The sequence below is a fragment of the Anaeromonas gelatinilytica genome (assembly GCF_016820635.1).
GTDB classification, from domain to species: Bacteria; Bacillota; Clostridia; order Tissierellales; family SIT17; genus Anaeromonas; species Anaeromonas gelatinilytica.
In genome coordinates this window covers 1-57,671 of the sequence record NZ_WSFU01000134.1, presented here as the reverse complement: position 1 = coordinate 57,671, position 57,671 = coordinate 1, and the positions used below count along the sequence as shown (strand labels likewise).

Genomic DNA, 57,671 nt, shown 5'->3' with positions numbered 1-57,671 from the left:
AACAGAAGTAGATAGCATAGGAGCATATAATAGCTTATCTATAGAGCTTATTACATTGGTTCTTATGATTGCTGGAACAATAAATTTTGGAGCACATTTTTTATTGTTAAAGGGAAGAATTAAAGAATTTTTTAAGATAGGTGAAATAAGATTTATGTTTTTTTTATTTTCTCTATCAATACCTATTGTAGGATTTTTATCTCTAAGAGGACTTTATGGAAGTGTATCTACTGGAATAAGAGTGGCAGCATTTGAAGTCATATCGGCCCTTTCAACAACAGGTTTTTCTACAGTAGGATATGGAGATTGGAACTATTTTGCTGTATTTATATTAATTACTCTTATGATTATAGGAGGGGGAGCAGGATCTACAGCAGGAGGTATTAAGCAATATAGAATATATGTAATGGTTAAATCTTTAATATGGAATATAAAAAGTTATTTTACACCTAAAAATGCTATAAAAAAAGATTATATAAATAGGCCTGAAGGGAAATATTATGTAACTGATAAACATGTAACTCAAATAAGTAACTTTATAACAATATACCTTATGAGTTATATTGTAGGAGTATTGATAATGTTAGCTCATGGTTATTCATTGCAAGATTCAATGTTTGAATTTGCATCGACCCTTGGAACAGTAGGATTATCAGTAGGAGTAACAGCAGCGGATGCCCCTATAGCCGTACTATGGTCGCAAATAATAGGAATGATGTTAGGTAGGTTAGAATTCTTTGTAATTTTCTTTGCAGGAATTAAAGTGATTAAAGATGGTAGATTTATTGTTAGAAATGGGACAGGGGGACGGTTCTGATGTCCCTGGTTTCGCAAATTTCGACATGGATATAAAAAAGACTTGGGTTAAATCTAAGTCTTTTTTATATAATTATTTATTTGAATAAATAGTACTCATGCTCTATTTATAGTATTTTTACTCATTCCCAATATATCTTCTAATTCTCGTAGAGATAATTTAGAATTATCTTTGATTTTTCTAATCATTTCATCTCTTATAAGTTTATAAGCCTTTATATTCATTAAAATATTTAAAGAAACATTGTATTTTTCACAATAACTATTCATAAGATTCACACAATCTTGTTTTGAAAGAATATTATTATTATTTTCTGGATAATTTTGTATATCTAAAAATTCATCTTTATTACTTTTTAAAGTAAATTTTGTAAAAAGAGTTATAGCTTTATTAATGTTATTATTAAATAATAATAGAGGAAAATTTCTGTCTATAAGTTCTGATTTGCCATTTATATAATCCTTATAACTACTCCAACTGTAATCCATAGGAACTTTTACTATGTTAGCTCTAACGGGATTGTTATGAATGTATCGAATAGCACATAAAAGATATGTATCATTCTCTATTACTTCAGACTTGAATCTATCTTGAAATACGTGTCCTACTCTATCATATTTATAATTAAAATATTGAGCATAGATTGTGTTGATTCTTCTCATGATATGAGAAATTCCACTTGTGCTCTCTTTTATTATTATATGAACATGGTTAGGCATTATGCAATAGGCAAATAAATCATAATCCTCTTCATATTTTATTTGTTTTAATATATTTATAAATTTCATTTTATCCCATTTGTCGATGAAGATATTTCTTTTTTCATTGCCTCGTACCATAATATGATAAATACCAGTTTCACTAATCTTTCTCATAGATCTAGGCATAATATCATCTCCCATATTTTATAAGAGATACTTCTATACAAGATTTAAAATTCCTTTAATAACATATTCTTGTCGAATGGGACAGAGAACCGTCCCCCTGTCCCAAAACTGGCTAAGGATTCAAAAATGTGATATAAAATAATAAAGCAAAGTCGGCAATAATATAGGCATCTAATGGATCTGTTTTATTCATATCTACGAAAGATTTTCTATAATCAGTTACAGTCTTAGGATTTAGACAATATACTAAAGGTTTGTGAGTTAATTTTCCACTAATGCTCATACATGATGATAAAGCCAAAAAACCTGTTGCACAGTTTTATAAGGATAGATTTTATATAATAACAAATACTATAGAACAAGATAAACTTAAGAAGTCTATGGAGAAATGGTATAGAAAGAAAACCCTTGAGAAGGTAATTAAAAGAGTAGAGTATTTTCAGAAGCATTTTAATGTTAAGCCTAATTCGATTAAAGTAAAGGAACAGAAAAAAATATGGGCTAGCTGTACATCTAAAAGAAACATGAATTTTAATTGGAGATGCTCTATTGCTCCAGAAAGTGTACTTGATTATATTGTAGTTCACGAAATGTGTCACATGATACATGTGGACCATTCATCTAGGTTTTGGAAGCTTGTGGAAAAAATAATACCAGATTATAAGGTACAGAGAGAGTGGCTAAAAGAGTACGGAATTAACCTGAATTTATAGAGTAGGATAAATAAAATGATAAGATAAATAAGAGCTATATTTAGTTTCAATGTACCACTGCTACTTATACCACTCATTAATAAAAAAATTATCAATTAAAGCTTTAGCAGATATGACTAAATTAACTCCTTAATTATTAAGCCAAAGATTATCTTCATCACCATAAAAGTTAATTTACAAAATGGTGTTGACAAATAGCAATTTAAGTGATAAACTCTACTAAGAAATATGTTATTACGTATAATGTATAATATAACAGAAATAATATGAAGTATTATAGATAATCAAGTTCAAAATACGAAATGTTCATTGAATTTGGCTTACCATGCATGGACGTTCTTTTTATTCAAATTTTGATATTGCTTATTTATAAACAATTTTATATAATTATTGTAATATAGGTGATACTTTGGTTAAAAATTGTAGAGGTGTTTTATTTTATGACTGATCCATTATCCAACATAAGTGCAGTTTTGAAAAAAGTACGATTTGAAAGAGGGCTGACATTAGAACAGACTTCTAACCTGACTTCTGTAAGTAAAGCTATGCTGGGTCAAATTGAAAGAGGTGAATCAAATCCCACTATATCAGTATTGTGGAAGATAGCAACTGGTTTAAAAATTTCATTTTCTGAGTTATTAAGTATTGAATCTAATGATTACGAGCCAATATCTTTAGATAATTTAGAACCAGTATATGAAGCTGATAAGAGAATGATTTTATATGATGTATTTCCTTACAACCCCATAACTGGATTTGAATATTTTTATATAAAGATGCTTCCTGGAGCAAGGCATGTGTCTACACCTCATGAGAATGCAAAAAATGAATATGTTGTTGTAACTAAAGGGACACTTCTATTGACGGTAGATGAAGAGGATTTTGAACTTGTTGCTCCATCTGCATTAGCATTCAAACCAAGCAGGGAACACACATACAGCAACATATGTGACACAGAAGTAGTTTTTCAGAATATAGTCAGCTATTAAAGGTTATTCAGAATGTTTTTTAAGAAATATTCTGAATAATTTTTACCTGTTTGTATGTTATAACGTATAAAAAATGTTAAAGTAAAAAGCAATTGTTTGAAGGGAGGAACTTTGATGATGGTTACAAATAGAATCGAAAAAGCAAGACAAAATTATTTAAATTCTAAGCCTGCTATTTCTTGTGAAAGAGCTAGAATCTGGACTGAATCTCATAAAATGACAGAGGGGGAGTCAGTACCTATTAGGAGAGCTAAGGCTTTTAGAGACACCTGTGAACAAATTGAAATAAAAATTTTTGAAGGTGAGCTCATAGTAGGGACCATTGGCGAATTTAGGAAATGTGGTATTTTGACACCTGAATTTTCATGGACTTGGGTAGATAGAGAAATGGATAATTTTGATAAAAGGACACAAGACCCTTATATTATGACGAATGAGCAAAGAACATATTTAAGAAAAGAAATATTTCCATACTGGAAAGGAAAATCTTTGGAAGAAGCATTTTTGAAACAATTGCCTAAAGAAACCGCAAAGGTTGTTGTTGATACGGGTATCGTAGATAGTGATTCTAAATGGAGACAAGCTGTTGGTGAAATAACACCAGATTACCAAGATGTTTTGTTTAAGAAAGGGTTTGGTGGAATAATCAGAGAGGCTAAAGAAAAATTATCAAAGCTATCGAATACATCAGCTGAAGATCTAAAGAAGAAAGCTTTCTACAATTCCATTATTATTACATCAGAGGGAATCATAACTTTTGCAAATAGACATTCTGAAAAAGCAAAAGAGTTAGCAAAAGAGGAAAAGGATGAATTAAGGAAAAAAGAACTTTTAAATATAGCAAAGATTTGCAGTAAAGTGCCAGAAAATCCACCAGCTACTTTTTATGAAGCTGTACAATTTGCTTGGGTTGTACAACTTGGAGGAATAATATCTGAGAATCCATTGGCACTAAATGTAGGTAGATTTGATCAATTTATGTACCCATATTATAAATCTGATATAGATAATGGAATCATGAATAAGGATGAAATACAAGAGCTAATTGAAGCTTATTGGATAAAACTTTCTGAATGGGTATGGACAATTTCAGCAAACACAGCAGAATTTTTTGCTGGGTACAATCAATTTCAAAATTTAACAGTTGGCGGCAAAGCAAGAGATGGAAAAGATGCTACTAATGATCTTTCGTACATGTGTTTGAAGGCTACTGAAAGAGTAAAAACTCATCAACCAGGGCTTAGTGTTAGAATCCATCAAAATTGCCCAAATGAATTTTTAGAAGCTGTAACTCATTTGGTAAGTAAGGGTACTGGATTTCCGGCCATTCATAGTGATAATGCAGGATATCAGATGCTTATTAATGCAGGGTATGAGCCAGAGGATGCAAGGGATTGGAATAACTGCGGTTGTGTAGTACCACATTTCAGGAAAACAGGTGAATGGACATCAGCAGTTAACATTAATTTCACCACTGCATTAGAATTTGCACTAAATCAAGGTGTAAGCAGAATAACAAATGAAAAAATAGGGTTAGATGAAAAAGATCCAAAGACATTTGAAACTTATGAAGAGGTTAAAAGAGGCTTTTATAAGCAGTTCGATAATTTAGTTGAGCATTCAGTTGTTGCTACTTTAATAGCACAAAAACTTCATAAAGAAATGGTTCCTAGACCTTTCCTATCATCTTGTATAGAAGAGTGCATGGTGCAGGGTAAAGACTTAGTTGACGCAGGTGCTAAATATAATTTGGGACCAGTACTAACTGGTATAGGTCTTGCAGTTACTGCTAATTCTTTGGCTGTTATTAAGAAGTTAGTATTTGAAGATAAAGCTACAACCATGGAAAACCTTATCAATGCACTTGATGCTAATTGGGAAGGCCACGAGGAATTACGAGAACTAGCTTTAGCTGTTCCAAAGTATGGCAACGATATTGACTATGTAGATAATATAGCTATTGAGATAGCAAATCATTATTATAATGTTGGACATGCACATAAAGATATAAACGGCAACAGCTTCAATACTGCTTTTATGGGAATCTCTAACTATTTGCCAACTGGAAAGGTAGTTGGAGCAACTCCATGTGGGAGAAAAGCTAAAGAACCATTATCTGAGGGAGTATCGCCATTCGCTGGCTCTGATACCTCTACTCCTTTAGCAGCCATGCGTTCCGCAGCAAAGCTCAATCAAGATGTTCATTCCGGCGGAACATTATTGAATTTAAGGTTGAATGAAGATTTAGTAAATACTAAGAGAGGTCAAAGCAATTTAGGGTCTATGATTCAATCCTTCTTTGCTCTTGGAGCTTTTCATGTTCAATTCAATACAATATCTACTGAAACATTGCGTAAGGCTCAAGAAAGACCAGAATATTATAAAAATTTATTAGTTAGAGTTGCTGGATATAGTACACAATTTGTTAACTTATCTAGAGCAATGCAGGATGCTATAATTGCAAGAACAGCTCATGGAAAATATTAGAGAACGTTAATTTGGGTATAGACATAGTTTTTAGCAATGCTTTCACTTCAATATTTGTGCTTAGTAAAAGAGGGAAATAAATGGCTAATATTACTGGATATTTTATGGAACCACAAAATTTTTCTGTTAATGATGGTAATGGAATAAGAACAATTATTTTCTTAGCAGGCTGTCCCCTCAGATGTAAATGGTGCTCTAATCCAGAGAGCCATGTTAATATTAGTGGACTTGAAGCTTGCAAGAGAAACAAACTGATATATCGTTACAGCACTAGTGACATATTATCTATAATCGAGAAGCAAAGAATATTTTATAGATATTCAGGTGGAGGAGTTACTTTTTCTGGAGGAGAAGCAACTCTACAACAAGATATATTAAGAGAGCTTGTATACAAACTTTATGACAAAGGTGTGAACTTAGCTATTGAAACTTCAGGATATTTTAAATTTGATGAAGTAAAAGATATTTTGAAGAAACTAAATCTAATATTTATCGACATCAAGCATATGGACGACGAAGAACATAAATTTTTTACAGGAGTAAGCAATAAGAAAATATTGAGCAATATAAAATCCGTAAATGAATTAAATGTGCCCATGGTAATCCGCATACCAGTAATTGTTGGTGTAAACTCTGATATGGAAAATATAATAAAAACAGCAAAATTTGTTAGAGAAAATATAAGAGAACCCAAAATTGAGCTGCTGCCTTATCATTCATTTGGAGATGAAAAATATGAAATTCTTGAAAAAGAAAAGCCTTCAAGAGATTACAAGACTCCTTTAAGTAAATATTTAGGAGAATTAGTAAAGGCAATAAGAAATGAGGGGGTAAAGGTAGTTAGTTACAAATAGTATATGAAGTCTAGATTTTAAGGAGGTGAAAGTACTTTCATGTAAGTTTGGTGCTCATTGTATTTTGATATTGCTTATCTATAAACAAAGAAAATAACAATTTTAATTATTTGAAAGGGGAGAATGGTAATGAAAGAAAAATTAGATTTAATTTACCAGTATATTGATAATAATAAAGAAAATATTTTAGAATTGTATCGCGAATTTGTAAATATAGAAAGCTGTGGAAGAGAACCTGAGTCAGTTAACGTTTTTGCAGAAAGACTAAAAAGCGAATTTGAAAAAGAAGGCTTTATTTGCAAGCTAGTTGATGTAGGTGGTAATGGAAAAACACTTGTAGGAATATTAGGTGATGACAGGCAAGGTGAACCTGTAATATTTTCTGGGCATATGGATACAGCTTTGCGAAATGGTACCTTTGGGAAGGATCTCTTTAAGATTGTTGATGGTAAAATATATGGACCTGGTGTTTTAGATATGAAAGGCGGAATAATTATTTCATTGTATGTCATAAAAGCTCTGAATAGTATTGGATACAATGAAAGACCAATAAAAATTGTTTATTCAGGGGATGAGGAAGTAAGCCATATGGGCTCTAATGGTGCTGAGATTATTTTAGAAGAAGCTAAAGGTGGAATCTGTGCATTTAATATGGAAACTGGATTAATTGACAATAGCCTATGTGTTGGTAGAAAAGGCCGAATTGAAGCTCATATTAGTGTTGAGGGAATAGAAGCACATGCTGGTAATGATTTTTCAAGTGGGATAAATGCAATTGAAGAGGTTGCTTATAAAACCATTGCTTTTCGAAAACTAACAAATTTGGAAATTGGGACAACGTTTAACGTTGGTAAAATAGACGGGGGAACTATAGCTAATGCAGTACCAAAGGAATGTAAAATAGAGCTTGATGTAAGATTTGAAAAAATGGATGAGATGAGTAAGATTAAGGAAAATATTATAGATGTTTGTGAGAAAACTTACGTTCCAGGAACAAAAACTAAATGTGAATTTGTAGGTGCAATGAACGCTTATGAAACTACAGAGGGTGTTATGAATTTCTACAACTATGTAAATGAAACTGCACAAGAATTTGGTTTTGAAAAACTAAATTCTAGAAAATTAGGTGGAGTTTCAGATGCAGCATATGTTACTATAGCAGGAACTCCAGTAATATGTTCGTTTGGGATTCGCGGTGAATGGAATCATACTGTTAGAGAATACGCTTTAGTTGAGTCATTATTTGAAAGATCAAAATTAATTGCTGCTGTAATAATGAATCTAAAGAAGCTTACTAAATGAGAGGAGGAAAAAAATGCTAGGCACTATTGAAATAAGATGGCATGTCATAGCAGCTCATAATATACCGTATGTCGCTCAAACTACGTTTATTAGCAATTTCAAGGACTTGCACGAAAAAGCAGAGAAAGCTATATATAAAAGCAAAGCCGTATTTTTCAACATAATGGCACCATGTCCAAGGGGTTGGAGATATCCTGCTGAAGAATTAATGAAAATATGTGTTCTAGCTGTAGAAACTTGTTTTTGGCCCCTATTTGAAATAGAAGATGGTAAGTGGAAGTTAACTTATAAACCAAATAAGAAGCTACCTATTGAAGAATTTCTGAAGTCTCAAGGAAGGTTTAAACATCTGTTTAAAAAAGGAAATGAGATGTGGATTCGGGAAATACAAAATGAAGTTGATAGAAGATGGGATGAGCTACTTATAAGATGCGGAAAAGGAGGTACTGTTTAATGAATTATGATTTAAAAAAAGCTTTTGAGGAAGTTGATACTCGTAAAGATGAAGTAATGGATCTTTACAAAGAATTTGTCAACCGAGAAAGCTGGAGCGGAGATTTACCAGCTGTAAAAAGATTTTCTGATTTTCTAAAGTATGAGATGGAAAAGGAAGGATTTGAGTGTAAATATGTTGAGGTTGGACGCAATGCTGATACATTAGTCGGGATACTAGGGAAAGACAGACCAGGAAAGCCAATATTATTTTGTGGTCATATGGATACGGTGTTTCCTACTGGTATGTTTGAGGAAAACCCTTTCCTTATTAAGGATGGAAAAGCTTATGGACCAGGCGTGCTTGACATGAAAGGCGGAATATTAATAGCTTTAAATGTCGTAAAAACATTAAATCGTATGGGCTATAAAGAAAGACCAATCAAGTTTTGTTTTTCAGGAGATGAGGAAATCAATCATACATTTTCTAAAGGTGCTGAGGTGATGGAAGAAGAAGCAAAGGGATGTTTATGTGCCTTTAATATGGAAACAGGGTTAATTGATAATTATCTTTGCATAGGAAGAAAAGGATGCTTGAGATATAGCATTAGAGTAGATGGAGTAGAAACACATTCAGGGAATGACTTTCAAGGTGGTAGAAGCTCTATCGTAGAAATGGCATATAAAATTATTGATTTGCATAATATCACAGATATAGATGTTGGAACAACGGTGAATATCGGTACTATAAAAGGTGGCACCATACCAAATGCTGTACCTGCTCATTGTGAAGTTGTTGTGGACATGCGTTATACAAGTCTGGCTGAAAAAGAAAAACTATTAGAAGGGTTCAAAAAAGCATGTGAAGCTACTTACATAGAAGGTACAACTACAACTTACTCTTATTTAAATAAGCTTGATGTATTTGAGAGAACAAGTGAAGGTCTAAGCTTCTTTAACTTTGTAAAAGAAGTGGCAGCAAAATATGATCTTGATGAAATTAATGGGAGAACCTTAGGTGGAGGTTCAGATGCAGCATCCACTACAATGGCAGGTGTACCTACTATTTGTTCATGTGGAGTTAGAGGACAATGGAATCATACTGAAAGAGAATATGCTATTGTAGATTCCATTTTTGAAAGAACAAAATTATATACAGCTGCAGTAGTGAATATAGATTCATTTGACACAGGAAAAGATCAATAGATGAAGTTTATAATAGGTAAAGCATATCCATGTTAGCTATTATAAGAAATAGTAATAAATTTTATTTGAGGAGGAAATCAAATGAGCAGTGAATTAGAACAAATTGTTAATAGCCCAGGGCTATGGCTTGCATCTGCATTAATGGTAATTGCAGTTGCTGCAATGGCAGTAATATTTTTTAATACTGGACTAAAGGAAGCAAAAAGAATTCAAATTCCAAAAGAGCGCTATGGAGCAGGCATTAGATCTGCAGCTATTTCAGCCATTGGTCCTTCAATTTCACCAGTTATTATTCTATTATCTATGGTTGCCCTTGTTGGAGCACCTACAACTTGGATGAGACTTTCAGATGTAGGAGCAGGAAGAACAGAAATAGCAGTAATTTCTATGGCAGCAAATGCTGTAGGTGCAGAAGCTGGCACAGCAAGTTTTGGAATAGAAGCATTTACATCTTCGCTATGGGCAATGGCATTAAATAATTTTGGATGGTTATTTGTTGTTTTAGCACTTACACACCGTATGGACAAAGGAGTAGAACTGCTTTATTCAAAATTTGACTCTAAATGGATTAAAATGCTACTTGCAGGGTCAACACTAGGACTATTTGGTTATTTGCTAACTAGTCAATTAATATCTAGAACTAGTAGTAATGTTAACTATCAGAAAATAGTAGCTGTATTAGCTGCAGCAGTTGTTACTTTGATTATTACAAAAGCATTTCCAAATAATAAGAGATTAAAAGAAGTATCATTAGGAATTTCAATGATAGTAGGAATGGCAGTAGCTCAGATTTTATTTAAGTAAAAATATATTATAAAAATATAGAGGAGGAGCTATATAATGGATGTACAGAATAAATATTACAGAACACTTGTAAAGTTTGGTATAGGTGCTATGATATATGCTTGCATTGCTAATTTTATTCCACCGATTTATATTTCTGCAAAATATGGAACTTTTCCTGGATTATCAGGTATTTTTAAACTATGGGGACTTGTAGCAGCAACATATGGTATTAGCTGGATTGTACAACCAACTGCATATTTTCCTACTGTAGGAGTAGCAGGATCTTATGTAGGATGGTTAGCAGGTTCTGTAGGGGATATACGTATGACTTCAGCGAATATGGCGCTAAAAAGTGCAGAATATGAAGCAGATACTCATGAAGGAAAAGTAATTGCAAATTTAGCAACTTGTACTTCAGTATTTGTATCTGTAGCAGCTATTATGTTATTCACTTTAATTGGCGGTAGAGTTGTTCCATTACTTCCACAAGCTGTACTTGATGCTTTTAATTATATCTTGCCAGCTCTATTCGGTTCTATTTATATTGACTTATTATTGAAAAATCCGAGAGGCGGGTTATTAACCATTGCATGCATTGCTGTTATTCTCTTATTCTCAGGGAATATATTAGAATTAAATTCTGGACTTGTTACAATCTTAGCAGTAGCATTAGGTATACTTGCAAATAGAGTAATCTTTGTGTATGATAAAAACAAAAGTAGTGTAAAAATAGATTAAGCTTAAGTTGGAATCATTTGTATTAAATGGTTCCAACTTTGTCTATATATAATACAGACATCTGTAGTATTATCAATTGGATAAAAGATTGCTTACTTAAACTGGTAAGCTGACGTAAGAGGAGGAAAACATATGGCAACGAATGGTATTAACATGGAAAACGAATCGTTAATGTCTCAGCTAAAAAGATATAATGAAGTTTTTTGGATTAATAATTCATTGCAGCCCTTTCAAATGCTCAAAGATGAATTGCCAATAGCAGAAGAGAAAATTTCAGATGCTGAAAAGAGATTGACAAGGTTTTCTAAATACTTTATTCAAGAATTTTCAGAGACAAGGAGCAATGGTGGAATTATTGATTCGGAATTAACTTTTATTCCTAACATGCAGTCTCATATGGAAGACAGATATAATTCAAAAATAAATGGGAAATTATTCATCAAACAGGATAATAATTTGGCTGTTGCCGGCTCAATAAAAGCTCGTGGAGGAATATACGAGGTGCTAAAGTATGCCGAACATTTGGCATTAGAAAATGGTTTAATAACTAAAGACAGTGATTATTCGGAGCTATCACTGCAAAAATCTAAAGATTTTTTTAGTCAATATACAATTCAAGTAGGCTCAACTGGGAATTTAGGATTAAGCATAGGAATCATGAGCGCTAAGATCGGCTTTAAGGTAATTGTTCATATGTCTAATGATGCTAAACAGTGGAAAAAAGATTTGCTTAGATCAAAAGGGGTAAAGGTAATAGAGTATGATTCAGATTATAGCTTTGCTGTGGAAAATGGACGAAAATTATCAGAAAATGACCCTAAAAGCCATTTTGTAGACGACGAAAATTCAGAAGATCTTTTTCTTGGGTATTCAGTTGCTGCTAATAGACTTAAAGTTCAGTTGGAACGCCAAAATATTAATATTAATCAAGAGACTCCTCTTATTGTATATTTACCATGTGGAGTTGGTGGAGGACCAGGTGGTATAGCTTATGGATTAAAAATTACTTTTGGCGATAATGTACACATGTTTTTTGCAGAGCCAACACACTCACCATGTATGCTATTAGGCCTGGCTACTAAATTACATGATAAAATAAGTGTTAAGGATATAGGACTAGATAATAAAACTATAGCAGATGGGTTGGCTGTAGGCAAACCTTCTAGTTTTGTAGGAAAAACAGTAGAGCCTATAATAAGCGGAATTTATACAATAGAAGATGAAAAATTATTTAATTTCCTACGTGATATTAAAGATACAGAGAATATCAAATTGGAGCCTTCAGCATGTGCTGGATTTTCTGGGCCATTGTTTTTAAGTAGTAATAAAGCTGCAAAAGAATATATATCATTGCATGATTTAGAAAAATATATAGATAATGCAATTCAAATTGTTTGGGCAACTGGTGGGAAATTAATACCTGAAAAGGATTATATTTCATACTATAACATGAAGAAATAGAGACTATATTTATAGAAATATATAAATCTTAAGAAACAATTGTGTTATTCTACCATTATATGAGAGGAATAAAATGAAACTATAAGTGCAAAAAATGCTCCAGCACGCTCTTGTGTAGAAGTAAAGGCATTGCCAAACAGGCATAAACACTTGTAAAATACTGATTGATGTATTAGGATTTAGATATGAAAATGAATAGAAATGAGGATATATATTAATAATGTTCAAAGATTTACAGGATTTTATTAATGTATTGGACACCAAGGGTGAATTGAAATATATAGAAGTAAGTTAGGATAGGGATTTGCTTTTTGAGTTGTTTTAAATTCAATTCTAAGAAAAAATTTATCGATCATAGGAATAGTCAACGGAACATTTAGGAAATTTGTTTATGAAGGTATATCTACAAAAGTGACCCGAACCTAAAGACTAAAAAAGCAGGAATCAATCCTGTCTTTTAGACTATAAGTCATACAGCTGCTTGGAATATAGTACAAGATTCAGGAGAAAAGATTGAGCAAAAAGAAAAAGAAGAAAATAATTTAAATAAAGAAAATAAGCTACAAGGTGAAAAAGAAACAAAAATACTATTTGAAGAAATAGATGGAGTATGGATAAGTATGCAAGGGAAAGATAGAGAAAGCGAGAATAGGGGTAAGAGAGAAATAAGGGAAGCTGAAATATCTAAAGAGTATAATATAAATGAAATTGGAACAAAAATATTAAATGGTGATGGTGCAGGTTGGATAAAAGAAGTAGCGAGGAGACAACCATATGAAAACAGTAAAAGTTAAAGATATAATATTTAATGAAGGATTACCAAAGATTTGTGTACCATTAGTAGGAAAAACTAAAGAGGACATATTAAAAGAAGGTAAATATCTTCATTCTGTAGATTTTGATTTAGTGGAATTTAGAGTTGATTTCTATGAAGATGTAGAGGATTTTAGTAATATTAAAGAATTATTAAAGGAAATTAGAAAAATATATAATAGGCCATTATTATTTACCTTCAGAACTAAAAAAGAAGGTGGAGAGCATGAAATGCCAGAGGATAAATATTTTGAACTAAATCATGTTGTTATTGAAAGTGGATTAGTTGATCTTGTAGATGTGGAGCTATTTAGCAATGAAGATAAAATAAATAACCTTATTGCCTTTGCTAAAGAAAATGATGTAAAAGTTATCATGTCAAATCATGATATCCATAAAACCCCACCAAAAGAAGAAATAATAAATAGATTGGTTAAAATGCAGGAATATGGTGCAGATATTACTAAGATAGCTGTAATGCCAAGGTATGAAGAGGATGTACTTACTCTTCTAAACGCAACATTAGAAATGAAAAGAAATAAGAGAGACCGTCCCACTATAACAATTTCTATGGGACAGCTAGGAATAATTTCTAGGTTAGCATGTGGATTATTTGGTTCATGTATGACATTTGCAGCAGCAAAGAAAGCTTCTGCACCAGGGCAAATAAATGTTAAAGATATGAGAAATATATTGAATCTAATGAATAGGGAATAGGAGGACATGTCGAAACTTGCGATAAGTGGGACACCAGAACCGTCCCCATGTCCCACTATTTAAATTTAATGGCTTGAGTCGGGCACTTTTGAATTGTTTTATCTATTGAATCATATACTTTTTTACTTGGGTTAGAATTTTTTACAATGGCTTTTTTATTTTTCATTTCATATATTTCTGGAAGTGTTTTTACGCATAATCCACAACCAATACAGTAATCATCATTTATTTTAAGAATACCTTCATTACTATTACTTTTTTCCTTCGGCAAATCTTCTTTCTTTACAATTCTAGATGTTATATAACCCATAGTAAATATAGCAATTACAGTTAATATCCATCTTACAATCATGAAATCTATTCCAAGAAATTTTACTTCATTTAATAGCATTGGTACCTTCACGACAGCCCAGGCACTTAATATAATTACGATATTTGAAATGCCAGCTCCCTTTGAGAGAAGGGTTTTAGCTATAGGAAATGCTGCATAGATTGGTCCTGCAGAGATACTTCCTAATACTAAGGAAAGTATATATCCTGAGAAACCAGAGTTCTCTCCCATTCTATTTACAATTACTTTTTTAGGAATTAAAGTATCAATAATGGCTGTCAATAAAAATATTGCCGGTAAAATTTGAATCATTTCTAAAAGATAATAACTGGAATTACTTATAGATTCCATAAATTTATCACTATTAAATATAAGAAGTATAAGATAGACTAATGAAACGAAGGAAATTAGTTTGTTATTTTTAATGAAATTTAAAATTTTCATAAAATCACTCCAATCATCATTGCAATTATTAAAGCAAAAATAAAGCTCAATAAATTTCTCGACAACGCAAATTTAGTACCAAATTCTTTCTTTTCTAAAGGAAATGTAACAAATCCTACCATGGTTAATGTTGTTAAGAAAGCAGCGGCTGGAATAATACTAGCTCCTGCTGTCACAAGGGAACCTACCAATGGAAATGCTACAAATGCGGGAATAAGAGTTATAGCTCCGGCTAATCCAGAAATTATAGTTCCGGATATTACATTGGAGGATCCTAATACACTTTTTATGGATTCTGGTGGTATAAAAGTGAGAATTAATCCTATAAGAAAAATAATACTTATAATTTGACCTAGCATATTTCCCATCATACTTCTAGATTTTTTCATAGCTTCAAAAGTTCTTCTTTTTTCTTTAACTAAGGCTACTATAGTTAAAGAAATAGTTATAATCCAAAATATAATAGTAAAAATATCCATTTTAAAAACCTCCTTAAAGTTAATTTAAATATAGTATACATATATAATTAATAAAAAGATGTAACCAATGTTACATTAATTTTATTTAAAAATAATATTAAAATGTTATAAGTTAACTTTCTCTAAATTAATCAATAAATATGATATAATTAATCTATATTTTAAGAAAAGTGGGACAGAGAACCGTCCCCTGTCCCAAAACGGGAGGTATACTATGACAGCAACTATAAAGAATTTATTAAAGGAGGGTTTGAAAAATTTAGCAAAAAGAGAATATAACAATCCACAGCTGGAATCTGAGTTGATTTTGTCTCATTTATTAAACATTGATAGGGCATATCTCTATACGTATCCTAATCATGTGGTAGATGATGAAACTTCAAGGGAATATGAAAAGTTAATTCAAATAAGAAACACTAGCTATCCATTACAATATATTCTAGGGCATCAGGAATTTATGGGTCTTGATTTCAAGGTGGAAGAAGGAGTATTAGTGCCTAGACCAGATACGGAGATTCTTATAGAAGAACTTATTGAACTATCTAAGAATATGGACAAAGAAAAAATCAATATCATGGATATAGGGACAGGAAGCGGAGCTATATCTTTAAGTCTTGCCCATTACATAAATAATTCATATATTTATTCAGTGGACATTAGTGATAAAGCCATTGAAATAGCTAGAAAAAATTCAAAAAATTTAGAACTTGAATATAAAATTGAATTTATAAATAGGGATATTTTAAAGGGATTTCCTGATATAAATACTAAATTAGATATGTTAGTATCAAATCCACCTTACATACCTACGAAAGATTTAAAGGAATTATCTTTAGAGGTATCAAAATATGAACCTAAGTTAGCTTTAGATGGAGGAGAAGATGGATTAAAATTTTATAGATTTATATCGAAGAATGGATATGATATATTAAAGTATAATGGTGTATTAGCCTTCGAAATAGGATATAATCAGGGGAATGATGTTAAGCAATTAATGGAGAAATATGGATATATTGATATTCAAATAATAAAAGATTTAGAGAACAGGAATAGAGTAGTATGGGGAAGGAGAGGATAAATTGAAGGAATTGTTTAAATATTTTATGACATTTTTTAAAATAGGATTTTTTACTATCGGTGGAGGATATGCTATGATTCCTATATTGGAAAAGGAAGTTGTAGATAATAATAAATGGCTTACTCAAGAGGAATTCGTAGATACTATAGCTATAGCACAGTCTGCACCTGGAGCATTGGCTATTAATGCATGTATATTTATAGGAAATAAAATAAAAAAAATTTCTGGTGCTATAGCTTGTGCATTGGGTGTAGCAATGCCATCATTTTTGATAATATTAACAATTGCAAAATTTGTATATGGGTTTAGAGATAATATAATAGTGTCTAAGGTGTTTGAGGGCCTGACTCCAGCTGTAGTAGGATTGATAGGAGCATCATTATATAGTCTGGTAAAATCATCAGGAGCAAAGGGAAAATTATTTATAGTTCCCGTATTAGCTTTTATAGCTATAGGAATATTTAATATAAATCCAATTTTTATACTTTTAGTTGCTGCAATCGGTTCTATATTATTACATAAATATAGTGAAAAGGAGGAATATTAGTATGGTTTTATTAAATCTATTTTTATCTTATTTTAAAATAGGTTTATTTAGTTTTGGAGGAGGCCTTGCTATGATTCCTTTTATTCAAGAAGAATTAATAGAGAGTCATGGTTGGATAACTTCAGGAGAATTTGTAGATATGTTAGCCATATCTCAAGTAACTCCAGGACCGATAGCAATAAATGCTGCAACATTTTTGGGGTATAATATAAATGGAGTATTAGGCTCAGTAGTATCTACTATGTCAGTAATATTACCTTCATTTATAATAATAACAACTATTGCTCACTTCCTAGAAAAATTTAAAAATTCAAAATATGTAGATTGGATTTTTAGAGGAATAAGACCTACAGTATTAGGCTTGGTGGCATCAGCATTATATTCGGTAGGAAGAGAGTCAATATCGGATTTTAAAGGTGTAATAATAGCTATTACAATGTTTTATTTGGTAGGAATAAAGAAGATTAACCCAATTATGTGTATAATAGGAGCTGGAATAACAGGAATTTTACTTTATTGATGTCGACTTATTAGAAATAATTTGATATAATATATATTTAATGAATAAATAGTAGGAGTGAAATTTATGTTAGAAAAATTAGATTTTCTTGAAGAAAAATATAAAGATCTTAATCATAAAATAAGTGATCCTGAGATAATAAATAGAACTAATGAATGGCAGAAATATGTAAAAGAACATGCAGAAATAGAGCCAATAGTAAATAAATATAGAGAATATATAGAAGTAATCGAAGGAATAAAAGAGTCAAAGGAAATGTTGAATGATAAATTAGAAGATGATTTCAAAGAAATGGTAAAGGAAGAATTAAATGATCTTAATGAAAGAAAAGTAAAATTAGAAGAAGAAATAGAATTCCTTTTGATACCTAAAGATCCTAATGATGATAAAAATGTTATAGTGGAAATTCGTGCAGGGGCTGGTGGAGATGAAGCTGGTATTTTTGCAGGAGACTTATTTAGAATGTATTCAAGATATGGAGAAAGACAAGGGTGGAAAGTAGATATTATGAATACTAGCACTCAAGGAATTGGAGGATTTAAAGAAATAGTATTTATGATTAAAGGTAAGGGTGCTTATTCTAAGCTTAAGTATGAATCTGGAGTTCATAGGGTTCAAAGGATTCCAGCTACGGAATCTGGAGGACGTATTCATACATCTACATCTACAGTAGCAGTATTACCTGAGGTGGATGATGTAGAAGTAGAGATAAATATGAATGATGTTCGTGTGGATGTATATCGGTCTTCAGGTAATGGAGGACAGAGTGTTAATACTACTGACTCAGCGGTTAGACTTACTCATGAACCAACAGGTATAGTAGTTGCTATGCAAGATGAGAAATCTCAGTTAAAAAATAAGGAGAAAGCTTTTAAAGTATTAAAGGCTAGAATATATGAAAAACAAATATCAGAACAAAATGCTGAAATTGCAGAAGCTAGAAAGATTCAAGTGGGAACTGGAGATAGAAGTGAAAGAATCAGAACTTACAATTATCCTCAAGGAAGGATAACTGATCATAGAATTAATTTAACAGTATATAAGCTAGATAATTTCTTAGATGGAGATATAGAAGAAATGATAGATGCATTGATTACTAGTGATCAAACTGAAAAACTTAGAAATATTGAAGAATAATATCTTCATAGTATTGTCTTTGGAGGTAATGACTGATGGAAAGTAGTTTAATGTTCTTAAAGGATATAGCAATGCTTTTATTCTTTGCAAGTGTAGGTGGATATATTAGTAGTAAATTAAAGCAACCACAAGTATTAGGACAAATAATATTTGGATTGCTTATTGGACCATCAATACTTAACATAATAAAAAGTACTGAATTTATAGAGCAAATAGCTCAAATAGGAGTCATACTTCTAATGTTCATAGCAGGCCTTGAGACAGATTTAGATGATTTGAAGTCTTCTAGTAAATCTTCTACTTCCATAGCTTTGGGAGGAGTCTTAGGACCCATGATATTAGGAATGATAGGGATACTATTATTGAAAGGAACAGTAGCATTAAATGAAGCAATATTTGTAGGAGTAATACTTACAGCAACTAGTGTGAGTATTACAGTACAAACCCTTAGAGAATTAGGTCAGCTAAGGACGCGTCAAGGGATCGGAATATTAGGAGCGGCTATTATAGATGATGTAGTAGGTATAATATTAGTTACTCTTGTAGTAGGTATAGTGGATCCTACACAGAATAGTAATATTATATTTGTATTAGGAAAGATTATATTTTTCTTTGTAATATCATTAGTAATAGGCGTTATATTTTCTAAATCATTGACTAAATTTTCTGACAAGGTAAATCGAGAGAATAAATTGTTGACATTGGCATTAATATTTTCATTCTCATTAGCTTTTATAGCGGAAGAATTGGGTGTAGCAGCAATTATTGGTGCATATATAACGGGAGTGATATTTTCTTGTACTCCGCACAGGAATAGAGTTTCTCATGAGATACAAAGAGTAGCTTATTCAATATTCACTCCAATATTTTTTATGAATATTGGGTTGGGAGTGAAGTTAGATAATATAGGTGGAAGCGTATTACTCAGTGTAGTGATAATTACTGCTGCTATTTTAGGAAAAGTTGGAGGTTGTTATGTTGGAGGTAGGATATCCAAATTTACTACTAGAGAATCATTACAAATAGGAATAGGTATGGTGCCCAGAGCAGAAGTTGCTCTTATCGTTGCAAATTTAGGGTTAAGTATAGATGTAATAGGTCAAGATGTATTTACTGGAGTGGTATTGTTGGTATTGGCTTCGACAATTATAACTCCTATATTATTAAAGAAAGTTTATAGTGATAAAGCTAAAATAATAAAAGAGTCTTGAAAAAATTTTTTCAAGACTCTTTTATCAAGTATATAGTTATAGACATTCTATAAGTATGAGCCCAAGTATAAAACCTGTGGATAAACCTAATGTAGATATTCTTCCTTTGTGGATATTTTTAGAATTTGGGATGAGTTCTCCACAGATTATATATAACATAGTTCCAGCGGCTATAGCTAAGCATAGTCCAATAAATATATCTGATATATTACCAAGCACAGCTCCCAAAAAGGCGCCTATACCTGTAGGAATCCCAGCTAATAATGTTAGAAATATTACTTTGAGTTTTCTAAATCCGCTCATTCTTAAAGGAGTGGCCATGGCCATTCCTTCAGGAATATTATGTAATGCTATAATTATACCTACTTTTATTCCAATATCTGAAGTAAACATGAAACCGGAGCCTATTGCTAAACCTTCTGGAAGATTATGTAGAGCAATGCCTATTCCCATTAGTAATCCTGTTTTTAAGAAACCTTCTTTCATGTTTTTACATTTTTTATTTGCTTTATAAAATATATCTTCTATTAACAAAACTAACATTATTCCAAATATAATGCCAATTATAACTATAGTTAAACCGCCTAAAGTTATGGCTTCAGGCATTAAATCAAAAGTGATGATAGAAAGCATAAGACCAGCAGTAAGACCTAAAAGCATACTAAGAAATTTATTATTTGGATTTACAAGGAAAATAGTGAGTGTTCCTCCGAGTCCGGTTCCGATTATGCCGATAAGAAAACCAATAAGTGTAGCTAAATATATTTCCATTATTTCACCTCTAAAAAAGAATCTTAATTAATTCTATTCCGTGAAAATATAGATTATGTTATATCAGTATTGGATATATCCTAGATATAAGGATAAAAATAATATATAATATGTAAGGAAGAAAAAGCAGTAAGAAGGGATAAAATGAAAAGGGAAACAATGATAATAAAATCTGAAGATTTAGTAGGATTAAAAAAAGCAGCAGAAATTCTTAAAAGTGGAGGGCTAGTTGCAATACCTACAGAAACAGTATATGGATTAGGTGCTAATGCTTTGGATGAGGAAGCAACAAAGAAAATATTTATAGCTAAAGGAAGGCCTCAGGATAATCCTTTGATAGTTCATATATCTGATACTAATCAATTGGAAGATCTAGTTTTAGAAATTCCTGAGAAGGCTTATATTTTAATGGAAAAATTTTGGCCAGGCCCTCTTACATTGATAATGAAGAAATGTGAAAAAGTCCCTGATATAATAACAGCAGGATTAGATACTGTAGCTATAAGGATGCCCAATCATGCTATTGCAAGGAAAATCATAGAATTAGCTAATTTACCAATAGCTGCCCCTAGTGCTAATATATCAGGAAGACCAAGTCCTACTGACGCAAATCATGTAATAGAAGATTTGAAAGGTAAAGTAGATGCCATAGTAGATGGAGGAAGAACAGGGGTAGGAGTAGAGTCTACAGTAGTAGATGTTACAGAAGATATTCCAACAATACTTAGACCCGGAGGAATAACAGAAGAAGATTTATTAAATGTTTTTTCAGAGGTTAATGTTGATCCTGCTCTAAAAGGAAAAAACAAGGATATTATTCCTAAATCTCCAGGCCAAAAATATAAGCATTATTCTCCTAATGCTAAAATGAAGATTATAAACGGAGAATTGCATCAAATGATTAATAGAATAAATAAGTTATATCAAGAATTTACACAAAAGGGATTAAAGGTAGGAATATTAGCTACAGAACAAAGTAAATGGAGTTATCCTTGTGATATAACAATAGTTGTAGGAGATAGAAAAAATCCAAGTACAATAGCTTCAAATTTCTTTAATTCTCTTAGGGAATTTGATAGAATGAATGTGGATATTATCCTAGCAGAAGGGGTAGAAAAATTTGGGATAGGTAAAGCAATAATGAACAGAATGGAAAAGGCAGCGGGGTTTGACATAGAAAATCTATAGGGAGTGATTTTTTGAGAAATATTCTTTTTGTATGTACAGGAAATACTTGTAGAAGTAGTATGGCAGAGGTCGTTTTAAAGGATATTGTAAAAAATATGGATGAGAAAATAGATATAAATATTCATTCTAGAGGATTATCTGCAATAAATGGAAGTAAAGCATCGAAACATGCAATTGAAATTATGAAGGAAGATGGTATAGATCTTTCTAAACATAGAGCTAAATCAATAACAAGAAAAGATGTAGAAAATGCAGATTTGATATTAACTATGACTTATAACCATAAAATTATATTATTAAATTTATATGAAGATGCAAGGGATAAAACATATACATTAAAGGAATTTGCTCATGGAAAAGATGACTTAGATATAAAAGATCCATTTGGTCGTTCAGTGGAAATATATAGAAAGAATGCAGATGAAATAAGAGAAGCACTGGAAAAAGTGATAAAGAAAATAAAAAATAAATAGGAGGAATATAATGAAAATAGCAGTAGGAAGTGATCATGGAGGTCTTGAGTTAAAGGAAGAAATAAGAAAACATTTAGAAGATAAAGGAATACCTATTAAAGATTTTGGAACATATTCAGAGGATTCAGTAGACTATCCTGATTTTGGTAAGAAGGTATCAGAAGCAGTGGCTAAAGGTGAATATGATAAAGGTATAGTAGTATGTGGTACTGGAATAGGTATTTCTATAGCATGTAATAAAGTTAAAGGAATAAGATGTGCTTTATGTTCAGATACGTACTCTGCTAAGATGGCAAGTATGCATAATAATGCAAATGTAATAGCATTGGGAGGAAGAGTTTTAGGGAAAGATTTAGCAAAAGAAATAGTAGATTCCTTTTTAAAGGCAGAATTTGAAGGTGGAAGACATGAAAGAAGAGTAGATAAAATTATAGATATAGAAAATAATATGTTATAATATATGAGATTGTACAAAACCTTTAGAAAGGAGATGTGTTATGAGCGAATTATATGTGATGGATCACCCATTAATAAAGCACAAGCTTACCTTTATTAGAGATAAAAATACTGGTTCTAAATCATTCAGAGAATTGGTGAAGGAAGTAGCAATGTTAATGGGTTATGAAGTAACAAGAAACCTTGAGTTAGAAGAAATAGATATAGAAACACCTGTAGCAAAAACGAAATCTCAAATCATATCTGGTAAAAAATTAGGAATAGTACCAATTTTGAGAGCTGGATTAGGAATGGTAGAAGGAATGTTGAGCTTACTACCTGCTGCAAAAGTAGGACATGTGGGACTGTATAGAGATCCTGATACCTTAGAACCAGTGGAATATTATTGTAAGCTTCCATCAGATGTGGAAGAAAGAGATTTTATAGTAACAGATCCTATGCTTGCAACAGGAGGATCTGCAATCGCAGCAATAGATGCTCTTAAAAAAAGAGGAGCAAGAAACATTAGGTTAATGTGTTTAATAGCTGCACCAGAAGGGGTAAAATCAGTACAAGAAACTCATCCTGATGTAGATATATACTTAGCAGGATTAGACGAAAAATTAAATGATCATGCCTATATAGTTCCAGGCTTAGGAGATGCTGGAGATAGATTATTTGGTACCAAATAATATGGGACAGGGGGACGGTTCTCCTGTCCCACTTTTGTATTCTTGTATACAATTATGGGACAGAGGAACCGTCCCCCTGTCCCACTTTTGGAGGTTGAAATATGAGAAAAGATTGGGATGCATATTTTATGGATATTGCTTATAAGGTTGCGGAGAGAAGTACTTGTCCTAGACTTCGTGTGGGAGCTGTAATTGTAAAGGATAAACGAATAAAAGGGACAGGATATAATGGTAGTCCTGCAAAATTACCTCATTGTGATGATGATGGATGTTATATGATAAATGGTCATTGTAAGAGAACGATTCATGCAGAGATGAATTGTCTATTAGAAACTACGCCAGATGAGAGAAAAGGTGCTACTATTTATGTTACTCATCAACCCTGTACTGAATGCCAAAAATTAATAATAACTTCAGGGATAACAAGGGTTGTATTTTCTAAAGCTTATGAGCCAGAAATAAACTGGTTTGACTATGCTCCACATATTGAAGTAATACATTTAGGATAATATTAACAATATATAAGAATTAGTAGGATGGTAAATTTTTTACCTTTGTGATAGAATAATTTGTAGTGAAAGGTAAATATAACATGGGGGTGTATAAAATGAACAAATTAATCTCTATTGATGAAGCTATAAATCATATCGAAGATGGAATGACAGTTATGATTGGCGGGTTCTTGGCGGTAGGAACTCCAGAGAAGCTTGTAGATGCTTTAGTAGAAAAGGGAGTGAAGGATCTAACAATAATAGCTAATGATACTGGCTTTGTAGATAAAGGTATAGGAAAGCTTGTAGTAAATAAACAAGCTAAGAAGGTTATAGCTTCACACATAGGAACAAACAAAGAAACAGGAAGACAAATGAATGAGGGAGAGTTAGAAGTTCAATTAGTACCTCAAGGAACATTAGCAGAGCAAATTAGAGCTGCTGGATATGGTCTTGGTGGAATACTTACTTCAACAGGAGTTGGAACAGTAGTGGAGGAAGGTAAGAAGAAAATTGAAGTGGATGGAGTAGAATACCTTCTTGAATTACCAATTAAAGCAGATGTGGCTTTAATAAAGGCAGATAAAGTAGATAAAAAAGGTAATATTCGTTACAATAAAACAGCTAAAAACTTTAATCCTATAATGGCAACAGCTGCTGATATAGTAATAGTGGAGGCAGAAAAAATAGTTGAAACTGGAGAGTTAGATCCAGATGATGTTATGACACCAAACATCTTTACTACTTATATGGTTGATGGAGGTGCTAAATAATGGATAAAAATCAAATAAAAGAGCTTATAGCTAAAAGAGTAGCAAAAGAGTTGCACGATGGGGACGTAGTAAATCTAGGAATTGGTCTGCCAACATTAGTAGCAAATTTTATTCCAGATGAAATTGATGTGACATTCCAATCAGAAAATGGATTTGTAGGATTGGGACCTTCTCCAAAAGAAGGAGAAGAGGACAAAGATGTATCCAATGCTGGTGGACAATATGTTACAATCAAAAAAGGTGGAGCTACATTTGACAGTGGAGTATCCTTTGGAATAATAAGAGGTGGTCATGTAGATGCAACTGTATTAGGTGCATTACAAGTAGATGGTGAAGGTAATTTAGCTAACTGGATGATACCAGGGAAAATGGTTCCAGGAATGGGTGGAGCTATGGATTTAGTAGTAGGTGCTAAAAAAGTTATAGTTGCAATGACTCATACAGCTAAAGGAAGTCCAAAAATACTTAAGGAGTGTTCATTACCACTTACAGCTGCAGGACAAGTAAACTTGATAATTACAGAAATGGGAGTAATAGAAGTAACAGATAAAGGATTAGTTCTTAAAGAATTAGGTCCAGAAGTTACAGTAGAAGATGTAAAAGCAGCTACAGAAGCAGAGCTAATAATATCAGATGATTTAAAAACAATGGAAGTTTAAAAAATAGCCATTAGCCATTTTATGACTAATGGCTATAATTAATTAAAGTTTTTGCAATTAAAATAAGGGGGGAATATTATGTTTAAAAAATTCACTAATGGTTGTGTTTCATTAGTACAGAAGTATTTACCAGATCCGTTTTTATTTGCAGCAATACTATCATTAATAGTATTTGTATTTGGGATGTTTATGACGAATCAAGGACCAATAGATATGATAGCCCATTGGGGTGGAGGCTTTTGGAGTTTATTAGCCTTTTCAATGCAGATGGCATTAGTGTTAGTGACAGGACATACATTAGCAAATGCACCAATAATTAAAAAAGGATTAAAAAAACTAGCATCAATACCAAAGACTCCATTACAAGCAATATTTGCAGTTAGTTTTGTTGCAATATTGGCATGTTGGATTAATTGGGGATTTGGATTAGTTATAGGAGCATTATATTCAAGGGAATTAGCAAGGCAGATTAAAGGAGTAGATTATAGATTACTTATAGCATCAGGATATTCAGGATTCGTAGTATGGCATTCTGGGATATCTGGTTCAGTACCATTACAATTAGGTACAGCAGGAAAAGGACTAGCAGAAGCTACTTCAGGTATAGTTACATCTCCTATATCAACAAGTGAAACTATATTTGCACCATATAATCTAATAATATTTGGAATAATATTAATTACTATGCCTTTATTAAATAGAGCAATGCATCCAAAAGAAGATGATGTATTTGTAATAGATCCAGAATTATTAGCAGATGAAGATCTAGATGTAAAAGTGGAAAATCCTACATTTGCAGATAAAATGGAAAATAGCCCAATATTATCAATGATAGTTGGATTTTTGGGATTAATTTATATAGGATATTATTTTATGAATAATGGATTTGATTTAAACTTAGATATAGTTAATTTCATATTCTTATTTGCAGGAATAATATTACATGGAACACCAAGGAGATTTTTAAATGCTATAACGGTTGCAGCAAAGGGGACAGGCGGTATAATACTTCAGTTTCCATTTTATGCAGGAATAATGGGAATGATGACTGGAGTAAATGCTTCTGGTGTATCTTTAGCATCTGTTATATCTAATGGATTTGTAAATATATCTACAGCTATGACATTTCCATTTTTCTCATTTTTGAGTGCAGGAGTAGTGAATTTCTTTGTGCCTTCTGGTGGAGGTCAATGGGCAGTACAGGCTCCAATCATGATGCCGGCAGCAGCAAAACTAGGTGTATCAGCAGCAGATACCGGTATGGCTATAGCATGGGGAGATGCATGGACAAATCTTATACAACCATTTTGGGCATTACCAGCATTAGGTATCGCTGGTCTTGGAGCTAGAGATATAATGGGATATTGTATAGTAGATTTAATATATACAGGTATAATAATTTCCTTAGGATTATTATTCTTAATATAGAAAGTGAAGGCAGAGATTTAATCTCTGTCTTTGAATTTTATTTTTTATTTAATAGTAAAATAGTATACAATTAGGTATTACATACTAAATTTAATAAATATACAGATAATAAAAAACTATCCTTGAGAATAAATAATATATACTTTATAATATATAGTATATAAATTTTGATGAACTTTTCTTAAAATTTAAATAACACCTAATGGTGGAGTGATGGGATGAGCCCCAAGGATAATAATGATAATAAGAGAAAAACATTACAATATCTTGCTTATATATCTCAAATAGGTATATCTATGATAGTACCTATAATGATAGGTATATTTTTGGGTAAGTTTTTAGATGATTCATTTGGAACAAAAGTATTATTTTTAGCTATATTTTCAGTGATAGGAGTAGCCGCTGCTTTTGTGAATCTATTTAAGATGACAACCCGAGATATTAATAGGAAGTGATCAGTTGAGTCTAGTAGAAAATACAGGACATAAAATAATAAGAAGAGTAGTCATATTAATTATTATACTCTCAGGAATAATTTTGATTACCATTCCTGAACCTAAGGAGTATGTATTGGGATTAATATTTGGGGGGATAATAAATTTATTGAATTTTCGTTTAATGTCTATAACATTAGAAAAATCATTAAATATGCCTCAAGGGAAGATAATGCCTTATATTTTAGCTAATTATATGATAAGGTATTTGATTTATGGGATAGTACTTACTATAGCAGCTTTAGCCGATTATCTTAATTTTTTAATGGTAATTATAGGCTTTTTTATGGTGAAAGTAATCATATTATTAGATACATTCTATGATATGATTAAAAAAAATAAATAGATGACTTATATTGAAGGGAGGTATGGCTTTGGATAATATTCAAGGGATAGCATTTGAATTTATGGGTAAGGATATATATATTCATGATACTGTGGTTAATTCATGGTTAGTAGTAATAGCGTTATCCATATTTGCAATCTACATAAATAAGAAGATAAAGAATGCAAAGGTAGATGAAAAGCCTACAGGTATTTTGAACGTTGTGGAGATAATAGTTGAGGCAATAGATAATCTAGTTGAATCCACAATGGGAAAAGATAAAATGAAATTTTCCCCGTATATTGTAATGCTAGCTTTATATTTGGCTGTAGCAAATTTATTAGGATTGATAGGATTAACACCACCTACCTCTGATTATAATGTTACACTTGCTTTAGCTATAATTACATTTGTTATGACTCAATATTATGGAATGAAGTCAAAGGGAGTAGGAGGATATTTGAAGACTTTAGGAGAACCATTTGTATTTTTGCTTCCAATAAATATTGTTGGAGAGATAGCAAATCCAATATCATTATCCTTCCGTTTATTTGGTAATATCTTAAGTGGTGTTATAATCATGGGATTATTATACGGTGCATTAGGATATTTTGCACCAGTAGTGACATTTGCATTGCATGGGTATTTTGATGTATTTGCAGGATTAATACAAACTTTTATATTTATGATGCTTACAATGGTTTTTGTATCTATGGCCATGGATGATTAAAAATAAAAATAATTTAAATTTAAGGAGGAAATAAAATGTTAGAAGGAATTACAAGCGAAGCTTTCATACTTGGATGTTCAGCAATAGGAGCAGGATTAGCAGCAATAGCAGGTATAGGACCTGGAATAGGACAGGGATATGCCGCAGGTAAAGCAGCAGAGGGAGTAGGTAGACAACCAGAAGCACAAGGAGATATCTTGAGAACAATGATTCTTGGTCAGGCAGTTGCCGAGACTACTGGTATCTATGGATTAGTTATTGCGATAATTCTATTATTTGTTCAACCATTACTTTAAGAGAATTATTGATTATAAGAGTTGGGTAAACCTACCCATCTCTTATTGTTGTATCTAAGAGCTAGAATTAACTCCAAAATCAAGAAGGGAGGATTATATAAATGAATTTTCAAATTCATGTATTGCCTGATCCGGTCAATTTCTTTCTTCAATTATTAGCTACATTAATATTATTTTTTGTACTTAGACATTTTCTATATAAACCAGTATCTGAGTTTTTAAATAAAAGAAAAGAAACAATTAAATCTGATTTAGAAAGTGCAGAAAATAAAAGAGCAGAGGCTATAAAACTTAAAGAAGAATATGAAGCTAAAGTAGAAGAAGCTAAAGGTGAAGGAAAAGAGATAATAGAAACCTCTAGAAGAAGAGGAGAAGATTTAAGAAATGAAATAATAGAAGAAGCTAAAAATGAAGCTCAAAGCATTAGAGAAAAATCTAAGAGTGACATAGAAAGAGAAAAACAAAAGGCTCAAATGGAGTTAAAGGGAGAAATGGTTACTATTGCCATGCTTGCTGCATCTAAAGTAGTAGACAAAAACTTAGATGAAAAATCCCATAAGGATATGATAGATAAGTTTATTGATGAGGTAGGGGAAAGTCAATGGCAGAGTTAATAGCAAAAAGATATGCTGAAGCCTTCTTCGAAGTAGCAGTAGAAACTGACAATTTAGAAGAATTTAAAGAAGAAATATCTGCAGTATCTAAGGTTTTAGAAGAAGAAGAGAAATTAAAGATTATATTTGAGCATCCTAAACTTTCTAGAGATGAGAAAAAAGATATATTAAATTCTCTATTTAAAGGAAAAGTTAGTAATGAAATAATGAATCTACTCTATATAGTAGTAGATAAAGGTAGAGAAAGATATATCAAGGCTATAGAAAAAGAATATATAGCCCTTGCCAATGAAAAACAAGGTATAGTAGAAGGTAAGGCTATAACGGCAATAAAGATGGAAGACAGTAAGTTGAGAGAATTAGAAGAAAAATTATCTAAAAAGTTTAATAAAAAATTTAAATTAATAAATGAGATAGACAAAGACATATTAGGCGGAGTCCTAGTAAAGATTGGTGATAAGGTTATAGATTCAAGCGTTAAGGGACAAATCAATAAGATAACAAAGGAGCTTAACACTACTACAGTAACTAAGAAAGAGGTGAAGAACTCATGAACCTAAGACCGGAAGAAATAAGCTCAATTATTAAAGAGCAGATAAAAAGATATGAAAAAAGAATCGATGTGGAAGATGTAGGTACTGTAATCGAAGTTGGAGACGGTATTGCCAGAGTTCATGGATTAGAGAATTGTATGTCAGGAGAGCTTCTAGAGTTCCCTGGAGAAGTATATGGTATGGCTCTAAACTTAGAGGAAGATAATGTAGGATGTGTTCTTCTAGGTGATGATGAAAACATCAAAGAGGGAGATACGGTAAAGAGAACAGAAAGAATAGTGGAAGTTCCAGTAGGAGAGCAAATGATAGGTAGAGTAGTAAATGCTCTAGGTCAAGCAATTGACGGAAAAGGACTTATCACCTCCGAAAAATTTAGACCAGTAGAACAAAAGGCATCAGGAGTTATCACAAGAAAATCAGTATCTGTTCCATTACAAACAGGTATAAAAGCGATAGACTCTATGATACCAATTGGTCGTGGACAGAGGGAACTTATAATCGGAGATAGACAGACAGGTAAGACAGCAATAGGAATAGATACAATATTAAACCAAAAGGGTCAAGATGTTATATGTATATATGTAGCGATAGGACAAAAGAAATCTACAGTTGCTGGTATAGTTGAAACTCTTGAGAAAAATGGAGCAATGGAATATACAACTATAGTATCAGCTACAGCAAGTGAACTTGCACCATTACAATACATAGCCCCATATGCAGGAGCAGCAATGGGAGAAGAGCTTATGTACAATGGTAAAGATGTCCTTATAATATATGACGATCTATCAAAACATGCGGTGGCATATCGTACAATGTCGTTACTACTTAGAAGACCACCAGGAAGAGAAGCATATCCTGGAGATGTATTCTATCTACATTCCAGATTATTAGAGAGAGCAGCGAGACTTAGTGACGAATATGGTGGAGGATCTATGACAGCTCTTCCAATTATAGAGACACAAGCAGGAGATATATCAGCGTATATCCCAACAAATGTTATATCAATAACAGATGGACAGATATTCCTTGAGTCAGACTTATTCTTCTCAGGACAACGTCCTGCAGTAAACGCTGGACTTTCAGTATCTCGTGTTGGTGGAGATGCTCAGATAAAAGCCATGAAGAAGGTATCTGGTACACTTAAATTAGATCTTGCTCAGTACAGGGAATTACAATCTTTTGCTCAGTTTGGATCAGACTTAGATAAGGAAACTCAAGCAGCCCTTGCTCAAGGGGAGAGAATCATGGAGGTTATAAAGCAACCTCAATATCAACCAGTAAAAGTAGAACATCAAACGATGATTTTATATGCTGTAACTAAGAAGCATTTAAAGGATATTCCAGTTGATAAAATCAAGGAATTTGAATTAGAATTTTATAAATTCATGGATAATAATCACCCAGAAGTGGGTAAATCAATCCTTGAAAATGGAAAACTAGAAGAAGATACAGAAAATGAACTTAAGGAAGCTCTAGAAGAGTTTAAAAAAGACTTTGAGAAGACTATGTAATAAGTCCTCATAGAAAGTAGAGGTGATTCGATGGCTCAAGAGAGTATGCAGGATATCAAGAGGCGAATCAAAAGTGTAGGTAATACAAAACAAATTACAAAGGCTATGGAACTTGTATCTTCCTCAAAATTAAAAAAAGCTAGAAGAAGACTAGAAGCAACTCAACCATATTTCCTTACAGTACTGAGAAGTATTCAAGATATATTAGCAACTACTAGGGGAATTAATCATCCTATGCTTAATAAAAGAGAAGTAAAGAATAAATGCTATATAGTAATTACTGCAGACAAAGGATTATGTGGTGGATATAATATAAATATCATAAAAAAAGTAGAAGAAGATATAGAAGATAAAGAAAGGGCTAAAATCATAACCATAGGACAAAAGGGTAAAAATCACTTTAAAAGAAGAGATTATGATGTAACGGGAAGCTTCACTGGAATATCTGAAGATCCTACATATATGGATGCAACTCAGATAGGTAATATGGCTCTAAAGCTATATAGAGAAGGAGAAGTGGACGAAGTTAATATAGCCTATACTCAATTCAAAAGTACCATAACCCATGAACCTACTATAATGAAGCTTCTTCCTGCTGAAGGAATAAAAGAAGAAGAAAGTGATGGAAAGAGAGTATTGACAGACTATGAACCTTCCCCTGAGGAAGTATTAGATTATCTCATTCCTAAATATATTAAAGCTGTATTATACGGTTCAATGATAGAGTCTTCTGCCAGTGAGCAAGGAGCTACAAGAATGGCGATGGAAGCTGCCACCGATAATGCAGAAGAATTAATTGATGGATTAACTCTAGATTATAATAGAGCTCGTCAAGCTGCAATCACACAAGAAATTTCAGAGATAGTAGGTGGAGCAGAAGCTCAGAAATAGCGATTAAATGAAAAGGAGTTGAAATAGATGGCTGAAAAGAACATAGGAAAAATTGTTCAGATAATCGGTCCGGTACTTGATATTAGATTTGATGAAGATAATCTTCCTAACCTATACAATGCCATTGAGATAGAAGGCAAAGAAGGAACGATAATTGCAGAAGTTTCCCAACATATCGGTGATGACATAGTAAGATGTATATCAATGGATTCTACTGATGGATTTGTTAGAGGAATGGATGCTATAGATACAGGTGCACCTATAACGGTGCCTGTAGGAGAAAACACTCTAGGAAGAATGTTTAGTGTTACCGGAGAAGCAATAGATGGAAAGGAAAATGTTACAGAAGGACCTAAATCTCCAATCCATAGATCAGCACCTCCCTTTGATGAGCAAGAAACAGCATCAGAAATATTTGAGACAGGAATAAAAGTAGTTGACCTTATAGCTCCATATTCAAGAGGTGGAAAGGTTGGACTATTTGGTGGTGCTGGAGTTGGAAAGACAGTACTTATCCAGGAACTTATAAATAATATAGCAACAGAGCACGGTGGATTATCAGTGTTTGCCGGTGTTGGAGAGAGAACAAGAGAAGGAAACGACCTATACTATGAAATGAAAGAGTCGGGAGTAATAGACAAAACATCTTTAGTATTTGGACAAATGAATGAGCCTCCTGGAGCTAGAATGAGAGTTGCTCTTACAGGACTTACAATGGCAGAGCATTTTAGAGACGAAGCAGGTCAAGATGTACTTCTATTTATAGATAATATATTCAGATTTACTCAGGCTGGATCAGAGGTATCTGCGTTACTTGGACGTATGCCTAGTGCCGTTGGATACCAGCCAACATTAGCGACAGAGATGGGACAATTACAGGAGAGAATCACATCCACAAAGAAAGGTTCAATCACATCAGTTCAGGCAGTATATGTGCCAGCCGATGACTTGACTGATCCAGCTCCTGCTACAACATTTGCCCATCTAGATGCAACAACAGTTTTATCTCGTTCGATTTCAGAGTTGGGTATATATCCTGCAGTGGATCCGCTAGATTCAACTTCAAGGATACTAGACCCTGCAATAGTAGGAGAAGAACACTATGATGTTGCTCGTAGAGTACAGGAAGAGCTTCAAAAGTATAAAGAGTTACAGGATATAATTGCAATACTTGGTATGGATGAATTATCAGAAGAAGATAAACTTACCGTAGCAAGAGCAAGAAGAATCCAACGTTTCCTATCTCAGCCTTTTAACGTAGCTGAGCAGTTTACAGGAATGCCTGGTAAATATGTACCTATTAAAGAAACAATAAGAGGATTCAAAGAAATATTAGAAGGAAAACATGATGAACTTCCAGAGTCAGCCTTCCTATTTGTAGGAACAATAGACGAAGCAGTAGAAAAGGCTAAAAAAATGAAGGAAGAAGAATAATAAAGAGGTGATAAAATGGCAACAACATTTACCCTCGAAATAGTAAGCCCAGACAAAAAATTCTTTGAAGACGAGGTGGAAATGGTAGTAGTAAGAGGAATAGAAGGAGATTTAGGAATTCTAAAAAACCATACACCATTAGTAACTCCCCTTGCCATAGGAAGGGTAAAGATAAAACAAAATGGAAAATATAGGGAAGCAGCAGTTGCAGAAGGATATGTAGATGTAAATAAAACAAAAACTACAATAGTAACTGATGCTGCAGAATGGCCTGATGAAATAGATGTAAAAAGAGCAGAACTAGCAAAGAAAAGAGCAGAAGAAAAATTAAAAAGAAAAGATGATAATATAGATTATAGTAGAGCAGAAATAGCTCTTAGAAAAGCCATCAATAGAATAAATGTGGCAAAGAAATAATGGGACACGGGGACGGTTCTTCTGTCCCAAATATCGCAAAATTCGACACAGTAAAAGTGGAATACTTAGGTGATTCTAATTACAACAAAGACTCTTTTTAAGGTAGTAATGTTGCATCTAGGTAAATATTTAAACTTTACAAAAATAGACATTCAAATCTGGATGTCTATTTCTCATATATAATCCTATATATGAATTATTTACTATCAGATGGTCATATTTGCCGTAGGCATTGGGATATATTTTATTTTTATACTTACAAATTTTAATTTACTTGAATATTTATAGTGTTAGTTTCTAAATCAAGTTTTTCCTTAAGTTCATCGCTTATTTCTAATTTGAAATTTGTATTTTTAGGGAGATTTTCAATTCATAAACAAAAGCAGTAACAACAGTTCCATCGGTTCTTCCAATATTATTTGCTTCAATACCAACTACTGTTAAATGGTCAAAATAATCTCCACTAAATGGTCCTTTACTAGAAAGTTCTTTTTGTATACTTGAAAGTAAAGAGCTTTCCACAGAATAAACAATTTTAAAATTATCTTTATTAATTTCTACTTTTCCATTAGGGGGAATAGGTTTTTCATCGACTTCTATTTGATATTTCCATTCATTTCTTGCTACTTCTAAAAGCGTATCTTCATCCAAACATTTTATTGTTTTATCTATGAAATTCTTATATTCATTTTTTTCTTCTTCAAGTTGTTTAATTTCTAATTTATAATCATCATTCTTTTCTTCTAACTTTTTAATAAGATTACAAGCAAACCCTTTACTAATAGTGTTATTACAATTATTTGCTCTAATGGGTATTAAGAATATGATTCAAATCATGAAAATTAATAATTATTAAATGAAAAAATTCAAATAAAAAAATTGCCAACAATTACCTGACAGTAATCAGTAAAAATAAGGAATAGACAATTATGGAAAAACTTTGTTATAATATTAATGGTAATGTAATATAGTCAAAAATTAATTGTAATATTAATCTGATATTATATAGTGGGTTGATGTTACATATTCAATTGATTTTAAATTTAATATTTTTATTGTATTCTTTCCTAAATGTTTTAAAAGTTAATGTATAAAGGACAAGATGAATTGTCAATACTGTTTATTGAAAGGGAAGAGTACTAGACCGTAAAAATGTTTTTGTCCCCCTTTAACATTTTTACCACTGATCTTGCTCTTCCCTATCATATATTTAGGGAGGAATGATGTGGTGTTAAAAAGGACAGTAATATCAATTGGATTAATATTAATATTATCATTTTCAAATTATACAATGTCTCAAGGAATAAGAGAGGATTTGTCAGAACCAGTAGTAAATGCTTTTAAAACATCTGATGCAGAATTATTAGAAATGAATGTGGAAGTAAGAGTAGAGTTACCAAAAGAATATCTAACTGAAGATGAACTAAAAGAAATAGGACAAGACTTTATAAATAAATTTAATATAGTAGGAAAACTTCAAAATAAAAATAATAAATATGAAATTACGAGTGAAAATACACCTACATATGATATGGATCTTATTAAAGGGGACAGTCAGAATAAATTAATAATAACAGGTAAGGATAAAAATGGTAACTCATTACAAATAAATCTTTTGACATTTTCTGATAAATATAGTAGTCTTAAAAAGACTGAGTTAATAGTCAATGTAATATCTAATGAATTAAAGCAATATGATAATATTCAAAAAAACATAAAAGATATTTTTAACAATATGGAAAAAGATCCAGAAATAAACACATGTATTATTGGTACATTTAGTGGCAATATAGAAAATAATGAAAAACTAAAAATAGTATCAAATATAATGAGAAAAATAGATGCAAAAGAAATAGAAAATTATTCTGAACCAGATATTATAAGTGTTTCCGCCTATTCACCAAATATAGATAATCATATCTATACAGGAAATAATAAGATGAATTTAAATATTGCTATGAGACATAATTATACTGAGGATAAAACTTATATTTGGATTGCAACACCAATAATTTCAAAGGGATATTAAGTATTACTAATTAATCTTAAAAGTACCTTTAAAAATAATGTAAAAAACTACAACTGAATATATAAAAGTTATATTAAGGAGGAGAAGTAGGTGCCAAAACTCGTAGTTGAAAAGAGTCCTCCATTAAAGGGGACAGTTAGAATTAGCGGGGCTAAAAACTCTGCGTTACCCATATTGGCAGCAACATTATTGTCAACAAATACTTGTAAACTTGAAGAAGTGCCAAATTTAAAAGATGTAAATATAATGTCAGAAGTATTAAAGTCTTTGGGAGCTGAGGTAGAAAAGAAGGAAGAAGAATCTTTTAGTATAAATTCAGCTGATATTAACAATATTGAAGCACCCTATGAATTGATGAATAAAATGAGAGCATCATTTTTAGTAATGGGACCATTATTAGCAAGATTAGGTAAAGCAAGGATATCAATGCCTGGAGGCTGTGCTATAGGAACTAGACCTATAGATTTACATTTGAAAGGATTTAAGGCATTAGGAGCTAAAATAGAAGTAGGTCATGGATATGTGGAGGCAAGAGTAAATAGATTAAAGGGAGATAGGATATATCTAGATTTTCCTAGTGTGGGAGCCACAGAAAATATTATGATGGCAGCTAGTATGGCAGAAGGAGAAACAATATTAGAAAATGTAGCTCAGGAACCTGAAATAGTAGATTTAGCTAATTTTTTGAATAAAATGGGTGCAGATGTAAAAGGAGCAGGAACTAATACGATTAAAATTAAAGGCGTAGAAAAATTGAATAGTTGTAATCATACGATTATTCCAGATAGAATAGAAGCCGGAACTTATATGGTGGCAGCAGCAATGACTGGTGGAGACATCATAATAGAAAATGTAGAAATGGAACATGTTAAATCAATCATATCTAAGCTTAAAGAATCAAATATATATTTTGAAGAATTGGAGAGTAATAAATTAAGAGTTATAGGACCAAAAGTAATTAAAGCTGTAGATGTAAAGACATTGCCTTACCCTGGATTTCCAACAGATATGCAGGCTCAAGTAATGACATTGATGAGTATGGCGAAAGGAACCAGTGTGATAATAGAAACTATATTTGAAAACAGATTTATGCATGTAAATGAATTAAGAAGAATGGGAGCAGATATTAAGATAGATGGTAGGTCAGCCATAGTAACAGGTATTGATAATCTTATGGGAGCACCAGTTAAAGCTACAGACTTAAGAGCTGGAGCAGCACTAATATTAACCGGACTTATATCTGATGGTATTACAGAAGTAAATCAAATTCATCATATTGATAGAGGATATTCTAATATAGAAGGCAAACTTACAAAATTAGGAGCAAAAATAAAGAGAGTAGAATAAAACAGAGGATTAATCCTCTGTTTTATTATTTATTGATTTAAAATTTATTTAGTAAAAATTAATTGTTATTTTTAAATTTTAGCTTCCAGAGTCTAATACTATGTGTAAATAGAACTCTACATATTCCATAGGTAGGAACAACTAATATCATGCCTATTAAGCCGATTAAACGACCTGCAACTAATATTAAAAACATGATTGTAAGCGGATGCATGTTTAACTTTTTTCCAATTACTTGGGGTGAAATGAGATTACTTTCTATTTGTTGAATAATAACAATTGAAATTATAACAATTAATGCCATTGTCGGTGATTGAAATAATCCTACAATAACAGCAGGAATAGTTCCAATCCAAGGTCCAAAATAGGGTATTATATTTGTAATTCCTGCGATAACAGCTAATAATAATGCATAGTCTAATCCAATAATTAGAAAAGTAATATAGCATAAAACTCCCACACAAAGACAAACTATACCTTGGCCTTGTATGTAAGAACTAAGAGTTTTATCAATATCTTGAAAAATCAATTGAATATCTTTTTTATGTTTTTTATTTAAAATATTTAAAATATATTTTCCTAATTGTTCCCCATCACGTAATAAATAAAATAGAATGAAAGGAATAATTACTAATACAAGTATTGTATTAGCCAATATACTTATGAAGTTTGTCATATTTGTCGCAATATTTTTACCAAGTTGATTTATTAGATTTCCTAATTGAGATATAAGCTCTTCCATGTTTAAAATTTCATTTAAATCATGAGTTTTTATAATATTATTTTGTTGAATATTAATAAAACTCTTTTGAATCTCAGAGATAATAAGAGGCATATTATCCATTAAACTATGAAATTGATTTTGAAGTATAGGTCCTATGATAAATAATAGAGCTATAATAATACATATTAATATAAGATATACAAGTAAAATAGAAATTGTTTTTGATAGTTTTTTATTTATTATTTTTACGAATGGTCTTAATAAATAAAAAAGAAATCCTGCTAGTATAATTGGAATAAATAAAGTCTTAAATAAAACAATAAGAGGAGTAAAAATCCAGTTAATTAGTGAACCTACATATATTATTAAAAATAAAAGAAGAATTCCTATACCAATTTTAAATATCTTTGTATCCATGCTTGTCCTCTCCCTTTTAGTTTAAAAATTTTTATCAATACTTCAAATTATAACAGAAAATCAAAAAAATAAGTTGCATTTTTTGATATCTTTATAGGTATAATCTTTAATTTTGAAATGGTTTTTAAATTACAAAATTTTTATTATTTAAATTTTACTTATTATATCATGTTGAAGTTTTTTCTGTCTAATTTAGTAAATGTTATTATTTACAAATATATGTCGACAATAAATTATTTCCCATGACAATTACCCGGGAAATATACCATAATTCTACAGGGAAATAATTCAAAGATTTCATTCATATATTTTTCCCGTCAATCATACCTTATATATAGTAATATAATACAAATATTAAAAAGAAATGAGGGATTGAATGAAGTCATTGATTGGAATAATAGGATTTGTAATAGTAATAACATTGATAATTCCCATGATTATTTTATTTACATGGAATGAAGATGGGAAGGAAGAGAAAATAGTAGAAGAAAATGAGGAAAACAAAGTAGAAAATATGGATATAGTAGATTCTGAGGAATTATCAGTAGATATATATGATACATCTAAAAAAGAAGTAGAGAATATGCTTTTAGAAGAATATGTTAAAGGGGTAGTTGCAGGAGAAATGCCAGCAAAATTTGAATTAGAAGCTTTGAAAGCTCAAGCAGTTGCAGCTAGGACATATTCAATATCTCGTATAGTACAATTTAAAGATGGACATCCAGATCATCCTAAAGCACCACTATGTAATGATGTTCATTGTCAAGTATGGTATTCAAAAGATAAATTAATAGAGCTTCATTCTCAAGAATGGTATGATAAATATTGGAAAAAGTTAGAACAAGCTGTTGAAGATACTAAAGGAGAAATATTAACATATGATGATAAAATAGTAACTGATCCATTATTTCATTCTTCTAGTGGTGGAATGACTGAGGCATCAGAAGAAGTATTTTCTACGGCGAGACCTTATTTAAGACCAGTAGATAGTCCATATGAAGAAGGTTCTCCTAGTTTGACAGAAGAATTTACTATATCGATAGATGATTTTATATCTAAATTAAAAGAAGCATATCCCACTATAGATATAACAAAAGATAATATTGAGGATAAAATTGATTTAGTAGAAAAAAGTGATACTGGAAGAATAAATAAAGTAAGGATAGATAATGTAGTTATGAGTGGTAAGGAGTTAAGAACATTATTTGGTTTTAACTCAACTAATTTTAATATTAATGTAATACCAAAAGAAAATAAAATAATAGTAAAAACTGTAGGAAATGGTCATGGGGTAGGAATGAGTCAATGGGGAGCTAATGGCATGGCAGAAAAGGGAAGTAATTATGTTGAAATATTAAAACATTATTACACTGATGTTGAAATACTGAAAGTTGATAAAAGTATGATAGAATAAGTATAAAAGTTCTTTAAAGATATAATTACTTTTATTGACAAAAGTTAATAAATATATTATCATGTAAATATAAAAATTTAAATGAACTTTTATTCATAAAGGAGAACTCATATGCCAAAAATAATTAATGATGTAGAACAAAGAATATATGTATCTTCATTAAAGTTGTTTTCAAAATATGGATATAAGGATGTAGATATCAAAATAATAGCTAGAGAATCAGGAATAGCAGTAGGCACATTATATAATTATTATCCTAATAAAAAAAATTTATTTAGATATGTGTTTAATAAAAGTTGGACAGAAACATTTGAAAGATTAGATGAAGTAATAAATTTGGATATAGAAAAGAAAAAAAAGCTTAATATATTTGTAGAAACATTATATGAAGAAATACTAAATAGAAAAGGAATGGGTAATGAATTAATACAAGCAAATATAATGAAAGATGAAGAGAAATGTATAAAGATAGAGTTACTCAATAAAATAAAAAAGCTATTATTCTTAGAAAGAAAAATAGATAGTAATTTAAAATGTAAATATGAAAAAAGATTTTTAGAAACAATATTAGTATCATTTATAATGATGATGATAGAACATCCTAATGAAAAAGAAGAAAATATTGATTATTTATCAAATCTATTATGGAATATGTATTCCAATATAGAAAAATATTAAGTAGAGGTGATTTCATGGAATTATCTAGCATTTTTCAATTTTTAATAATATATATAATATTTAGTAATTTAATAAAAATAGGACTAACGATTCTTAATAGGAAAAAAATTAAAGAAAAAATTGAAGAAAATGAAGAGAAGCAAAATACTATGAAAGAAGGGCAACCACCAATACAAGTAGTAGAGAAAGTGACAGATCCAATATGTAATAGTAGTATAGAAAAAGAAAAATCATATATAATAGTAGAAGATGAAGGTAATAAATATTTTTGCAGCTGGGAATGTAGACAAAGATATTTAGAACAAAAAAATGACAATTAAGAGGTGATATGACTATGTATTTTGGAGATATAGGTTTTATATTGCTGATACCAGCAATAATATTTTCAATGTATGCCCAAAGCAAGGTTAATAGCACATTTAATAAATATTTAAAAAGACAAAGTGAATCAGGATATACAGGATATCAAGTAGCTAGGGCAATATTAGACAGAAATGGTCTTTATGATGTAGATATAGAATTAGTAAAGGGTAGGTTATCAGATCATTATGATCCAAGAAAAAGAGTATTGAGACTATCTAGGGAAGTATATCAAAGTAGTAGTGTAGCATCAGTAGGAGTAGCTGCCCATGAAGTAGGTCATGCTATACAACATTCGGAAGGTTATTTTCCATTAATATTAAGAAATAATATTGCTCCAATAGCAGGATTTGGAGCAAGGTTTGTTTGGTTATTAGTGTTTGGAGGATTGATTTTAGGTATAGGAGATTTAGTATATATAGGGGTATTTTTATATTTAGGAGTAGTAGCATTCCAACTTATTACATTACCAGTAGAATATAACGCATCTAATAGAGCGATAGAGCAATTAAATAATGGAATAATTGCAACAGCAGATATCAAATCGACTAAGAAAGTATTGTCTGCAGCAGCATTGACTTATGTAGCGGCTACATTAGTAGGTATAGCACAACTTATTAGACTTGTATTATTAGCAAATAGAGATTAATTTAAATTTAAATGCCTTAGAGGATAAAATCCTCTAAGGTATTTTTTTTGAAAATTTTATTTAATACTTGAAAATTTTATGTATTAAATTTTGAATATTGTAAATAATAGTAACTGAAATACTTATTACATATATATGGAGGTGTAAAACGTGGATAATGATAAAAAATCTTTTAAGGATAAACTAAAGAAATTAACTAAAAGAGATGCTTTTTATTTAGTATTGTTTTTATGCATATGTATAGTAGGAATTACAGCAGTATGGGTTTCAAGTGATAATTTTAATCGGACTGCTGAATTAGAAGATAATAAAAGTGAAAGAGATTTAGCAGAAGACGATAATGACATAATAGATTATTATCTGGAAAACGAGGAGTCAGAAGATCAACAAAATCCTGATGAAGAGGATGTTGATATAGAAAAAGATACCCCAGAAGAAAAGAAAGAAGTAGAAGAAAATACAAATGAAGAAAACACAAATAATGAACAACAATCTACAGCACCTGAAGAGGAAAAAGAAACGGTAGAAACTATTTCTTCCGGAGGAAAACAAATAGCGATGTTAGTACCTGCTGCAGGGAAGAAATCAATGGGATATGCAGAAGATAATTTAGTATATTCTGAAACTCTAGAACAATGGACTACTCACAATGGGTTAGACATTAAAGCAGAAAAAGGAAGTGCAGTGAGAGCAGTACTTTCAGGTACAGTGAAAAAGATAGAAACTAATGATGAACTGGGAACGGTAGTTACAATTGACCATGGAAACAATCTAGTAACAAAGTATGGGTGTCTTTCAGAAGAAAAAATGGTAGAGGAAGGACAGAAAGTGGAAAAAGGAGATACTATTGGAACAATAGGAGAAGCAGGAGGATATGAATTAGCTCAAGGACCACATTTGCATTTTGAGGTTTTAGAAAATGGTAAAAATATTGATCCAAGCGATTATTTACCAGATTTTTAGTAATAACAGAAATTAAGTAAGATTGATAATTAGTCAATGGTAAGAAAGTGTTCTATTCGTAGAGATAAAAGCATAATAATGTAAAAAAGACGGTGTAGCCATCAAAGGGGGTTAGGCATGTGAAAGACTATATAGAGGAAAGGGCTTTGGAAATTGCAAAATATATTATAGATGAAGAGGCAACCGTACGACAGACTGCAAATATATTTGGAGTTAGTAAAAGTACAGTTCATAAAGATGTAACTGAACGCCTTCCCAAGATAAACCCTCTTATCTCTAAACAGGTAAAGAGTGTATTAGAAAAAAACAAGGCAGAAAGACATATCAGAGGTGGTAAAGCAACAAAAATAAAATATAGTTCTATGAACAAATAAACCTTAAGATGAATAAAAGGACCTATGATATCATAGGTCCTTTTATTCATTCTAAAAAGAAAGAATTAAATTCTTTTAAAAAAAACAAATATTATGAAGGAATTTAGAGAAATATATAGAAGTAATAAAGAAGTGTGTCATTTGTTGGTAAATAAATGATATAATTGATATAATTCATAATAGAAGAATTAATATAGATAAAAGTAGAAAGTGAGGGTTTAAACATGTTTTCATTAAGGGCTGATATGGGAATAGATTTAGGAACAGCAAGCGTATTAGTTTATGTAAAAGGTAAAGGTATAGTATTACAAGAGCCAAGTGTAGTAGCTATTGATAAAAATACAGACAGGCTTCTTGCAGTGGGGGAAGAAGCCAGAAAAATGCTGGGAAGAACACCAGGAAATATAGTAGCAATAAGGCCATTGAAAGACGGAGTTATATCCGATTATCAAATTACAGAAAGAATGTTAAAATATTTTATAAATAAGGCAATAGGTAAATTTCTATTTAAGCCAAGAATGATAGTATGTGTGCCCAGTGGAGTGACTGGAGTTGAAAAAAGAGCTGCTATAGAAGCTAGTAATGAAGCAGGAGCTAAAAAGACTTATCTTATTGAAGAACCAATAGCAGCTGCAATTGGAGCAGGAATAGATATTACTCAACCAGATGGAAATATGGTTATAGATATGGGTGGAGGAACTACTGATATAGCTGTTATATCATTAGGTGGTATAGTAGTGAGTGAATCCATAAAAACAGCCGGAGATAAATTGGACGAGGCAATAGTAAGATATATGAGAAAAGAACATAATATGATGATAGGTGAAAGAACAGCAGAAGAAATGAAAATAAAAATAGGAACGGCATACCCTAGAACACAAGAAGTATCTATGGAAGTGAGAGGACGAAATTTAGTGTCTGGCTTACCTAAGACAATAAAGGTAACTTCAGAGGAAATGCTTGATGCATTAGAAGAAACAATTTATAGTATAACTGATGCAGTACATGCAGTATTGGAAAAAACACCGCCAGAATTAGCGTCAGATATAAGTGATAAAGGAATAATAATGACTGGAGGAACAGCATTAATATATGGATTAGATAAATTGATAAGTGAAAAAACTGGCATACCAGTATATCTTGCAGACGATGCAATATCCTGTGTAGCAAAAGGGACAGGAAAATCTCTCGATTGGATGGAAGCTTTAGAAGATCAGATGATGACATAGAATGGAACAGGGGGACGGTTCTCTGTCCCATTTTTCGCAAAATTCGACATAAGAAAGTACATAAATTCAAAAATAAAGTTAATAATAATTAAAGATTTAATTCAAACATGCCGATAGTATATAAGAGATTTAATTAATACCTAGGAGTGATTGATGAAATGTTTAGAGGTATGTACACAGCTACAACAGGATTATTAAACAATCAAAGAAAGATGGAGGCTTTATCCAACAACTTATCAAATGTTAATACAACAGGTTATAAAAAGGATGGAGTATTATCAGAATCCTTTCCAGAACTTTTATTATCAAAAATTAATGATAATAGTATAGATACTAGTAATAAAGTTTTTAATGGAATAGAACTTCAGCAAGATGGAGATGTATATTCCCTTAAAGCTGATGGAGCATATTTTAAAGTAGATACACCAGCAGGACCAGGATATAGTGATGAGCTAAGATTTACAATAGATGAAGATGGATATTTAAAAACTCAATATAGAGATAGAGATGATAATATTAAAACTGATGGAGAAAATTATGTGTTAGGTAGAAATGGTAGATTACAGGTGACTAATGGCAATCTTCAAGTAGATGAAGACGGAAATATTTTAGCAGGAGGACAAGTTGTAGATAGTCTTGTAACTATACCAAAAAGAAATGTAATAGGTACAGCTGGATTTGGAATAAGAACTGATAGAGTATTTACAAATTTTACTCAAGGCAATTTAATAGATACTGGAAATGATTTAGATCTTGCTTTAAATGGAGATGGATTTTTCAAAATACAAACAGAAGATGGTATTAAATATACAAGAGATGGAAGTTTTAAAATAAACGCTGAAGGAACTTTAGTTACTAGTGAAGGATATCCCGTTTTGGGACAGAATGGAGCTATAAATATTGGACAAAATGAATTTTTTATAGATGAGAATGGAAATGTATTTATAGAAGGACAATTGCGAAATACATTAGATATAGTTACAATAAATAATGATGAATATTTAAGAAAACTAGGAGATAATTTTTATATAATGGCAGAAGGTATTGATGCAGAAGAGGCTCCTTTTGAAGGAGAAGTATTAACAGGATATCTTGAAACTTCTAATGTTAATTCAGTAGAAGAAATGGTAAATATGATATCTACTATGAGAAACTATGAATCTAATCAAAAAGTAGTACAATCCTATGATGAAATATTAGGAAAGGCAGTAAATGATATCGCTAAATTATAGATAGGAAGGAATGAAGGATTATGATAAGATCCCTATATACGGCTGCTACAGGAATGAAATCTCAGCAATTAAATATAGATACTATATCCAATAACTTATCAAATGTAAACACAACAGGATATAAAAGGCAAAGAGCAGAATTTAAAGATTTAATGTATACGGAGTTAAAGAGAGGAAATCCTAATGATGATGAAGGTGCACCAGTAAATCTTCAGGTAGGTCATGGAGTTAAAACGGGAGTGATATCTAGAGACATGACTCCTGGAAGTGTACAAGCAACAAATAATCCATTTGATGTAGCTATAGATGGAGAAGGATACTTTCAAGTTCAATTGCCAAATGGAGAGTATAGATATACTAGAGATGGAAGTTTTAAATTAAGTGTAGAAGGAAATGTATCTAGGTTGGTAACTTCAGAAGGATATTATGTATTAGATAATAATAATAATAGAATAACAATGAATTCTGATATAAAAGATTTAACAATAGATACTCTAGGGAATATTACAGCTAAGAATGCTAATGGTGAAGATGTAGATATAGCAACATTAAAATTAGTTGATTTTGTTAATCCAAAGGGGTTATTAAATGATGGTAATAACCTTTACGAGGAGTCAGCAGCTTCAGGTAATGCAACAGTTTTAAATAATTTTAATATGGATTCAAAGGTATTACATAAATATTTAGAAGCTTCAAATGTACAAGTGGTAGATGAGATGGTAAATATGATAACAGCTCAAAGGGCTTATGAAATAAGTTCAAAATCAATACAAACTTCTGATGAAATGATGCAGCAAGCAAATAATTTGAAGAGATAATATAGATATAGGAGAGGATATAAATGAATATATCAAATTTAAATAACTATACAAATAGTATAGCTAGTCAACAGAATAGATTAGAACAAACTGAAAAAAAAGTAAAAAATATAGAAGAACAAGGAAGATTATTAGAAGCTTGCCAAGAGTTTGAATCTATATTTACTAATATCATGTTGAAGTCAATGAGAAGAACAGTACCGAAATCTTCTCTTATAGAAGAAAGTACAGGAAGAGAAATGTTTGAAGAAATGTATGATGAAAAGTTGACAAGAGAAATAAGTAAAGGAAGCAATGGTATGGGTATAGCGAAGATGCTATATGATCAGATGAAAAACAGAATATAATAACTTTCAATTGTAAAACAATATATTATAATAGAGGAGGAATAACCTTCTCTATATTTTTTTGAGAAGGAAAAGAGGAGAGTAGATTTCAATGGACATATTGTCAGTATTATCCCAAGTATCAGTATTATTTATTTTATTAATCATAGGACTGATACTTAGAAAATTTAATATAATAGATAGTTATGTGGAGAAAGGAATATCTAATTTGGTGATATTTGCAACATTACCAGCTTTACTTATAACATCAATGAATTATGAATTTTCCTCTGATATGTTAAATAATGGCCTGTTGATATTAAGGGCAGGACCTATAATATATGTTATTACTGGGATAATAGCTTATTTGTATATAAAAATAAATAAAATAGAAGGTCAAGAAAAAGGAATATATATATTTATGACTATGTTTCCAAATGTAGGATTTATGGGATACCCAGTAGTAAGTATAGTTTTTGGAGAGATAGGAATATTTTATGCAGCCTTATTTAATCTATGGTTTAATATTTTGTTATGGACATTAGGGGTTATACTTGTAAATCCTAAAAATAATACTAAATTAAGTTTTAAAGCATTAATAAATCCAGGAACAATATCAATATTTATAGGTTTAGCATTATTTTTGTTTTCTATAAATTTACCTACTCCTATATTTGATGCTTTAGATAGTTTAGGAAATGCGACAACACCATTGGCCATGATAGTGATAGGTTCTATGTTAGGAGAATCTACTTTAACCGAGATATTTAAAAATAGGTTCTTAATAGGTTCAACCTTTATAAGACTTGTATTTATACCTGCAGCACTAATGATAATTTTGTCCATTATACCATTGCCTTCAATGTTAGCAGGAATAATAGCTATATTAATGGCAATGCCAACAGCTGCAAATGCAGCAATATTTGCAAAACGTTTTGATTCTGATTATAAGTTGGCTAGCGAAGGGGTATTTTTATCAACATTATTAAGTATAATAACAATTCCATTATTTATATCAATATTGATGAACGTATTAGAATTATAATATGTCTTTTATATTAATATATTGGAAGTATAGAAATGTAATAAAATCTTAAATTAAAACACAAATTTTTAGAAAAATCATAATTAAACGAAAAATAAAACACTTAATCCCACGGCTCTATGATAATATAAAGACAAATAAAAATAAGGGGGATTTATACATGAGTAAAATTAAAGACTCAAAGGAAAAGCGCCCTAGTTCTTTAGTGGCATTATTAATCATTTTATTTTTAATAGTTGCAATGATAATACAAATATTTGTATTAGATGTAGATCATAGTCATATTACATTGATTATAGCATCTGCTTTTGCAGCAGTATTACTTTTATTATCAGGATTTACTTGGGATGATATACAGGAAGGTATATTATATGGTTGTAAGATAGCCATGCTTCCTATGTTAATTCTAATGTTAGTAGGTGTATTAATAGCATCATGGATTCCAGCTGGAACAATACCTACATTAATATATTATGGATTAAAAATCATATCACCAAAGGTATTTTTAGTTACAGTAGCATTTGTATGTTCAGTATCATCAATAGCAACAGGAAGTTCATATACTACAGGAGCAACATTTGGTGTTGCATTTATGGGAGTAGGATATGGTTTAGGAATTCCACCGGCGCTTACAGCAGGAGCGGTTATATCAGGAGCAATATTTGGAGATAAGATGTCTCCATTATCAGATTCAACAAATCTTGCAGCAGGAGTAGCAGAGGCAAATCTTTTTGAACATATTAAGAGTATGGTATATACTACAGGACCAGCATTTATAATATCATTAATCATTTATACTATTATTGGTCTTAGATTTAGTGCAGATACAATAAATAGTGTTCAAATAGATGAAATACTTACAGGATTAGATGCTAATTATATGATAAATCCGGTTACATTATTACCAGCAGTATTAGTAGTTATCTTAGCAGTTAAGAAGGTTTCGGGGTTAGCAGTAATGGTAATAGCCTCATTAGTAGGAGCAGCCTTTGCTATGATATTCCAAGGATTTGGACCAGCAGATTTACTTGAATTTATGAATTATGGTTTCGTATCAGAAACAGGAGTAGAAGCAGTAGATGCATTACTTTCAAGAGGTGGATTACAGAGTATGATGTGGACAATATCCTTAGGATTCATAGGTCTAAGCTATGGTGGAATATTAGAAAAGACAAGGGTATTGGAAGTATTATTAGATAAGATATCTGGATTGGTAAGTAATGTAAAGGGACTTATTACTACCCATGTAATATCATCTATAGCAGTTAATTTATTCTCAGCAAGTCAATATATGGCGATAATAATTCCTGGACGAATGCTAGTACCAGCATATAAGAAATTAAATATATTACCACAGGTAGCTTCAAGAACATCAGAGGACTCAGCAACAGTTACATCACCATTAGTACCTTGGGGATTATGTGGCGTATTCTTTGCAGGAACATTAGGAGTAGCTACAATTGATTATCTGCCATATGTATTCTTAGCATACTTGACCCCAGTAATAGCAATAATCTATGGATTTACAAATAAATTTATATTTAAAGAAGGAGAAATAGATTGTATATCAACATATAAAACAGAAGAAGAAGGAAGAGCCTAAGATTTAGGAGGAATTAAAATGAAGGACAGACATGAAAGTATCATAAATGAAGAAAATATAGTAGAACTTTTATCTCAATTAATAGAAATAGAAAGCCCGTATTTTGAAGAAGAAAAAATAATGAAATTTGCATATAAATGGTGTAATAAGGAAGGATTAAATCCAGAATATCATAATTATACAGTGAATAAGATAATTGAATATGATGGAATAAATGTAGTAGGAAGACTTAAAGGTAAAAAAGATGGTCCAAAGATATATTTAAATGGGCATCTTGATACAGTACAATTATGTGAAGGTTGGACAAGAGATCCTTTTAAGGCAACCATAGAAGGAAATAAACTCTATGGAGTAGGAGCTTTAGATATGAAATCAGGATCAGCAGCTATCATGCTAGCCCTTAAGGCATTTAAAGAAACAGTAAAAGATTTTAATGGAGAAATCTTATATACATTGGTTTCAGATGAAGAAGGGCCTTATGGACTTGGAACTAATGCTTTAATAGAAGAAGGATATACTGAGAATGTGGATGTAGCTATAGTTCCAGAGCCTAGTAGTGGATTTACAGGAATAGAATTCCCTTGCTTATGTTTAGGAGCTAGAGGTGGATGGAATTATACATTAGATTTCACAGGTAAAGCAGCCCATGCAGCATCTCCAGAACTAGGGATAAATGCCATAGCAGATTCATCAAAAGTTATGTTAGAGTTGGAGAAAGCAGAAGGTCTTGAAGATGACAAATTAGGAAAAGGATCCTTAGCTATAATAAGTAGTGAAGGTGGAGGAGCAGCAGCTTCTGTAGCAGATAAAGCTAAGTTTACAGTGTTTAGACATACTGTTAGGGGAGAAGATAAGAATTATTTAATAGAAGAAATAAAGAGTGCAATAGATAGAGCAGATATCAAGAGTAATGTAGATATCAAGTTCAGAGAGGCTCCAAATGAAGGAGCAGAAGCTTTTTTACCTTATACAGTGGATGAAAATAATATATATACAAAAGAAATAAAAAGTAGTATAGAAAAAATATCAGGTAGGAAGCCTACAATAAATTATTTCTCAAGTATGGGTGACTTTAATTATGTTGGTACGAGAGTAAATATACCTACATTTGTATTTGGGCCCCATGGAGAAAATTATCATAGTAATGATGAGTATGTATTCATTGATAGTGTAGTTAAGACAGCAGAAGTAATATATGACTTTTTAATTAGTACATTAAAAGCAAAATAATAGAAAATCCCTTCTTTTCATAGAAGGGATTTTTCCTTTAGTATATAATTAGTATATGAAGAGTTAATATATGATAGAAAGGAGGATTTCCATGAAAGATGTAGATTTGATATTATATAATGGAAATATAGTGACTATAGATAGTAGTAATAGTATATTTGATTGGATTTTAATAAAAGATGGAAAGATATTTGATTTAGGTAAGGGAAATAAATATAAGAAGTATTTAAATGACAATGTAGAAGCTATAGATATTGAAGGAAAAGCTGTTTTGCCAGGATTTTATGACAGTCATGTTCATTTAGTACAAACAGGATTAAATCTTTTATCAGTAGATTTAAGTGATGTTAGGAGTATCTCTGAATTACAGGAAACTATATCAAAAAGGGCAAAGGAAACACCTAAAGGTCAGCTAATAAGAGGAGTAGGATATGACGACTTCAGGATTAAAGAAGGAAGAATGCCTACTAGATATGAATTGGATAAATGTACTACAAATCATTCAGTATGGATAAATAGAGTAGAATATCATATAAGTTCGTTGAATTCTAAAGCCTTAAATAGTTTAAATATACCATTTGATTTAGAAGGAATAATTAGAGATGAAAGAAATCTTCCTGATGGACGATTAGTAGGAAATGCTAGTGCATATATACGAGGACAAATATTTAATAGAATCTCTAATAAACGAAGGAAAAAAGGTGTATTTAAGGCTATAGATTTAGCGATTAAAAAGGGAGTTACAACTATAGGAGCTTTGGAAGGTGGATTTTCTTTTCACAATAAGGATGCAGAATTCATCATAGATAATAAAAATGCATTTCCAATAGATGTAAATCTATTTTATCAAACAATAGATGTAGAGAGAGTCTTAAAAAATAGACTTAATCGCATAGGAGGATGTATATTTTTGGATGGTTCTTTTGGTTCTAGAAATGCAGCATTAAGTCAAGACTATTCTGATGATGAAGGGAATAAAGGTAAATTATTCTTTAAACAAGAAGAATTAAATAACTTTGTATTAAAGGCCCATAAAAATAATCTTCAAATAACAGTTCATGCTATAGGGGATAGAGCCATAGAACAGATATTATTGGCTTATGAATATGCATTAGGCGAATATCCAAGGATAGATCATCGTCATAGGATAGAGCATTTTGAATTGCCTTCAGATGAGCATATAGAGAGAGCAAAAAAGCTAGGATTAGTATTATCAATGCAGCCTGCCTATGAACATTATTGGGGAGAAGAAGGGGACTTATATGATAGACGATTAGGAGATAGAAGAAAAACATCCAATCCTTTAAAGAAAATATTAGATAATGGATTGCTTATAGCAGGAGGTTCTGATAGTGATGTAACAGCAATAGACCCATTATTAGGAATATATACAGCAGTAAATCATCCCAATAAGGAATATTCTTTAGATGTATTAGAAGCAATAAAGCTTTTTACTATAAATGGAGCTTATGCAGTATTTGAAGAAGATATTAAAGGGTCAATAGAAAAAGGTAAATATGGAGATCTTGTAATATTGGATAAAAATCCTTTAAAAATAGATAAAAAAGAAATAAAAAATATAGAGGTAGTAGGAACAATAAAAGAAGGAAATATACTTTATATAAAGTAAGGTGAGAATATGGCTAAACTAGAGATATACTTATTAGGAAGAGTAGAAATATTATGGCAGGGAGAATCTATAATAGATAAATTAAGTCATAAGTTGATTGGTATATTAAGCTATATGGCAGTAAATAGAGAAAACTCCTTTAGTAGGAATAAGATTGCAAATATTTTTTGGGATTCTAGTGATTCCAATTCAAGTAGATATAATTTGAGATATAATATTTGGTCCCTTAGAAAATTATTTAAGGATAATAATATAAAGCAAGATATTTTTATAGCAGATAAAGAAAGTATAAGATTTAATGAAGAATTTAATATATATGTAGATGCAGAAGATTTTCAAAATAGATTAGATAATTTTAGAGCGGATAGTATTGATAATCTAGAACATATAAGGAACCTTTATAAAGGAGAATTTCTAGAAGGATTTTATATAAAGGATTCTTCGCAGTTCAATGATTGGCTATTTTATGAGAGAGAAAGATTTCAGAGAGATTATATAAACGTATTGGCAAAATTACAGGAATATTATAAAAGTACAGAACGATATCAAAAAGCAATAGAAATATTAGAAAATATGATAAATATAAATCCATTAAAAGAAGAATTATATCTTGAATTAATAAAGACATATATTCAACTAGATAATAGAGACTTAGCCTTACATCATTATAATAGGTGTTGTACAGTTTTAAGGGAAGAATTGAATGTAAGTCCAATGGAAGAAATAAAAAATATATATAAGAAAATAAAAAAGGGAGAAATTAAGCCTAAGAAAGAAAAAAAAGTATCTAATATAAGGAAAAAGGAATCAAAATTAAATTTATATTATACAGATAAAAGTGGATTAGAAGATTTATTAAATCGGATAAATGAATCTAAAGATAAAGAGGTAATATATACTTCTACATATCCAGTGGGAAATATTGAATATTATTGGATATCGGAGATTATAGATAAAATAATAGAAAAGCATAAGGAAGAAAGTTTGAAGGAATTCAGAAGGAATTATTGGAATGATTTGTCCATGATAAATTCAATGGCAATGGAATATTCAGATAATATATTATTAAATATATCAAATGAAATAATTAATAATAAGGTATTTAAAGCATTAGAAATACTCATGAAAGAAATATTTAATAACAAAAAAGTATTAATAATTATAAATCATTTTAACGGAATAGATAAAAAATCTTTAGAATTTATAAAATATATATTATATAGAGAGAATATTAAAAATATAAGTATTATATTGATAGATAAGGATAAAGATCATGAAAATATGAAGGAAATAAGAAAATATTTTAAGATTGAGTATTTTATTAAATAAAAACATCAATGATAAGTTGATGTTTTTTTATTATTTGACAAAAGAATATTCAAACTAATAAAAAAATGTATCACCGTATACAGAAATCATTACACTTTTGTAATAAAATAATATTAAAATAAAAAATAATAGAAGAAGGGAGTAGTTATATGATCAAATTAATCGGAATTTTAATTATTTTAATAGGATTTATGTTGAAACTAGATACCATAGCAGTGGTATTGGTAGCAGGAATAGTTACAGGATTAGTAGGAGGATTAGGCTTTACAGAGATATTATCTACATTGGGACAAGCTTTTATAGATAATAGATATATGACAATCTTTTTATTAACATTACCAGTAATAGGTATATTGGAGAGAAATGGATTGAGAGAAAGAGCAGCCTTTTTGATCAAAAAAATACATTCTATGACAGCAGGAAAGGTACTTATAATTTATGTGCTTATTAGAGAGGTAGCAGCAGCATTATCATTACGTTTAGGAGGACACGTTCAGTTTATTAGACCTCTTATATTACCAATGGCTCAAGGGGCAGCAGAAAGTAAATATGGAGAATTGAATGAAGAACAAATAGAGCATCTTAAGGGATATTCTGCATCAGCAGAAAACTATGGTAACTTCTATGGACAAAATATATTTATTGCTTCAGGAGGAGTACTTTTAATAGTAGGAACATTAAGTGAATTGGGAATTGAAGTAACTCCATTGGCAGTATCTAAGGCAGCCATACCATCAGCAATAGCAGCCTTTTTAGTAGCAACAGTACAATACTATTTATTAGATAAGAAATTAGCTAGATTAAGTACAAATAAACAAACAGAGAAAGAGGTGGAATAATATGGTAGATGTTTTATTAGAAGGAATCTATATAATAGCAGGATTGATAGGAATTATGACAGCTATAACAGCTTTTAAAGATGAAGGACATCCTAAGAGAATAGGTACAACAATATTTTGGGGACTATTAGGATTAATTTTTGCAGTGGGTAGATATGTAGATCCAGTAATAATAGGAGTATTATTATTATTCATGGGTGTTCTTACAGCTACGAAGCAAGTAACATTTGGAACATTAAAAAATTCTACAGATGAATTTAGAGAAAAGAAATCAATAGAAATAGGAAATAAAGTATTCATACCTGCATTATCTATAGCAGTAGTAGCATTTGCTATAGCACAATTTACTAGCTTAGGTGGACTTGTAGGGTTAGGATTTGGATCAGTTGTTGCAACGATATTGGCATTAGCAACTACAAAAACAAGTACAAAATATATAAGTCATGATGGAAGTAGATTATTACAACAAGTAGGTTCAGCAAGTATATTACCTCAGTTATTGGCAGCATTGGGAGCATTATTTAATGCGGCAGGAGTAGGAGAAGTTATATCTCAAGGAATATCAGGAATTATTCCAGAAGGAAATATATTAGCAGGAGTAATAGCTTATTGTGCAGGAATGGCTTTATTTACAATGATAATGGGAAATGCTTTTGCAGCTTTTGCAGTTATCACAGCAGGTATTGGGATGCCTTTCGTATTATCTCAAGGAGCAAATCCGGCAATAGCAGGAGTTATAGCTTTAGTTGCAGGATATTGTGGAACACTTATGACACCAATGGCGGCTAACTTTAATATAGTTCCAGCAGCAGTATTAGAAACAAAGAATAAGAATAGAGTAATAATAGCTCAGGCTCCAGTGGCCGTTACATTATTAGTAGTAAATATAGTATTGATGTATGTATTGGCATTTTAATAGACTTTGAAATTAATAGACATAGAATGAAAGGATGATATCATGAAAGTATTAATCACAGGTTTTGATCCCTTTGGAGGAGAAAAAATAAATCCAGCATGGGAAGCAGTAAAAAGAATGAAAGAAGAAATATATGGAGCAAATATAATTAAAGTACAGATTCCTACAGTATTTGGAGAATCTATAGAAAAGTTAAAGCAGGCAATAGAGATGGAAAAACCAGATATCACATTATGTATAGGACAAGCAGGAGGAAGGTTTGAATTATCAGTTGAAAGGGTAGCTATAAATCAAGATGATGCTCGTATTCCTGATAATAAAGGAAATCAACCTATAGATACTCCAATATATGAAGATGGAGAAAATGCATATTTTGCAAAATTACCAATAAAAGCAATGGTTAAAGAAGCTAAGGAGAATAATATCCCCGCAGCAGTATCGAATACAGCAGGAACATTTGTATGTAATCATATAATGTATGGATTATTGTATAATATAGACAAAAATTATCCTGATATGAAAGGTGGATTTATCCATGTACCATTTATATCAGAACAAATTGTAGATAAGAAAAACACTCCATATATGTCTTTAGAAGATATGACTAAAGGTTTAGAATATCTAATAAAAGCAGCCGTAGAAAATGAAGAAGATATCAAAGAGACTGGTGGAAAGATTTGCTAGTAGCAAGGTGATTTTATGACAAAAAAGATATTCGTCTATGGGAGTCTCATGAAGGGATTTTTTAATTATAATAAATATATAAAGGGAAAAGTTAAGATTAGTATTGCGGCTAAGACTAAAGGGAAACTTTATCACTTGTTAGAAAGAGGCTATCCTGCAATGGTAGAAGGAAATCAAGATATATATGGAGAATTGATAGAGATAGAAAATTTTCAGAATAATTTAAAGGTTTTGGATAAATTAGAAAATTATACAGAAAAAAATTTTAGAGTAAATGAATATAATAGAATAATAAAGGATATAGAAGTATTAGAAACAGGAGAAAAAGTAGAGGCTTATGTATATCAATTTAATTTAGAGAATATAAATAATAGAAAAGTCGATACTATTTATATACCTTCAGGAAATTGGAGGGAATATATGGAATCTAAAACTGAAAAGATTATTTAAAGGAGATGCTTAAGCATCTCCTTTTGCAAAATAAATAGAAAGGAATCAAACTATGGAAAAGAAAATATTCAATAAGAATAAACAAGAAGACATGAGAAAATTTTTCCTTACAGAAGTAAAGGATATAGGAGTAATAAGGTATTATGATAAAAATAGTATCATTACATTACCTTCATCAGACTATATAGCAATAGTATTGAAAGGGAAAATAAAAGAAGCATTGATAAGTCCAAAAGGAATATCAAAGTTACTATATATATTACAATCAGGAGAAATAATAGGGGAATTAGATTATTTTGGAGGAGGAAACATAAATATATCTTCTATAGCAATGACTAATGCATGTTTATCTATAATAAATAAGGAAAATTTAGAGAAGGCTTTAAAAGAAAATAATGAATTATATAGATATCTTTTATATAGTTCTTCAAGGAAATTTCGAATAGTAATGCTTCAAATGGAAAGTATGACATTCAATGATTCTTTAGGAGCTTTAGCTAAAGCTATTATTCGTTTGTCTGCCCAAGAAGGAGTTGAAAGAGAAGATGATGAGATAATAGATATGCCTTTAACCCATCAAGAGTTAGCAGAGTTGATAGGGGTATCTAGAGTAACAGTCACAAGAGGAATAAATGTATTTAAAAATAAAGGAATAATAGATATAGAAAACAAGAAGATAGTTATAAAGGATAAAGAAAAATTATCCGGTTATTTTCTTATTTACTAAATCTTTGATAGCTGGTAGAATTAAAATAGAAATATGTAGTTTGTGTTTGAAAATGCAGAAAAAGTTCTAGAAAAGAAAGGGGATGAAAAATTGAAGGGCAAAGTATTAGTATTAGCGTCAGGGGTTTTAGTATTCTTTGCAGCTGCAGATACTGATGTTCCATTATCACCATCAATAGCTATGGCAAGTCAATATGACACAAAGGATGTAGAAGTAGATACTGCTGTTCTGAATGTAAGAAAAAGTCCAACTACTAGTAGTCAAAGAATAACTCAAATAACTAGTGGACAAGTTTATACAGTATTAGAACAATCAGGGAAATGGTACAAGATACAGACATCCAGTGGAATAGGATGGATCCATGGAGATTATGTGTTAGTAGTAGGTAGTTCATCATCAAAGAGCTATCCAGAAATGGAAGTAAATACAGCAGTATTAAATGTAAGACTAAAACCAACAACAAATAGTTATAGAATATCGCAAGTAAAAAAAGGAGAAAAATATACTCCGATAGATGAATCCAATGGATGGTA

At 31.0% G+C, this 57,671-nt stretch carries 66 protein-coding genes (1 of these 66 running past the window's edge); 59 read left to right on the top strand and 7 right to left on the bottom strand.

From position 1 onward, the window contains the following. Nucleotides 1-817, top strand: partial view of a TrkH family potassium uptake protein gene (locus tag GOQ29_RS12695; RefSeq protein ID WP_203373035.1) — the 3' portion only. The gene continues 677 nt to the left of window position 1, outside the view; only the last 817 of its 1,494 coding nucleotides appear in the window; the start codon falls outside the window, past its left edge; it ends in the stop codon at nucleotides 815-817. Nucleotides 818-912: 95 nt separating this feature from the next. Here the strand turns inward: GOQ29_RS12695 and GOQ29_RS12690 are convergent, their stop codons facing one another. Together GOQ29_RS12690 and GOQ29_RS15110 are read right to left on the bottom strand one after the other, a co-directional pair. After that, nucleotides 913-1,704: an REP-associated tyrosine transposase gene (locus tag GOQ29_RS12690; protein WP_203373034.1), complete on the bottom strand. Its 792-nt coding sequence runs from the start codon at nucleotides 1,702-1,704 to the stop codon at nucleotides 913-915. A gap of 112 nt (nucleotides 1,705-1,816) precedes the next feature. Beyond that, on the bottom strand, nucleotides 1,817-1,987 hold the full coding sequence (locus GOQ29_RS15110; protein WP_350446026.1) for an IS110 family transposase: 171 nt from the start codon (nucleotides 1,985-1,987) through the stop codon (nucleotides 1,817-1,819). On the opposite strand from GOQ29_RS15110, the gene GOQ29_RS12680 reads away from it, so the two are divergent. The 12 genes from GOQ29_RS12680 to aroD all read left to right on the top strand — a co-directional run bounded on the left by GOQ29_RS12680 (nucleotide 1,980) and on the right by aroD (nucleotide 14,202). Continuing rightward, nucleotides 1,980-2,417: a M48 family metallopeptidase gene (locus GOQ29_RS12680; protein ID WP_203373032.1), complete on the top strand. Its 438-nt coding sequence runs from the start codon at nucleotides 1,980-1,982 to the stop codon at nucleotides 2,415-2,417. The genes GOQ29_RS15110 and GOQ29_RS12680 overlap by 8 nt on opposite strands. A 473-nt stretch (nucleotides 2,418-2,890) precedes the next feature. After that, on the top strand, nucleotides 2,891-3,406 hold the full coding sequence (locus GOQ29_RS12675) for an XRE family transcriptional regulator (RefSeq protein ID WP_252187624.1): 516 nt from the start codon (nucleotides 2,891-2,893) through the stop codon (nucleotides 3,404-3,406). 114 nt (nucleotides 3,407-3,520) lie between these two features. Further along, on the top strand, nucleotides 3,521-5,893 hold the full coding sequence (locus GOQ29_RS12670; protein WP_350446025.1) for a glycyl radical protein: 2,373 nt from the start codon (nucleotides 3,521-3,523) through the stop codon (nucleotides 5,891-5,893). 80 nt (nucleotides 5,894-5,973) lie between these two features. Continuing rightward, nucleotides 5,974-6,747 carry a glycyl-radical enzyme activating protein gene (locus GOQ29_RS12665; RefSeq protein WP_203373031.1) on the top strand — a complete coding sequence of 258 codons (774 nt, stop codon included), beginning with the start codon at nucleotides 5,974-5,976 and terminating at the stop codon, nucleotides 6,745-6,747. Nucleotides 6,748-6,876: 129 nt separating this feature from the next. Next, nucleotides 6,877-8,049: a M20 family metallopeptidase gene (locus GOQ29_RS12660; protein WP_203373030.1), complete on the top strand. Its 1,173-nt coding sequence runs from the start codon at nucleotides 6,877-6,879 to the stop codon at nucleotides 8,047-8,049. A gap of 13 nt (nucleotides 8,050-8,062) precedes the next feature. Then, complete coding sequence (locus GOQ29_RS12655) at nucleotides 8,063-8,503, top strand: hypothetical protein (RefSeq protein ID WP_203373029.1); 441 nt, start codon at nucleotides 8,063-8,065, stop codon at nucleotides 8,501-8,503. After that, the gene (locus GOQ29_RS12650; RefSeq protein WP_203373028.1) at nucleotides 8,503-9,687 is read left to right on the top strand and encodes a M20 family metallopeptidase; all 1,185 of its coding nucleotides are present in this window, start codon (nucleotides 8,503-8,505) and stop codon (nucleotides 9,685-9,687) included. Before GOQ29_RS12655 ends, GOQ29_RS12650 begins: the two co-directional genes overlap by 1 nt. Nucleotides 9,688-9,768: 81 nt before the next feature. After that, nucleotides 9,769-10,491: a DUF5058 family protein gene (locus GOQ29_RS12645; protein ID WP_203373027.1), complete on the top strand. Its 723-nt coding sequence runs from the start codon at nucleotides 9,769-9,771 to the stop codon at nucleotides 10,489-10,491. 36 nt (nucleotides 10,492-10,527) lie between these two features. Beyond that, complete coding sequence (locus GOQ29_RS12640; protein WP_203373026.1) at nucleotides 10,528-11,211, top strand: hypothetical protein; 684 nt, start codon at nucleotides 10,528-10,530, stop codon at nucleotides 11,209-11,211. Nucleotides 11,212-11,343: 132 nt separating this feature from the next. Next, complete coding sequence (gene dsdA / locus GOQ29_RS12635) at nucleotides 11,344-12,672, top strand: D-serine ammonia-lyase (protein WP_203373025.1); 1,329 nt, start codon at nucleotides 11,344-11,346, stop codon at nucleotides 12,670-12,672. A 620-nt stretch (nucleotides 12,673-13,292) separates the two neighbouring features. Beyond that, entirely contained in the window at nucleotides 13,293-13,466 is a 174-nt protein-coding gene (locus GOQ29_RS12630) for a hypothetical protein (protein ID WP_203373024.1), read from the top strand. Further along, on the top strand, nucleotides 13,447-14,202 hold the full coding sequence (gene aroD / locus GOQ29_RS12625) for a type I 3-dehydroquinate dehydratase (protein ID WP_203373023.1): 756 nt from the start codon (nucleotides 13,447-13,449) through the stop codon (nucleotides 14,200-14,202). Before GOQ29_RS12630 ends, aroD begins: the two co-directional genes overlap by 20 nt. Before the next feature lie 55 nt (nucleotides 14,203-14,257). Here the strand turns inward: aroD and GOQ29_RS12620 are convergent, their stop codons facing one another. Beyond that, a complete protein-coding gene (locus tag GOQ29_RS12620) occupies nucleotides 14,258-14,977 on the bottom strand; it encodes a permease (RefSeq protein ID WP_203373022.1) in 720 nt (239 codons plus the stop codon). Continuing rightward, nucleotides 14,974-15,456, bottom strand: coding sequence for a permease (locus GOQ29_RS12615; protein WP_203373021.1), 483 nt, complete (start codon nucleotides 15,454-15,456; stop codon nucleotides 14,974-14,976). Before GOQ29_RS12615 ends, GOQ29_RS12620 begins: the two co-directional genes overlap by 4 nt. A 214-nt stretch (nucleotides 15,457-15,670) precedes the next feature. Between GOQ29_RS12615 and prmC the strand changes: the two genes are divergently transcribed. The 5 genes from prmC (at nucleotide 15,671) to GOQ29_RS12590 (ending at nucleotide 19,949) form a co-directional block, all read left to right on the top strand. Then, on the top strand, nucleotides 15,671-16,534 hold the full coding sequence (gene prmC, locus GOQ29_RS12610; protein WP_203373020.1) for a peptide chain release factor N(5)-glutamine methyltransferase: 864 nt from the start codon (nucleotides 15,671-15,673) through the stop codon (nucleotides 16,532-16,534). Nucleotide 16,535: 1 nt separating this feature from the next. Beyond that, the gene (locus GOQ29_RS12605; RefSeq protein WP_203373019.1) at nucleotides 16,536-17,081 is read left to right on the top strand and encodes a chromate transporter; all 546 of its coding nucleotides are present in this window, start codon (nucleotides 16,536-16,538) and stop codon (nucleotides 17,079-17,081) included. A gap of 1 nt (nucleotide 17,082) precedes the next feature. After that, the gene (locus GOQ29_RS12600) at nucleotides 17,083-17,601 is read left to right on the top strand and encodes a chromate transporter (RefSeq protein ID WP_203373018.1); all 519 of its coding nucleotides are present in this window, start codon (nucleotides 17,083-17,085) and stop codon (nucleotides 17,599-17,601) included. 66 nt (nucleotides 17,602-17,667) lie between these two features. Beyond that, the gene (prfA, locus tag GOQ29_RS12595) at nucleotides 17,668-18,738 is read left to right on the top strand and encodes a peptide chain release factor 1 (RefSeq protein WP_203373017.1); all 1,071 of its coding nucleotides are present in this window, start codon (nucleotides 17,668-17,670) and stop codon (nucleotides 18,736-18,738) included. 35 nt (nucleotides 18,739-18,773) lie between these two features. Beyond that, nucleotides 18,774-19,949, top strand: a complete 1,176-nt coding sequence (locus GOQ29_RS12590; protein WP_203373016.1) for a cation:proton antiporter — start codon at nucleotides 18,774-18,776, stop codon at nucleotides 19,947-19,949. 36 nt (nucleotides 19,950-19,985) lie between these two features. Here GOQ29_RS12590 and GOQ29_RS12585 read toward each other — a convergent pair whose 3' ends face one another. Next, nucleotides 19,986-20,720, bottom strand: coding sequence for a ZIP family metal transporter (locus tag GOQ29_RS12585; protein WP_207750716.1), 735 nt, complete (start codon nucleotides 20,718-20,720; stop codon nucleotides 19,986-19,988). Between the two features lie 144 nt (nucleotides 20,721-20,864). On the opposite strand from GOQ29_RS12585, the gene GOQ29_RS12580 reads away from it, so the two are divergent. The 18 genes from GOQ29_RS12580 (at nucleotide 20,865) to GOQ29_RS12495 (ending at nucleotide 34,125) form a co-directional block, all read left to right on the top strand. Beyond that, a complete protein-coding gene (locus tag GOQ29_RS12580) occupies nucleotides 20,865-21,908 on the top strand; it encodes an L-threonylcarbamoyladenylate synthase (protein WP_203373015.1) in 1,044 nt (347 codons plus the stop codon). An 11-nt stretch (nucleotides 21,909-21,919) separates the two neighbouring features. After that, on the top strand, nucleotides 21,920-22,381 hold the full coding sequence (locus GOQ29_RS12575; RefSeq protein ID WP_252187623.1) for a low molecular weight protein arginine phosphatase: 462 nt from the start codon (nucleotides 21,920-21,922) through the stop codon (nucleotides 22,379-22,381). A gap of 10 nt (nucleotides 22,382-22,391) precedes the next feature. Continuing rightward, nucleotides 22,392-22,838 carry a ribose 5-phosphate isomerase B gene (gene rpiB / locus GOQ29_RS12570; RefSeq protein ID WP_203373014.1) on the top strand — a complete coding sequence of 149 codons (447 nt, stop codon included), beginning with the start codon at nucleotides 22,392-22,394 and terminating at the stop codon, nucleotides 22,836-22,838. A gap of 40 nt (nucleotides 22,839-22,878) precedes the next feature. Next, on the top strand, nucleotides 22,879-23,508 hold the full coding sequence (gene upp / locus GOQ29_RS12565; protein WP_203373013.1) for a uracil phosphoribosyltransferase: 630 nt from the start codon (nucleotides 22,879-22,881) through the stop codon (nucleotides 23,506-23,508). Between the two features lie 101 nt (nucleotides 23,509-23,609). Beyond that, nucleotides 23,610-24,017, top strand: coding sequence for a deoxycytidylate deaminase (locus GOQ29_RS12560; RefSeq protein WP_203373012.1), 408 nt, complete (start codon nucleotides 23,610-23,612; stop codon nucleotides 24,015-24,017). 98 nt (nucleotides 24,018-24,115) lie between these two features. After that, nucleotides 24,116-24,772 carry an acetate CoA-transferase subunit alpha gene (gene atoD, locus GOQ29_RS12555; protein ID WP_203373011.1) on the top strand — a complete coding sequence of 219 codons (657 nt, stop codon included), beginning with the start codon at nucleotides 24,116-24,118 and terminating at the stop codon, nucleotides 24,770-24,772. Next, nucleotides 24,772-25,431, top strand: coding sequence for a 3-oxoacid CoA-transferase subunit B (locus GOQ29_RS12550; RefSeq protein WP_203373010.1), 660 nt, complete (start codon nucleotides 24,772-24,774; stop codon nucleotides 25,429-25,431). The genes atoD and GOQ29_RS12550 overlap by 1 nt, the downstream gene beginning before the upstream one ends. A 78-nt stretch (nucleotides 25,432-25,509) precedes the next feature. Further along, on the top strand, nucleotides 25,510-26,859 hold the full coding sequence (locus tag GOQ29_RS12545) for a short-chain fatty acid transporter (RefSeq protein ID WP_203373009.1): 1,350 nt from the start codon (nucleotides 25,510-25,512) through the stop codon (nucleotides 26,857-26,859). Nucleotides 26,860-27,077: 218 nt separating this feature from the next. Then, a complete protein-coding gene (locus tag GOQ29_RS12540) occupies nucleotides 27,078-27,314 on the top strand; it encodes an AtpZ/AtpI family protein (RefSeq protein ID WP_203373008.1) in 237 nt (78 codons plus the stop codon). A gap of 4 nt (nucleotides 27,315-27,318) precedes the next feature. After that, nucleotides 27,319-27,699, top strand: a complete 381-nt coding sequence (locus GOQ29_RS12535; RefSeq protein ID WP_203373007.1) for an ATP synthase subunit I — start codon at nucleotides 27,319-27,321, stop codon at nucleotides 27,697-27,699. A gap of 28 nt (nucleotides 27,700-27,727) precedes the next feature. Continuing rightward, nucleotides 27,728-28,408 (top strand): F0F1 ATP synthase subunit A, encoded by a 681-nt coding sequence (gene atpB / locus GOQ29_RS12530; RefSeq protein WP_252187622.1) that lies wholly within the window; start codon nucleotides 27,728-27,730, stop codon nucleotides 28,406-28,408. 35 nt (nucleotides 28,409-28,443) lie between these two features. Continuing rightward, the gene (gene atpE / locus GOQ29_RS12525; RefSeq protein WP_203373005.1) at nucleotides 28,444-28,704 is read left to right on the top strand and encodes an ATP synthase F0 subunit C; all 261 of its coding nucleotides are present in this window, start codon (nucleotides 28,444-28,446) and stop codon (nucleotides 28,702-28,704) included. 101 nt (nucleotides 28,705-28,805) lie between these two features. Beyond that, a complete protein-coding gene (locus GOQ29_RS12520; RefSeq protein ID WP_203373004.1) occupies nucleotides 28,806-29,318 on the top strand; it encodes a F0F1 ATP synthase subunit B in 513 nt (170 codons plus the stop codon). After that, entirely contained in the window at nucleotides 29,306-29,872 is a 567-nt protein-coding gene (locus GOQ29_RS12515) for a F0F1 ATP synthase subunit delta (RefSeq protein WP_203373003.1), read from the top strand. Before GOQ29_RS12520 ends, GOQ29_RS12515 begins: the two co-directional genes overlap by 13 nt. Further along, on the top strand, nucleotides 29,869-31,383 hold the full coding sequence (gene atpA, locus GOQ29_RS12510; protein ID WP_203373002.1) for a F0F1 ATP synthase subunit alpha: 1,515 nt from the start codon (nucleotides 29,869-29,871) through the stop codon (nucleotides 31,381-31,383). The genes GOQ29_RS12515 and atpA overlap by 4 nt, the downstream gene beginning before the upstream one ends. A 30-nt stretch (nucleotides 31,384-31,413) precedes the next feature. Continuing rightward, nucleotides 31,414-32,274: an ATP synthase F1 subunit gamma gene (gene atpG / locus GOQ29_RS12505; protein WP_203373001.1), complete on the top strand. Its 861-nt coding sequence runs from the start codon at nucleotides 31,414-31,416 to the stop codon at nucleotides 32,272-32,274. Between the two features lie 27 nt (nucleotides 32,275-32,301). Beyond that, nucleotides 32,302-33,708 (top strand): F0F1 ATP synthase subunit beta, encoded by a 1,407-nt coding sequence (gene atpD / locus GOQ29_RS12500; RefSeq protein ID WP_203373000.1) that lies wholly within the window; start codon nucleotides 32,302-32,304, stop codon nucleotides 33,706-33,708. Nucleotides 33,709-33,723: 15 nt separating this feature from the next. Next, nucleotides 33,724-34,125, top strand: coding sequence for a F0F1 ATP synthase subunit epsilon (locus GOQ29_RS12495; RefSeq protein ID WP_203372999.1), 402 nt, complete (start codon nucleotides 33,724-33,726; stop codon nucleotides 34,123-34,125). A gap of 333 nt (nucleotides 34,126-34,458) precedes the next feature. Here the strand turns inward: GOQ29_RS12495 and GOQ29_RS12490 are convergent, their stop codons facing one another. Then, nucleotides 34,459-34,776 carry a hypothetical protein gene (locus tag GOQ29_RS12490; RefSeq protein ID WP_203372998.1) on the bottom strand — a complete coding sequence of 106 codons (318 nt, stop codon included), beginning with the start codon at nucleotides 34,774-34,776 and terminating at the stop codon, nucleotides 34,459-34,461. A 574-nt stretch (nucleotides 34,777-35,350) separates the two neighbouring features. On the opposite strand from GOQ29_RS12490, the gene GOQ29_RS12485 reads away from it, so the two are divergent. Further along, nucleotides 35,351-36,154, top strand: coding sequence for a YwmB family TATA-box binding protein (locus GOQ29_RS12485; RefSeq protein ID WP_203372997.1), 804 nt, complete (start codon nucleotides 35,351-35,353; stop codon nucleotides 36,152-36,154). Nucleotides 36,155-36,244: 90 nt separating this feature from the next. Then, entirely contained in the window at nucleotides 36,245-37,501 is a 1,257-nt protein-coding gene (gene murA, locus GOQ29_RS12480; RefSeq protein WP_203372996.1) for a UDP-N-acetylglucosamine 1-carboxyvinyltransferase, read from the top strand. A gap of 58 nt (nucleotides 37,502-37,559) precedes the next feature. Here the strand turns inward: murA and GOQ29_RS12475 are convergent, their stop codons facing one another. Next, nucleotides 37,560-38,642, bottom strand: a complete 1,083-nt coding sequence (locus GOQ29_RS12475; protein WP_203372995.1) for an AI-2E family transporter — start codon at nucleotides 38,640-38,642, stop codon at nucleotides 37,560-37,562. Nucleotides 38,643-39,018: 376 nt separating this feature from the next. Between GOQ29_RS12475 and spoIID the strand changes: the two genes are divergently transcribed. The 21 genes from spoIID to GOQ29_RS12370 all read left to right on the top strand — a co-directional run. Continuing rightward, the gene (gene spoIID, locus GOQ29_RS12470) at nucleotides 39,019-40,056 is read left to right on the top strand and encodes a stage II sporulation protein D (RefSeq protein ID WP_203372994.1); all 1,038 of its coding nucleotides are present in this window, start codon (nucleotides 39,019-39,021) and stop codon (nucleotides 40,054-40,056) included. Nucleotides 40,057-40,167: 111 nt separating this feature from the next. Continuing rightward, the gene (locus tag GOQ29_RS12465) at nucleotides 40,168-40,734 is read left to right on the top strand and encodes a TetR/AcrR family transcriptional regulator (RefSeq protein ID WP_203372993.1); all 567 of its coding nucleotides are present in this window, start codon (nucleotides 40,168-40,170) and stop codon (nucleotides 40,732-40,734) included. Between the two features lie 14 nt (nucleotides 40,735-40,748). After that, on the top strand, nucleotides 40,749-41,054 hold the full coding sequence (locus GOQ29_RS12460) for a hypothetical protein (RefSeq protein ID WP_203372992.1): 306 nt from the start codon (nucleotides 40,749-40,751) through the stop codon (nucleotides 41,052-41,054). An 8-nt stretch (nucleotides 41,055-41,062) separates the two neighbouring features. Next, on the top strand, nucleotides 41,063-41,743 hold the full coding sequence (locus GOQ29_RS12455) for a zinc metallopeptidase (RefSeq protein ID WP_484477090.1): 681 nt from the start codon (nucleotides 41,063-41,065) through the stop codon (nucleotides 41,741-41,743). Nucleotides 41,744-41,893: 150 nt separating this feature from the next. Beyond that, entirely contained in the window at nucleotides 41,894-42,706 is an 813-nt protein-coding gene (locus GOQ29_RS15105) for a peptidoglycan DD-metalloendopeptidase family protein (RefSeq protein ID WP_203372991.1), read from the top strand. Between the two features lie 119 nt (nucleotides 42,707-42,825). Further along, nucleotides 42,826-43,080 (top strand): sporulation transcriptional regulator SpoIIID, encoded by a 255-nt coding sequence (gene spoIIID, locus GOQ29_RS12445; RefSeq protein ID WP_203372990.1) that lies wholly within the window; start codon nucleotides 42,826-42,828, stop codon nucleotides 43,078-43,080. A gap of 224 nt (nucleotides 43,081-43,304) precedes the next feature. Further along, nucleotides 43,305-44,309: a rod shape-determining protein gene (gene mreB, locus GOQ29_RS12440; RefSeq protein ID WP_203372989.1), complete on the top strand. Its 1,005-nt coding sequence runs from the start codon at nucleotides 43,305-43,307 to the stop codon at nucleotides 44,307-44,309. Between the two features lie 158 nt (nucleotides 44,310-44,467). Further along, a complete protein-coding gene (locus GOQ29_RS12435) occupies nucleotides 44,468-45,541 on the top strand; it encodes a flagellar hook-basal body protein (protein WP_203372988.1) in 1,074 nt (357 codons plus the stop codon). 20 nt (nucleotides 45,542-45,561) lie between these two features. Next, nucleotides 45,562-46,359: a flagellar basal-body rod protein FlgG gene (gene flgG, locus GOQ29_RS12430; RefSeq protein WP_203372987.1), complete on the top strand. Its 798-nt coding sequence runs from the start codon at nucleotides 45,562-45,564 to the stop codon at nucleotides 46,357-46,359. A 23-nt stretch (nucleotides 46,360-46,382) separates the two neighbouring features. Further along, nucleotides 46,383-46,706 (top strand): rod-binding protein, encoded by a 324-nt coding sequence (locus GOQ29_RS12425; protein ID WP_203372986.1) that lies wholly within the window; start codon nucleotides 46,383-46,385, stop codon nucleotides 46,704-46,706. Between the two features lie 91 nt (nucleotides 46,707-46,797). Beyond that, nucleotides 46,798-47,730, top strand: a complete 933-nt coding sequence (locus GOQ29_RS12420) for an AEC family transporter (RefSeq protein WP_203372985.1) — start codon at nucleotides 46,798-46,800, stop codon at nucleotides 47,728-47,730. A 160-nt stretch (nucleotides 47,731-47,890) separates the two neighbouring features. Continuing rightward, a complete protein-coding gene (gene nhaC, locus GOQ29_RS12415) occupies nucleotides 47,891-49,333 on the top strand; it encodes a Na+/H+ antiporter NhaC (protein ID WP_203372984.1) in 1,443 nt (480 codons plus the stop codon). Nucleotides 49,334-49,351: 18 nt separating this feature from the next. Then, nucleotides 49,352-50,563 (top strand): M20 family metallopeptidase, encoded by a 1,212-nt coding sequence (locus GOQ29_RS12410; protein WP_203372983.1) that lies wholly within the window; start codon nucleotides 49,352-49,354, stop codon nucleotides 50,561-50,563. Nucleotides 50,564-50,654: 91 nt separating this feature from the next. Next, complete coding sequence (locus GOQ29_RS12405; RefSeq protein ID WP_203372982.1) at nucleotides 50,655-52,193, top strand: amidohydrolase; 1,539 nt, start codon at nucleotides 50,655-50,657, stop codon at nucleotides 52,191-52,193. A gap of 9 nt (nucleotides 52,194-52,202) precedes the next feature. Beyond that, entirely contained in the window at nucleotides 52,203-53,522 is a 1,320-nt protein-coding gene (locus GOQ29_RS12400) for an AfsR/SARP family transcriptional regulator (protein WP_203372981.1), read from the top strand. 149 nt (nucleotides 53,523-53,671) lie between these two features. Beyond that, nucleotides 53,672-54,361, top strand: a complete 690-nt coding sequence (locus GOQ29_RS12395; RefSeq protein WP_207750715.1) for a DUF969 domain-containing protein — start codon at nucleotides 53,672-53,674, stop codon at nucleotides 54,359-54,361. 1 nt (nucleotide 54,362) lies between these two features. Next, a complete protein-coding gene (locus GOQ29_RS12390; RefSeq protein WP_203372980.1) occupies nucleotides 54,363-55,277 on the top strand; it encodes a DUF979 domain-containing protein in 915 nt (304 codons plus the stop codon). Between the two features lie 42 nt (nucleotides 55,278-55,319). Beyond that, on the top strand, nucleotides 55,320-55,961 hold the full coding sequence (pcp, locus tag GOQ29_RS12385) for a pyroglutamyl-peptidase I (protein ID WP_203372979.1): 642 nt from the start codon (nucleotides 55,320-55,322) through the stop codon (nucleotides 55,959-55,961). Between the two features lie 15 nt (nucleotides 55,962-55,976). Beyond that, nucleotides 55,977-56,411: a gamma-glutamylcyclotransferase family protein gene (locus tag GOQ29_RS12380; protein WP_203372978.1), complete on the top strand. Its 435-nt coding sequence runs from the start codon at nucleotides 55,977-55,979 to the stop codon at nucleotides 56,409-56,411. A 52-nt stretch (nucleotides 56,412-56,463) separates the two neighbouring features. After that, the gene (locus GOQ29_RS12375) at nucleotides 56,464-57,138 is read left to right on the top strand and encodes a Crp/Fnr family transcriptional regulator (protein ID WP_203372977.1); all 675 of its coding nucleotides are present in this window, start codon (nucleotides 56,464-56,466) and stop codon (nucleotides 57,136-57,138) included. Between the two features lie 90 nt (nucleotides 57,139-57,228). Beyond that, a partial coding sequence (locus GOQ29_RS12370) for an SH3 domain-containing protein (RefSeq protein ID WP_203372976.1) occupies nucleotides 57,229-57,671 on the top strand: 443 nt, incomplete at its 3' end.

Bases quoted from the DNA above. Each gene is read 5' to 3' on its own strand.
- GOQ29_RS12690 (WP_203373034.1), bottom strand. From the start codon at position 1,704: ATGCCTAGATCTATGAGAAAGATTAGTGAAACTGGTATTTATCATATT.
- GOQ29_RS12680 (WP_203373032.1), top strand. From the start codon at position 1,980: ATGCTCATACATGATGATAAAGCCAAAAAACCTGTTGCACAGTTTTAT.
- GOQ29_RS15110 (WP_350446026.1), bottom strand. From the start codon at position 1,987: ATGAGCATTAGTGGAAAATTAACTCACAAACCTTTAGTATATTGTCTA.
- GOQ29_RS12670 (WP_350446025.1), top strand. From the start codon at position 3,521: ATGATGGTTACAAATAGAATCGAAAAAGCAAGACAAAATTATTTAAAT.
- GOQ29_RS12665 (WP_203373031.1), top strand. From the start codon at position 5,974: ATGGCTAATATTACTGGATATTTTATGGAACCACAAAATTTTTCTGTT.
- GOQ29_RS12660 (WP_203373030.1), top strand. From the start codon at position 6,877: ATGAAAGAAAAATTAGATTTAATTTACCAGTATATTGATAATAATAAA.
- GOQ29_RS12655 (WP_203373029.1), top strand. From the start codon at position 8,063: ATGCTAGGCACTATTGAAATAAGATGGCATGTCATAGCAGCTCATAAT.
- GOQ29_RS12650 (WP_203373028.1), top strand. From the start codon at position 8,503: ATGAATTATGATTTAAAAAAAGCTTTTGAGGAAGTTGATACTCGTAAA.
- GOQ29_RS12645 (WP_203373027.1), top strand. From the start codon at position 9,769: ATGAGCAGTGAATTAGAACAAATTGTTAATAGCCCAGGGCTATGGCTT.
- GOQ29_RS12640 (WP_203373026.1), top strand. From the start codon at position 10,528: ATGGATGTACAGAATAAATATTACAGAACACTTGTAAAGTTTGGTATA.
- dsdA (WP_203373025.1), top strand. From the start codon at position 11,344: ATGGCAACGAATGGTATTAACATGGAAAACGAATCGTTAATGTCTCAG.
- GOQ29_RS12630 (WP_203373024.1), top strand. From the start codon at position 13,293: ATGCAAGGGAAAGATAGAGAAAGCGAGAATAGGGGTAAGAGAGAAATA.
- aroD (WP_203373023.1), top strand. From the start codon at position 13,447: ATGAAAACAGTAAAAGTTAAAGATATAATATTTAATGAAGGATTACCA.
- GOQ29_RS12620 (WP_203373022.1), bottom strand. From the start codon at position 14,977: ATGAAAATTTTAAATTTCATTAAAAATAACAAACTAATTTCCTTCGTT.
- GOQ29_RS12615 (WP_203373021.1), bottom strand. From the start codon at position 15,456: ATGGATATTTTTACTATTATATTTTGGATTATAACTATTTCTTTAACT.
- prmC (WP_203373020.1), top strand. From the start codon at position 15,671: ATGACAGCAACTATAAAGAATTTATTAAAGGAGGGTTTGAAAAATTTA.
- GOQ29_RS12600 (WP_203373018.1), top strand. From the start codon at position 17,083: ATGGTTTTATTAAATCTATTTTTATCTTATTTTAAAATAGGTTTATTT.
- prfA (WP_203373017.1), top strand. From the start codon at position 17,668: ATGTTAGAAAAATTAGATTTTCTTGAAGAAAAATATAAAGATCTTAAT.
- GOQ29_RS12590 (WP_203373016.1), top strand. From the start codon at position 18,774: ATGGAAAGTAGTTTAATGTTCTTAAAGGATATAGCAATGCTTTTATTC.
- GOQ29_RS12585 (WP_207750716.1), bottom strand. From the start codon at position 20,720: ATGGAAATATATTTAGCTACACTTATTGGTTTTCTTATCGGCATAATC.
- GOQ29_RS12580 (WP_203373015.1), top strand. From the start codon at position 20,865: ATGAAAAGGGAAACAATGATAATAAAATCTGAAGATTTAGTAGGATTA.
- rpiB (WP_203373014.1), top strand. From the start codon at position 22,392: ATGAAAATAGCAGTAGGAAGTGATCATGGAGGTCTTGAGTTAAAGGAA.
- upp (WP_203373013.1), top strand. From the start codon at position 22,879: ATGAGCGAATTATATGTGATGGATCACCCATTAATAAAGCACAAGCTT.
- GOQ29_RS12560 (WP_203373012.1), top strand. From the start codon at position 23,610: ATGAGAAAAGATTGGGATGCATATTTTATGGATATTGCTTATAAGGTT.
- atoD (WP_203373011.1), top strand. From the start codon at position 24,116: ATGAACAAATTAATCTCTATTGATGAAGCTATAAATCATATCGAAGAT.
- GOQ29_RS12550 (WP_203373010.1), top strand. From the start codon at position 24,772: ATGGATAAAAATCAAATAAAAGAGCTTATAGCTAAAAGAGTAGCAAAA.
- GOQ29_RS12545 (WP_203373009.1), top strand. From the start codon at position 25,510: ATGTTTAAAAAATTCACTAATGGTTGTGTTTCATTAGTACAGAAGTAT.
- GOQ29_RS12540 (WP_203373008.1), top strand. From the start codon at position 27,078: ATGAGCCCCAAGGATAATAATGATAATAAGAGAAAAACATTACAATAT.
- atpE (WP_203373005.1), top strand. From the start codon at position 28,444: ATGTTAGAAGGAATTACAAGCGAAGCTTTCATACTTGGATGTTCAGCA.
- GOQ29_RS12520 (WP_203373004.1), top strand. From the start codon at position 28,806: ATGAATTTTCAAATTCATGTATTGCCTGATCCGGTCAATTTCTTTCTT.
- GOQ29_RS12515 (WP_203373003.1), top strand. From the start codon at position 29,306: ATGGCAGAGTTAATAGCAAAAAGATATGCTGAAGCCTTCTTCGAAGTA.
- atpA (WP_203373002.1), top strand. From the start codon at position 29,869: ATGAACCTAAGACCGGAAGAAATAAGCTCAATTATTAAAGAGCAGATA.
- atpG (WP_203373001.1), top strand. From the start codon at position 31,414: ATGGCTCAAGAGAGTATGCAGGATATCAAGAGGCGAATCAAAAGTGTA.
- atpD (WP_203373000.1), top strand. From the start codon at position 32,302: ATGGCTGAAAAGAACATAGGAAAAATTGTTCAGATAATCGGTCCGGTA.
- GOQ29_RS12495 (WP_203372999.1), top strand. From the start codon at position 33,724: ATGGCAACAACATTTACCCTCGAAATAGTAAGCCCAGACAAAAAATTC.
- GOQ29_RS12475 (WP_203372995.1), bottom strand. From the start codon at position 38,642: ATGGATACAAAGATATTTAAAATTGGTATAGGAATTCTTCTTTTATTT.
- spoIID (WP_203372994.1), top strand. From the start codon at position 39,019: ATGAAGTCATTGATTGGAATAATAGGATTTGTAATAGTAATAACATTG.
- GOQ29_RS12465 (WP_203372993.1), top strand. From the start codon at position 40,168: ATGCCAAAAATAATTAATGATGTAGAACAAAGAATATATGTATCTTCA.
- GOQ29_RS12460 (WP_203372992.1), top strand. From the start codon at position 40,749: ATGGAATTATCTAGCATTTTTCAATTTTTAATAATATATATAATATTT.
- GOQ29_RS12455 (WP_484477090.1), top strand. From the start codon at position 41,063: ATGACTATGTATTTTGGAGATATAGGTTTTATATTGCTGATACCAGCA.
- mreB (WP_203372989.1), top strand. From the start codon at position 43,305: ATGTTTTCATTAAGGGCTGATATGGGAATAGATTTAGGAACAGCAAGC.
- GOQ29_RS12435 (WP_203372988.1), top strand. From the start codon at position 44,468: ATGTTTAGAGGTATGTACACAGCTACAACAGGATTATTAAACAATCAA.
- flgG (WP_203372987.1), top strand. From the start codon at position 45,562: ATGATAAGATCCCTATATACGGCTGCTACAGGAATGAAATCTCAGCAA.
- GOQ29_RS12425 (WP_203372986.1), top strand. From the start codon at position 46,383: ATGAATATATCAAATTTAAATAACTATACAAATAGTATAGCTAGTCAA.
- GOQ29_RS12420 (WP_203372985.1), top strand. From the start codon at position 46,798: ATGGACATATTGTCAGTATTATCCCAAGTATCAGTATTATTTATTTTA.
- nhaC (WP_203372984.1), top strand. From the start codon at position 47,891: ATGAGTAAAATTAAAGACTCAAAGGAAAAGCGCCCTAGTTCTTTAGTG.
- GOQ29_RS12410 (WP_203372983.1), top strand. From the start codon at position 49,352: ATGAAGGACAGACATGAAAGTATCATAAATGAAGAAAATATAGTAGAA.
- GOQ29_RS12405 (WP_203372982.1), top strand. From the start codon at position 50,655: ATGAAAGATGTAGATTTGATATTATATAATGGAAATATAGTGACTATA.
- GOQ29_RS12400 (WP_203372981.1), top strand. From the start codon at position 52,203: ATGGCTAAACTAGAGATATACTTATTAGGAAGAGTAGAAATATTATGG.
- GOQ29_RS12395 (WP_207750715.1), top strand. From the start codon at position 53,672: ATGATCAAATTAATCGGAATTTTAATTATTTTAATAGGATTTATGTTG.
- GOQ29_RS12390 (WP_203372980.1), top strand. From the start codon at position 54,363: ATGGTAGATGTTTTATTAGAAGGAATCTATATAATAGCAGGATTGATA.
- pcp (WP_203372979.1), top strand. From the start codon at position 55,320: ATGAAAGTATTAATCACAGGTTTTGATCCCTTTGGAGGAGAAAAAATA.
- GOQ29_RS12380 (WP_203372978.1), top strand. From the start codon at position 55,977: ATGACAAAAAAGATATTCGTCTATGGGAGTCTCATGAAGGGATTTTTT.
- GOQ29_RS12375 (WP_203372977.1), top strand. From the start codon at position 56,464: ATGGAAAAGAAAATATTCAATAAGAATAAACAAGAAGACATGAGAAAA.